Annotated in this window: 55 protein-coding genes and 3 pseudogenes (1 of these 58 cut by a window edge); 36 read left to right on the top strand and 22 right to left on the bottom strand. The window is 69.3% G+C overall.

Annotation, left to right across the window (positions count from 1 at the left end):
- On the bottom strand, positions 1-452 hold the 5' portion of the coding sequence (locus SKC42_RS02260; protein WP_330962697.1) for an alpha/beta fold hydrolase. Its footprint begins 304 nt before the window's first position; 452 of the gene's 756 nt are visible here — the first part of the coding sequence; it begins with the start codon at positions 450-452; its stop codon lies off the left edge, out of view.
- Positions 453-682: 230 nt separating this feature from the next.
- On the opposite strand from SKC42_RS02260, the gene SKC42_RS02255 reads away from it, so the two are divergent.
- Positions 683-1288: a TetR/AcrR family transcriptional regulator gene (locus tag SKC42_RS02255; protein WP_330962696.1), complete on the top strand. Its 606-nt coding sequence runs from the start codon at positions 683-685 to the stop codon at positions 1286-1288.
- Here the strand turns inward: SKC42_RS02255 and mmsB are convergent.
- The 3 genes from mmsB to SKC42_RS02240 are packed head-to-tail and all read right to left on the bottom strand — an operon-like array spanning position 1285 to position 4885.
- Complete coding sequence (mmsB, locus tag SKC42_RS02250; RefSeq protein WP_330962695.1) at positions 1285-2178, bottom strand: 3-hydroxyisobutyrate dehydrogenase; 894 nt, start codon at positions 2176-2178, stop codon at positions 1285-1287. The genes SKC42_RS02255 and mmsB overlap by 4 nt on opposite strands.
- A 10-nt stretch (positions 2179-2188) precedes the next feature.
- Positions 2189-3358: an acyl-CoA dehydrogenase family protein gene (locus SKC42_RS02245; protein WP_330962694.1), complete on the bottom strand. Its 1170-nt coding sequence runs from the start codon at positions 3356-3358 to the stop codon at positions 2189-2191.
- A gap of 6 nt (positions 3359-3364) precedes the next feature.
- Positions 3365-4885: a CoA-acylating methylmalonate-semialdehyde dehydrogenase gene (locus tag SKC42_RS02240; RefSeq protein ID WP_330962693.1), complete on the bottom strand. Its 1521-nt coding sequence runs from the start codon at positions 4883-4885 to the stop codon at positions 3365-3367.
- 120 nt (positions 4886-5005) lie between these two features.
- On the opposite strand from SKC42_RS02240, the pseudogene SKC42_RS02235 reads away from it, so the two are divergent.
- The 3 genes and pseudogenes from SKC42_RS02235 (at position 5006) to SKC42_RS02225 (ending at position 7179) form a co-directional block, all read left to right on the top strand.
- Positions 5006-5829: pseudogene (locus tag SKC42_RS02235) on the top strand (DUF4226 domain-containing protein).
- Between the two features lie 98 nt (positions 5830-5927).
- On the top strand, positions 5928-6443 hold the full coding sequence (locus tag SKC42_RS02230; protein ID WP_330962969.1) for a hypothetical protein: 516 nt from the start codon (positions 5928-5930) through the stop codon (positions 6441-6443).
- A 307-nt stretch (positions 6444-6750) separates the two neighbouring features.
- Positions 6751-7179, top strand: a complete 429-nt coding sequence (locus tag SKC42_RS02225) for a GNAT family N-acetyltransferase (protein WP_330962692.1) — start codon at positions 6751-6753, stop codon at positions 7177-7179.
- Positions 7180-7233: 54 nt separating this feature from the next.
- On the opposite strand, the gene istB is transcribed toward SKC42_RS02225, so the two are convergent.
- Positions 7234-8007 carry an IS21-like element helper ATPase IstB gene (istB, locus tag SKC42_RS02220; RefSeq protein WP_442931960.1) on the bottom strand — a complete coding sequence of 258 codons (774 nt, stop codon included), beginning with the start codon at positions 8005-8007 and terminating at the stop codon, positions 7234-7236.
- A 50-nt stretch (positions 8008-8057) separates the two neighbouring features.
- Positions 8058-8474 (bottom strand): annotated as a pseudogene (locus SKC42_RS02215) (Mu transposase domain-containing protein); the annotation flags it as partial.
- 183 nt (positions 8475-8657) lie between these two features.
- Between SKC42_RS02215 and SKC42_RS02210 the strand changes: the two are divergent.
- The 9 genes and pseudogenes from SKC42_RS02210 (at position 8658) to SKC42_RS02170 (ending at position 16072) form a co-directional block, all read left to right on the top strand.
- Positions 8658-9908 carry an HNH endonuclease signature motif containing protein gene (locus tag SKC42_RS02210; RefSeq protein ID WP_330962691.1) on the top strand — a complete coding sequence of 417 codons (1251 nt, stop codon included), beginning with the start codon at positions 8658-8660 and terminating at the stop codon, positions 9906-9908.
- Between the two features lie 43 nt (positions 9909-9951).
- A pseudogene (locus tag SKC42_RS02205) lies at positions 9952-10988 on the top strand (IS630 family transposase).
- 577 nt (positions 10989-11565) lie between these two features.
- Positions 11566-12138 (top strand): TetR/AcrR family transcriptional regulator, encoded by a 573-nt coding sequence (locus SKC42_RS02200; protein WP_330962690.1) that lies wholly within the window; start codon positions 11566-11568, stop codon positions 12136-12138.
- Positions 12139-12148: 10 nt separating this feature from the next.
- Entirely contained in the window at positions 12149-13075 is a 927-nt protein-coding gene (locus tag SKC42_RS02195) for a hypothetical protein (RefSeq protein WP_330962689.1), read from the top strand.
- 16 nt (positions 13076-13091) lie between these two features.
- The gene (locus SKC42_RS02190; protein WP_330962688.1) at positions 13092-13631 is read left to right on the top strand and encodes an RNA polymerase sigma factor; all 540 of its coding nucleotides are present in this window, start codon (positions 13092-13094) and stop codon (positions 13629-13631) included.
- A complete protein-coding gene (locus SKC42_RS02185; protein WP_330962687.1) occupies positions 13628-14344 on the top strand; it encodes a Rieske (2Fe-2S) protein in 717 nt (238 codons plus the stop codon). The genes SKC42_RS02190 and SKC42_RS02185 overlap by 4 nt, the downstream gene beginning before the upstream one ends.
- Positions 14345-14367: 23 nt before the next feature.
- Positions 14368-14763 (top strand): cupredoxin domain-containing protein, encoded by a 396-nt coding sequence (locus SKC42_RS02180; RefSeq protein WP_442931941.1) that lies wholly within the window; start codon positions 14368-14370, stop codon positions 14761-14763.
- Positions 14760-15686: a metallophosphoesterase family protein gene (locus tag SKC42_RS02175; protein ID WP_330962685.1), complete on the top strand. Its 927-nt coding sequence runs from the start codon at positions 14760-14762 to the stop codon at positions 15684-15686. The genes SKC42_RS02180 and SKC42_RS02175 overlap by 4 nt, the downstream gene beginning before the upstream one ends.
- Complete coding sequence (locus tag SKC42_RS02170; RefSeq protein WP_330962684.1) at positions 15683-16072, top strand: hypothetical protein; 390 nt, start codon at positions 15683-15685, stop codon at positions 16070-16072. The genes SKC42_RS02175 and SKC42_RS02170 overlap by 4 nt, the downstream gene beginning before the upstream one ends.
- Here SKC42_RS02170 and SKC42_RS02165 read toward each other — a convergent pair.
- The 7 genes from SKC42_RS02165 to SKC42_RS02135 form a co-directional block, all read right to left on the bottom strand.
- Positions 16065-17999, bottom strand: a complete 1935-nt coding sequence (locus tag SKC42_RS02165) for a PE domain-containing protein (RefSeq protein WP_330962683.1) — start codon at positions 17997-17999, stop codon at positions 16065-16067. The two genes, SKC42_RS02170 and SKC42_RS02165, sit on opposite strands and share 8 nt — an antisense overlap.
- 116 nt (positions 18000-18115) lie before the next feature.
- A complete protein-coding gene (locus SKC42_RS02160; protein WP_330962682.1) occupies positions 18116-19555 on the bottom strand; it encodes a PecA family PE domain-processing aspartic protease in 1440 nt (479 codons plus the stop codon).
- 125 nt (positions 19556-19680) lie between these two features.
- Complete coding sequence (rfbC, locus tag SKC42_RS02155; RefSeq protein ID WP_330962681.1) at positions 19681-20289, bottom strand: dTDP-4-dehydrorhamnose 3,5-epimerase; 609 nt, start codon at positions 20287-20289, stop codon at positions 19681-19683.
- Position 20290: 1 nt separating this feature from the next.
- Positions 20291-21286, bottom strand: coding sequence for a dTDP-glucose 4,6-dehydratase (gene rfbB / locus SKC42_RS02150; protein WP_330962680.1), 996 nt, complete (start codon positions 21284-21286; stop codon positions 20291-20293).
- Positions 21287-21374: 88 nt separating this feature from the next.
- Positions 21375-22229: an LLM class F420-dependent oxidoreductase gene (locus tag SKC42_RS02145; protein WP_330962679.1), complete on the bottom strand. Its 855-nt coding sequence runs from the start codon at positions 22227-22229 to the stop codon at positions 21375-21377.
- A 28-nt stretch (positions 22230-22257) separates the two neighbouring features.
- Positions 22258-23733 (bottom strand): ATP-binding protein, encoded by a 1476-nt coding sequence (locus SKC42_RS02140; protein ID WP_330962678.1) that lies wholly within the window; start codon positions 23731-23733, stop codon positions 22258-22260.
- Positions 23730-25415: an FAD-dependent oxidoreductase gene (locus tag SKC42_RS02135; protein WP_330962677.1), complete on the bottom strand. Its 1686-nt coding sequence runs from the start codon at positions 25413-25415 to the stop codon at positions 23730-23732. The genes SKC42_RS02140 and SKC42_RS02135 overlap by 4 nt, the downstream gene beginning before the upstream one ends.
- A gap of 270 nt (positions 25416-25685) precedes the next feature.
- Between SKC42_RS02135 and infA the strand changes: the two genes are divergently transcribed.
- The 8 genes from infA to truA all read left to right on the top strand — a co-directional run bounded on the left by infA (position 25686) and on the right by truA (position 30391).
- Positions 25686-25907 (top strand): translation initiation factor IF-1, encoded by a 222-nt coding sequence (infA, locus tag SKC42_RS02130; RefSeq protein WP_003418601.1) that lies wholly within the window; start codon positions 25686-25688, stop codon positions 25905-25907.
- A gap of 54 nt (positions 25908-25961) precedes the next feature.
- Complete coding sequence (gene rpmJ, locus SKC42_RS02125) at positions 25962-26075, top strand: 50S ribosomal protein L36 (protein WP_003879483.1); 114 nt, start codon at positions 25962-25964, stop codon at positions 26073-26075.
- Positions 26076-26247: 172 nt separating this feature from the next.
- The gene (gene rpsM, locus SKC42_RS02120) at positions 26248-26622 is read left to right on the top strand and encodes a 30S ribosomal protein S13 (RefSeq protein WP_008260257.1); all 375 of its coding nucleotides are present in this window, start codon (positions 26248-26250) and stop codon (positions 26620-26622) included.
- Positions 26623-26628: 6 nt separating this feature from the next.
- Positions 26629-27048 carry a 30S ribosomal protein S11 gene (gene rpsK / locus SKC42_RS02115; RefSeq protein ID WP_330962676.1) on the top strand — a complete coding sequence of 140 codons (420 nt, stop codon included), beginning with the start codon at positions 26629-26631 and terminating at the stop codon, positions 27046-27048.
- A gap of 13 nt (positions 27049-27061) precedes the next feature.
- Positions 27062-27667: a 30S ribosomal protein S4 gene (gene rpsD, locus SKC42_RS02110; RefSeq protein ID WP_330962675.1), complete on the top strand. Its 606-nt coding sequence runs from the start codon at positions 27062-27064 to the stop codon at positions 27665-27667.
- A gap of 129 nt (positions 27668-27796) precedes the next feature.
- Positions 27797-28840: a DNA-directed RNA polymerase subunit alpha gene (locus SKC42_RS02105; protein WP_330962674.1), complete on the top strand. Its 1044-nt coding sequence runs from the start codon at positions 27797-27799 to the stop codon at positions 28838-28840.
- 131 nt (positions 28841-28971) lie between these two features.
- Positions 28972-29550: a 50S ribosomal protein L17 gene (gene rplQ / locus SKC42_RS02100; RefSeq protein WP_330962673.1), complete on the top strand. Its 579-nt coding sequence runs from the start codon at positions 28972-28974 to the stop codon at positions 29548-29550.
- Positions 29546-30391: a tRNA pseudouridine(38-40) synthase TruA gene (truA, locus tag SKC42_RS02095; protein ID WP_330962967.1), complete on the top strand. Its 846-nt coding sequence runs from the start codon at positions 29546-29548 to the stop codon at positions 30389-30391. Before rplQ ends, truA begins: the two co-directional genes overlap by 5 nt.
- On the opposite strand, the gene SKC42_RS02090 is transcribed toward truA, so the two are convergent.
- The gene (locus SKC42_RS02090) at positions 30388-31008 is read right to left on the bottom strand and encodes a cutinase family protein (RefSeq protein ID WP_330962966.1); all 621 of its coding nucleotides are present in this window, start codon (positions 31006-31008) and stop codon (positions 30388-30390) included. The two genes, truA and SKC42_RS02090, sit on opposite strands and share 4 nt — an antisense overlap.
- A gap of 57 nt (positions 31009-31065) precedes the next feature.
- Positions 31066-31920 carry a cutinase family protein gene (locus SKC42_RS02085; protein WP_330962672.1) on the bottom strand — a complete coding sequence of 285 codons (855 nt, stop codon included), beginning with the start codon at positions 31918-31920 and terminating at the stop codon, positions 31066-31068.
- Between the two features lie 168 nt (positions 31921-32088).
- Between SKC42_RS02085 and eccB the strand changes: the two genes are divergently transcribed.
- The gene (gene eccB / locus SKC42_RS02080) at positions 32089-33453 is read left to right on the top strand and encodes a type VII secretion protein EccB (protein ID WP_330962671.1); all 1365 of its coding nucleotides are present in this window, start codon (positions 32089-32091) and stop codon (positions 33451-33453) included.
- Here eccB and mycP read toward each other — a convergent pair.
- On the bottom strand, positions 33418-34743 hold the full coding sequence (gene mycP, locus SKC42_RS02075) for a type VII secretion-associated serine protease mycosin (RefSeq protein WP_330962670.1): 1326 nt from the start codon (positions 34741-34743) through the stop codon (positions 33418-33420). The genes eccB and mycP overlap by 36 nt on opposite strands.
- A complete protein-coding gene (gene eccD / locus SKC42_RS02070; protein WP_330962669.1) occupies positions 34701-36062 on the bottom strand; it encodes a type VII secretion integral membrane protein EccD in 1362 nt (453 codons plus the stop codon). The genes mycP and eccD overlap by 43 nt, the downstream gene beginning before the upstream one ends.
- A 127-nt stretch (positions 36063-36189) precedes the next feature.
- On the opposite strand from eccD, the gene eccCb reads away from it, so the two are divergent.
- The 9 genes from eccCb to SKC42_RS02025 all read left to right on the top strand — a co-directional run bounded on the left by eccCb (position 36190) and on the right by SKC42_RS02025 (position 45963).
- A complete protein-coding gene (gene eccCb, locus SKC42_RS02065) occupies positions 36190-39714 on the top strand; it encodes a type VII secretion protein EccCb (RefSeq protein ID WP_330962668.1) in 3525 nt (1174 codons plus the stop codon).
- Positions 39711-40934 carry a type VII secretion-associated protein gene (locus SKC42_RS02060; protein ID WP_330962667.1) on the top strand — a complete coding sequence of 408 codons (1224 nt, stop codon included), beginning with the start codon at positions 39711-39713 and terminating at the stop codon, positions 40932-40934. Before eccCb ends, SKC42_RS02060 begins: the two co-directional genes overlap by 4 nt.
- A gap of 42 nt (positions 40935-40976) precedes the next feature.
- Positions 40977-41294 (top strand): WXG100 family type VII secretion target, encoded by a 318-nt coding sequence (locus tag SKC42_RS02055; RefSeq protein ID WP_330962666.1) that lies wholly within the window; start codon positions 40977-40979, stop codon positions 41292-41294.
- A 12-nt stretch (positions 41295-41306) separates the two neighbouring features.
- Entirely contained in the window at positions 41307-41603 is a 297-nt protein-coding gene (locus SKC42_RS02050; protein ID WP_330962665.1) for a WXG100 family type VII secretion target, read from the top strand.
- A 235-nt stretch (positions 41604-41838) separates the two neighbouring features.
- Positions 41839-42282, top strand: coding sequence for a 50S ribosomal protein L13 (gene rplM, locus SKC42_RS02045; protein WP_330962664.1), 444 nt, complete (start codon positions 41839-41841; stop codon positions 42280-42282).
- A complete protein-coding gene (rpsI, locus tag SKC42_RS02040; protein ID WP_442931939.1) occupies positions 42279-42752 on the top strand; it encodes a 30S ribosomal protein S9 in 474 nt (157 codons plus the stop codon). The genes rplM and rpsI overlap by 4 nt, the downstream gene beginning before the upstream one ends.
- A 139-nt stretch (positions 42753-42891) precedes the next feature.
- A complete protein-coding gene (glmM, locus tag SKC42_RS02035; protein ID WP_330962663.1) occupies positions 42892-44229 on the top strand; it encodes a phosphoglucosamine mutase in 1338 nt (445 codons plus the stop codon).
- A gap of 43 nt (positions 44230-44272) precedes the next feature.
- The gene (locus SKC42_RS02030) at positions 44273-44626 is read left to right on the top strand and encodes a type VII secretion target (RefSeq protein ID WP_330962662.1); all 354 of its coding nucleotides are present in this window, start codon (positions 44273-44275) and stop codon (positions 44624-44626) included.
- 2 nt (positions 44627-44628) lie between these two features.
- Positions 44629-45963, top strand: coding sequence for a hypothetical protein (locus SKC42_RS02025; protein ID WP_330962661.1), 1335 nt, complete (start codon positions 44629-44631; stop codon positions 45961-45963).
- A gap of 3 nt (positions 45964-45966) precedes the next feature.
- Here SKC42_RS02025 and SKC42_RS02020 read toward each other — a convergent pair whose 3' ends face one another.
- The 4 genes from SKC42_RS02020 to SKC42_RS02005 form a co-directional block, all read right to left on the bottom strand.
- Positions 45967-47010, bottom strand: a complete 1044-nt coding sequence (locus tag SKC42_RS02020; RefSeq protein ID WP_330962660.1) for an LLM class F420-dependent oxidoreductase — start codon at positions 47008-47010, stop codon at positions 45967-45969.
- Between the two features lie 53 nt (positions 47011-47063).
- A complete protein-coding gene (locus SKC42_RS02015) occupies positions 47064-47903 on the bottom strand; it encodes a dienelactone hydrolase family protein (protein ID WP_330962659.1) in 840 nt (279 codons plus the stop codon).
- A 9-nt stretch (positions 47904-47912) separates the two neighbouring features.
- Positions 47913-48125, bottom strand: coding sequence for an Rv1535 family protein (locus tag SKC42_RS02010; RefSeq protein WP_330962658.1), 213 nt, complete (start codon positions 48123-48125; stop codon positions 47913-47915).
- 525 nt (positions 48126-48650) lie between these two features.
- Positions 48651-49061, bottom strand: coding sequence for a DUF2510 domain-containing protein (locus SKC42_RS02005; RefSeq protein ID WP_330962657.1), 411 nt, complete (start codon positions 49059-49061; stop codon positions 48651-48653).
- Between the two features lie 94 nt (positions 49062-49155).
- Here SKC42_RS02005 and glmS point away from each other — a divergent pair, with 94 nt between their 5' ends.
- Genes glmS through SKC42_RS01980 form a run of 5 tightly spaced genes read left to right on the top strand, consistent with a single transcriptional unit; the run spans position 49156 to position 55506 of the window.
- Positions 49156-51024: a glutamine--fructose-6-phosphate transaminase (isomerizing) gene (glmS, locus tag SKC42_RS02000; protein WP_330962656.1), complete on the top strand. Its 1869-nt coding sequence runs from the start codon at positions 49156-49158 to the stop codon at positions 51022-51024.
- Complete coding sequence (locus tag SKC42_RS01995) at positions 50981-51868, top strand: DUF4436 domain-containing protein (protein ID WP_442931937.1); 888 nt, start codon at positions 50981-50983, stop codon at positions 51866-51868. Before glmS ends, SKC42_RS01995 begins: the two co-directional genes overlap by 44 nt.
- 36 nt (positions 51869-51904) lie before the next feature.
- Entirely contained in the window at positions 51905-52855 is a 951-nt protein-coding gene (locus tag SKC42_RS01990; protein WP_442931959.1) for a DUF4436 domain-containing protein, read from the top strand.
- A gap of 54 nt (positions 52856-52909) precedes the next feature.
- The gene (locus SKC42_RS01985) at positions 52910-53623 is read left to right on the top strand and encodes a rhomboid-like protein (protein WP_330962654.1); all 714 of its coding nucleotides are present in this window, start codon (positions 52910-52912) and stop codon (positions 53621-53623) included.
- Positions 53624-53625: 2 nt separating this feature from the next.
- Positions 53626-55506 (top strand): alpha/beta hydrolase family protein, encoded by a 1881-nt coding sequence (locus tag SKC42_RS01980; protein ID WP_330962653.1) that lies wholly within the window; start codon positions 53626-53628, stop codon positions 55504-55506.
- On the opposite strand, the gene SKC42_RS01975 is transcribed toward SKC42_RS01980, so the two are convergent.
- Positions 55503-56161: class I SAM-dependent methyltransferase (locus SKC42_RS01975; protein ID WP_330962652.1), on the bottom strand; the 659-nt coding region annotated here is incomplete at its 5' end. The two genes, SKC42_RS01980 and SKC42_RS01975, sit on opposite strands and share 4 nt — an antisense overlap.

Raw genomic sequence — 56161 nt, 5'->3', positions numbered from 1 at the left:
TCGGTAAGCCGTGATCCGCGCACCGCGTCGAGCCCGGACCGGACCCGCGCGGCGTCGACGCGGGCCGCCAGCAGCCTGCCGACGACCGGCATGATCAGTAGCCTCTGCAGGCGGGTCGGGCGGTAGGCGCTGTAGACGATGCCACAGTTCAAGACGACGAGGCGGTCGATGGTGAAGCTGAGGCGTCCTCGATTGGCGCGGTCGGCGAGCTCCTGCCCGACGATGCCGCCGTAGTCGTGGACCACCAGGGTCGCCGCGTGCATGCCGAGGTGGGCGGCGAGATCCTCGACGGTGTCCGCGGATTCGGCCACCGAGTAGTCGTACGGGTTCGGCTTGTCCGACGCGCCGTAGCCCAGGAAGTCCAGGGTGATGACGTCGTGGTCCCGAGCGAGATCGCCGGCCAGCGCGGCGTAGTCGTAAGACCAGGTCGGGAAACCGTGCAGCAGCAGCACTGTCGGTCCCCTCCCGCGCCGCCGATACGCGATGCGATGGCCCCGCCGGCTGGTGAGGGTTTCGTTTTCCCCGATCCATGCTGCGGCCCCGGGTAGTTCGCCTTGGTCGATCACGATGACACCTCGTCGTGGTCATGCCGCTTCGATGCAGTGGCAAATCCAGATACAGTTGTGTATCAGAATGCGGTTCTGACACGCTGGTGTCAAGCGCATGAATCAGGAGGCTGCCGATGGTTCGCTTGAGCCGCACCGAGCAACGGGAACAGACCCGCCAACGGCTCGTCGAAGCCGCGGGACGGGTGTTCTGCCGTGTCGGCTTCGAGGCCGCACCTATCGACGTCATCGCCGACGAGGCCGGCTTCTCGCGCGGCGCGTTCTACTCGAACTTCGATTCGAAGGACGAGCTGTTTCTCGAGCTCATCCGCCACCACCTCGACGAGGAGATCGAGACGCTCAGCCGTGCGCTCGACCGCATCAAGTCCGCCGACGGCCTCGCTCCCGCGATCGAACGCCGCTACCGGGTGCTCGGCGAGGACAGCAGCTGGTGCCTGCTGACCACCGAGTTCCAGCTCTACTCGATGCGCGGGGGCGCCAAAGCCGACGAGTTCGGGGAGATCTACGAGTCCTACCGGCGCCGGCTGGGCGAACTGATCGGCACCCATTTCGCGCGCCTCGGCATCGAATCCGCGCTCAGTCCTTACGAATTCGGCGTCTCGCAGATCGCGCTCTCGCACGGGTTGGCGCTGCAACGGGCGGCCAACGGGTCGCTGAAGGCGAATCTCCCGGCGCGCGCGCTGGCGACCTTCGTTCGCGGCGCCCTCGCCGAGAACCGTTAGCCGTTGCGGAGCATCTCGATGACGGCGCTGAAGTCCAGGGTGGCGTGGGACGCGTCGGAAGCGGCGAACTGAGCGTAGATGTCGGCGGCGTGCGTACCCAGCGGAGCGGACGAACCCGTGGAGGCGACCGCGTCCATCGCAAGCCCGAGGTCCTTGTTCATCAACGCCGTCGCGAAGCCCGGCTTGAAGTCGTTGTTGGCCGGAGACGTCGGCACCGGGCCCGGCACCGGGCAGTTGGTGTGCACCGCCCAGCAATTGCCGGTGGCGCCCGTGATGACGTCGAAGAGGGACTGGGCGGACAGTCCCAGCTTCTCGGCCAGCACGAATGCCTCGCCGATCGCGATCTGCTGCACCGCCAGCACCATGTTGTTGCAGACCTTGGCGGCCTGACCCGCCCCGGCGGCGCCGCAGTGAATCACCTTGCCCGCCATGGGTTCCAGCATCGGGCGCGCCCGCTGCAGCGCGGATTCGTCCCCGCCGACCATGAACGCCAGCGTGCCGGCCACGGCGCCCTTGACGCCGCCGGACACCGGCGCGTCCAGCTGCGCGACCCCGCGGGACGCCGCCAGCTCGTGGACCTCGCGTGCGTCGTTCACCGAGATCGTCGAGCTGTCGATGAACAACGCCCCCGGTTGCGCCGCCGGCAGGATCTCGGCATAGCAGCGTTTGACCACGTTCCCATTGGGCAGCATCGTGATGACCACGTCGGCGTCCTCGACCGCATCGGCGGCGCTGTCGAACACCGCGACGCCGTGGCCGGTCGCGGCCGCCGCTGCCGCGGGCACCGGGTCGAACCCGCGCACCCTGTAGCCGGCTCGCACCAGATTGGCCGACATGGGCCCACCCATGTTGCCCAGTCCGAGGAAAGCAATGCTGGCAAGCTGAGCCATGGTCGCCTTTCTAAGCCGTTTTGCGGAACCGCGAGGCCTCGGCCCGCCCGACGACCACCCGCATGATTTCGTTGGTGCCCTCCAGGATCCGATGCACGCGCAGGTCGCGGACGATCTTCTCCAGGCCGTATTCCCGCAGGTAACCGTATCCGCCGTGCAGCTGCAGTGCCTTGTCGGCAACCTCGAAGCAGGTGTCGGTGACGTAGCGCTTGGCCATCGCGCACAGCTCGACCTTGTCGGGATCGTCCGCGTCGAGCGCACTTGCGGCCCGCCACAGCATCATTCGTGACGTCTCAAGGCCGGTAGCCATGTCGGCCAGGGTGAACCGCACCGTCGGCTCATCGAGCAGCGCCTTGCCGAACGCCTGCCGTTCCCGCACGTAGGCCCCGGCCTTATCGAAGGCGGCCTGCGCGCCGCCCAGCGAGCAGGCCGCGATGTTGAGCCGGCCGCCGTTGAGGCCGTTCATAGCGATGCCGAACCCGGCGCCCTCGCCGTCCGCGCCGCCCAGCATCGCATCGGCGGGCACCCGCACCCCCTCCAGGATCACCTGCGCGGTGGGTTGCGCGTGCCAGCCCATCTTCTCTTCCGGCGCGCCGAAACTCACCCCGGCAGCGCCCTTTTCGACGATGAACGTCGAGATGCCACGCGGTCCGGGCTGTTCCGGTCCACCCGTTCGTGCCATCACGACGTAGACGTCCGAGGCGCCGGCGCCGGAGATGAACTGCTTGACGCCGTCCAGCACGTAGTCACCGCCGTGTCTGACCGCACGCGTGCTCAGCGCGCTGGCGTCCGATCCGGCCCCGGGCTCGGTGAGGCAGTAGCTGGCGATGACGTCCATCGCGGCCAGGCGCGGTACCCACGTCTTACGCTGCTCCGGGGTGCCGAACGTGTCGATCATCCACGCACACATGTTGTGGATGGACAGGAAGGCCGCGGTGGTCGGGTCGGCGACGGCCAGCTGCTCGAAGATGCGGACCCCGTCGAGGCGGCGCAACCCGCTGCCGCCGACGTCCTCGCGGCAGTAGATCGCTGCCATACCGAGCTCGGCGGACTCGCGCAGGACGTCCGTCGGGAAATGCTTGGCGGCGTCCCAGTCCAGGGCGTGCGGGGCGAGCCGTTTGGCGGCGAACGCCGCGGCCGTCTCGGTGATGACGCGCTCGTCATCGTTCAGGGTGAACATAGGGTCCTAATCCATTGTGGGGATGATGAATTCGGCGCCGTCCTTGATGCCGGACGGCCACCGCGACGTCACTGTCTTGGTCTTGGTGTAGAAGATGATGGACGAGGGGCCATGCTGGTTGAGGTCACCGAAGCCCGAGCGCTTCCAACCGCCAAAGGTGTGGTAGGCCACCGGAACCGGGATCGGCACGTTCACACCGACCATGCCCACCTGCACCCGGGAGACGAAGTCGCGGGCGGCGTCGCCGTCGCGGGTGAAGACCGCCACGCCGTTGCCGTACTCGTGCTCCGAGGGCAACCGCAGCGCCTCTTCGTAATCGTGGGCGCGCACGATGCACAGCACCGGCCCGAAAATCTCGTCGGTGTAGATCGACATGTCGGGGGTGACGTGGTCGAACAGCGTTGGGCCGATGAAGAATCCGCCCTCGAGGTTGGCGTCACCGAAGGTCAGGTCGTCGCTGGCCCGCTCACGGCCGTCGACCACGAGCTCGGCGCCCGCCTCGACGCCCTGGGCGATGTAGCCGCGCACCCGCGCCAGCGCGGCCTCGGTGATCAGGGGTCCGTAGTCGGCCTTGGGGTCCAGGCTGTGGCCCACCCGCAGGTTGTTGATTCGCTCGACAAGCCTGGCGCGCAACCGTTCCGCGGTCTGTTCGCCGACGGGCACCGCGACGCTGATCGCCATGCACCGCTCGCCGGCGCTGCCGTACCCGGCCCCGATCAGCGCGTCGACGGCCTGGTCAAGGTCGGCGTCGGGCATCACGATCATGTGGTTCTTGGCGCCGCCGAAGCACTGCGACCGCTTGCCGGTGGCCGCGGCAGTCGCGTAGATGTACTGGGCGATGTCGGAGCTGCCGACGAAACCCACCGCCTGGATGTTCCGGTGGTGCAGGATGGCGTCGACGGCCTCCTTGTCGCCGTGCACCACCTGGAACACGCCGGGCGGCAGGCCGGCCTCGAGGAACAGCTCGGCCAGCCGCACCGGGACCGACGGGTCGCGCTCGCTGGGCTTGAGGATGAACGCGTTGCCGCAGGCGAGGGCCGGCCCCGCCTTCCACAGCGGGATCATCGCCGGGAAGTTGAACGGCGTGATGCCGGCAACCACACCCAGCGGCTGGCGCAGCGAGTACACGTCGATGCCCGGGCCGGCGCCCTCGCTGTACTCGCCCTTGAGCAGGTGGGGGATGCCGATGGCGAACTCGATCACCTCGATGCCGCGTTGGATGTCGCCGCGCGCGTCGGCGACGGTCTTGCCGTGCTCCAGCGACAGCAGCTCGGCCAGCTCGTCCATGTGCTGGTTGACCAGATCGATGAAGCGCATCATCACCCGGGCGCGGCGCTGCGGGTTCCATGCCGCCCAACCCTTTTGGGCCTCGACGGCCGACGCGACCGCTACGTCGATGTCCGCCTGGCCGGCCATCGGCACCTGCGCCTGCACCTGCCCTGTGCTGGGGTTGAACACGTCAGCGGTGCGGGCGGACGTGCCGGCGGCACGCTTGCCGTCGATGAAGTGCGGGATCTGTGTGGTCATCGTGTCCTCGTATGTCTCTACTCGCCAAAGAGGGGATAGTTGCATATCCTAGTAACTGGCGCCGGACGTGGCAAGAAAGGTGACTTGTCGCTGGTTGTCGCTGGTGAATAGCGTTTCGACGTGGCGGAAGAGACTGGTCTCGGTGCAGACGCGGCGCGGGGATGTGAAGCGGTGCTCGCCAGGGCTCTCCGAGTGCCCAGCGAGGCCGATGAGCTCGTCGCTCCGACGCTGCAGGCCGCCTATGAGGGCGCCGTGCGTGGGCGACGGCAGATCGACGCGATCAGCGCCGAAATCGAGACTGCCGTCGCGAACCAGGAGTCTTTCGCTCCGGACACCCCGCCGGGTGCGACGGCCTTCTCCCAATTTCTGGCGGCCAAGACGCGAGAAATCACTCGAGTCGTTGAGGGGACCGCTGCGGATTCCCGAGTGTGGGTGGGGATTCTCAGGGGCCGTCCTATCAAGCCGTCGGATTCGGCCCCGAGCCGTTGGGGCCCCCTCCCGCGCCAGTGCCATTCCCTCCTTATCAGCCCAAGGTGTGGGGGCATGCCGGGCACGCGGGCAGGACCCGGGCAAAGTCGTCAGGACGTTCTACCACGCGCCGATCAGCGCGGGATTCCGCTCGTTGCCTGGGGGTGATTCAGCGTTGTACTGCGGCAATGACAAATTACGGGCTGCTGCACATCGAGAAAGAACATGAGGACCATTGGGATCTGGTAGCCAACTCACGATGGCCGACCGCGGGCAATTGGCGGTACCTCGCTGATTACTCGACAGCTCAGACCCTGGCTTGCCCAGAACGGGTGGAGAACAACCAAGACAATGACACGTTTGCCCTGTACCGGAGGATCTCGAGCTCGGACGGCACTTACGTCTTCACCACCCGCGTAGTCATTTCCGCGACCGACGGGAAGGTCATCACGGCATTCCCCCAGACGAAGGGATAGGCGGCTTGACGGATCAAGATGCTGAGCCGCCGCGTAGCTATGCGGGACGTCGCAATCTCATTGCCCGGAAGCTGGAGCCTTATTTCGGCATCAGCGCCATGGCGCCGACCAACATGCGGCCCACCTCGGAGGCTGCCCAGAAGTTCTGGGAGAACTCGCTGTTGTGCGGCTGGGCAGACCAGGAAACCGGGCGCAGCCGCAGCGTGACTGTGTCGATCTATCAAGCTGCAGACGGCGAACAGCGGGCGAACGAAATCCGAGAGATGATCCGCGAGGAATGCGTGCCGGGCCTGGACTTGCATCGGCCGAATCCGGAAGCCTATGAAATCGCCGGTGCTCGACCCGGCGAATACGTGTTTGTGCTGTATTACCTGGGCCATGTGAGGGCGGTGGTGGGGGACTGCGTGGTTCACATCATGCCAATGGGCACCGGGATCGATTTGAGCGAACTGGCCGATGTCGCAGTACATATCGGCCTTTCGGTGGGGTGCTCAGCGTACGAGAACGACTGCACGCTGCCGAAGCTTCCGGAAGCCTGGCTCAATCAGCCGGCGGGATGGACCACGGAAGGCATTCCCCCGTACTTACCGGGGTTATCGGACCCGAAGGGATAGCCGTCAGGCGCGTGCGCAGCATCGAGGCCGACAGGCTGGTCGTCAGCGCGGGCGCAATGGGCCAAGGGATAGGCGGTGTGACGGAACAAGATGCTGAGCCGCCGCGTAGCTATGCGGGGCGTCGCAATCTCATTGCGGCGAATACGTGTTCGCGCTGTTGTCAACGTCGGATTGGAATCGACCCCTCCGCGACGGATTGGGATTGACACCCACAGGTGGTGTCTGCGGGGCTCGACGGTCTTGGCTGAGCTGAAATGATGGTGTTGTGGAGTCGTCGGCAGCGGGGGGTTTGCACGTTCGTCGGATAGTGCGTGCCGACTGGGAGTGGATTGCGGGTTGGTTCGAGGATGTGGAACTCAGCCGCAAGCTGGGTCCGCTCGATCGGGACTGGCTCGAACACGTCTTATCGTCAGACGACGGTGTTGAGCTAGTGATTACTGCTGCCGATGGTGCAGCGGTGGGTCTCACCGGGTGCGCCTGGGATCCTGCGGGTGACGCGCACGCGATCACCGACCTGGCTGTCTGCCCGCAGAGGCGGCGTTCAGGTCTGGGGCGTCAGGTGTTGGCCTCGGTGTTGGCCTGGGACGGGCATCCGCCGACGCAGCAGTGGATCGCATTCGTCGATCCGGACAATCGCCCGGCGTTCGATTTCTTTGCCTCGATGGGTTGGCATCTCGACGGTTTCGACGACGGTATGCACCGGTTTTCGCACCAGTATCGAACTGGTGCGGTGTGACGTCCTTATGGTGCCGCGCGGCGTGATCGCGGTGCGGTAGTGAGGGGGCTTGGCTCAGTCGGTGGTGCGGTCCTTGGCGAGTAGTTGGCGCCGTGCCCGGGTGCGGTAGGAGTCCCCGGTCAGGGTGAGTACTTCGGCGTGGTGGACGAGTCGGTCGATCATCGCTGCGGCGACGACGTCGTCGGAGAACGTCTCGCCCCACCGGCCGAACGGGAGGTTGCTGGTGACCATGATCGACCCGATCTCGTAGCGGGAGGCGATCAACTGGAAGAACAGGTTCGCCGCGTCTTGGTCGAACGGAATGTAGCCGACTTCGTCGATGATGATGAGCTTGTAGCGGCGGATCTTCTTCAGCTCGGCTTCCAGTCGGTTGGCCTGGTGGGCGGCGCCGAGGCGGGCGATCCAGTTCGACGCGGTGTCGAACAGCACCGAGTAGCCGGCGTGGGCGGCCTTGATGCCCAACCCGATCGCGAGGTGGGTCTTCCCGATACCCGGTGGTCCGAGCAGGATCACGTTCTCCGCCTTCGGGACGAAGGTGCCGGTAGCCAAGTGCGCCAATATGTCTCGGCGCAGTGAGGGTAGATGGTCGAGGTTGAAGTCCTCCAAGGTCTTGACTTGGGGGAAGTGGGCGGTGCGGATCCGCATGATCGTGCCGGCGGACTCGCGGTCGGCGACTTGGCGCTGCAATAAGGCGGCGAGGTATTCCTCGTGGGACCAGTTCTCGTCGTGGGCCTGATCGGCCAGGTCCTCCCAGCACCGTCCGATGGTGGGGGTCTTGAGGACTCGGGTCAGGTAGGCCAGCTGCGAAGGTAATCCGTCAGCCGGTATCCGGGAGTCCTTGAGCGCGGTGGGTTCAGCGGTGGTCTTGGTTGTGGTGGTCACGATGGTGTGTTCTCCGTAGCGATGGGTGGGGTGTCGTCGAACGGTGTGGGGTCGGTGGTGAAGTCGACGCCGAACAGGGCGTCGTAGTCCGGGAGCGCCCGTAGCGCCACGGCGTGGCCGTCGAGGTGATGGCGGGTGGCGCGGCGGCGCTGGCGTTGGCGGTCGATGTGCTGATGACGCAGCACCGCAGCCGAAGCCACATGGCCGGGATCGGTGATGACCGCATGCTTGGCCCAGCAGCGATCGTGGCGGGCGACTACCTGGCCGTCGCAGGAGATCAGGACCTCGGTCAGGCTGGCGGTGACGTCGACGAACCCACCGATGACCCGCGGGTCGACCGAGTAGTCGCACCCATCGACGCGAACGTAATAGTCACGGGCCAAACGGATTCGGTAAGATACCGGGCCTCTCGGACCCGAACGAATAGCCCTTCGGGCGGATGCGCACCGTCGGGGCCGGCTACCTAGTCGTCGACGCGGGCGCCACGGCATGGCGTTGATCGGCGAATCGAGTTTCGCGGTGTCTGTCGTAGCGGGTAGAGCTGTTGCAGTCCGGTTGGGCCGGGTTTTGTCGGTGGTGGTTGCGATGATGGCGTCATGTCTTCGACCGGATCTGCTGACGCCGTGGCGGTGAGTCCTGGCGAGCGTCTTGAGGTGTTGTTCGAGGAGTTGGCGGAGTTGACCGGTCAGCGCAATGCGATTGACGGGCGCCTGGTGGAGATCGTCGCCGAGATTGATCGGGATCAATTGGGTGGCATCACCGGGGCGCGGTCGGTGCCGGCTTTGGTGGCCTGGAAGACCGGTTGCTCGCCGGCCACCGCCCACACCCTCACCACTGTCGCGCGCCGGCTTGCGGAGTTCCCGCGCTGCGCCCAGGGCCTGCGGGAGGGCCGGTTGTCGCTGGATCAGGTCGGGGTCATCGCAGCCCGGGCCGGCGAGGGCTCCGATGAGCACTACGCGCAGCTGGCCGGGGTCGCCACGGTCACCCAGCTGCGTACCGCGATCAAGCTCGAACCCCGCCCCGAACTTGACCCCCGACCCGAATCGCAGCGCTCGATCACCAAGACCAGCAACGGGCAGGGCAGCTGTTATCGGATCACCCTTCCGCACCCCGACGCGGCGAAATTCGACACCGCGCTGGCGTCGCATCGGGAGGCGCTGATCGCCGAATGGAAGCACGATCACGGCGACGGCAAGGGCGCCCCAGATCAGCGGCCGCCGCTGCCGGGCACCCTCGAGGCGTTTCTACGCCTGGTCGAGGCGGGCTGGGACGCCGATGCGGCCCGCCGCCCCCACGGGCAGCACACCACCGTGGTGGTCCACCTCGACGTCGAGCGACGCGCCGCTGCAGTGCATCTGGGTCCGCTGCTATCCGACGCCGACCGCCGCTACCTGACCTGCGACGCCACGTGTGAAGTGTGGTTGGAACGCCACGGCGAGCCCATCGGTGCCGGCCGGGCGACCCGGCTGATCAACCGGCGGCTTCGCCGCGCCCTGGAGTACCGCGACCGGTGCTGTGCGGTTCCCGGCTGTGGTGCCACCCGCGGCCTGCACGCCCACCACCTGCGGCACTGGGAAGACGGCGGCCCCACCGAATTGGCCAACCTGGTGCTGCTCTGCCCCTATCACCACCGGCTGCACCACCGCGGCGTCATTACCATCGCCGGACCCGCAGACGCTCTGCGCGTCACCGACAACGCCGGCCAAGTACTGAGCCCAGGATCGCTGGCGCGCCCACCCACTGGGCCCCCGCCCGCCGTCCCACCGTGCCCCGGGCCCACCGGCGAGCGCGCCCAATGGTGGTGGTACGACCCCTACCAACCCCCACCGCCGGTCAAACCGACCTAGTGTCCTGAGTCGTTAATTGGTTGGTAGCATTTAGGTTTGGGGTGTGCCGAACCCTGTCGCTCCGGTGGTGGTTTTGACCGAGGATGAACGTTCTGAGTTGGTGTCGTGGTCGCGGCGGTCCACTAGCGCGAATGCTTTGGCGATGAGGTCGCGGATTGTGTTGGCAGCTGCTGATGGGCTGAGCAATACCGCGATCGCAGACAAACTCGATATTCACGTCTGCAGCGCACGCGGTTTGTGACGGGCCGGCTCGAGGGATTGCTCGATGAGCCGCGTCCGGGCCGCCCGCGCATTGTGGGCGACGAGCGGATCGAGGAGTTGATCGTGGCCACGTTGGAGACCGCGCCCAAAGACGCCACGCACTGGTCGACGCGGTCGATGGCTGAGCATCTGGGGTCGTCGCAGTCGATGGTGTCGCGGGTATGGCGGGCGTTCGGACTTGCCCCGCACAAGCAGGATTCGTGCAAGTTGTCGAAGGATCCGTTGTTCGTGGCCAAGGTTCGCGATGTCGTCGGGCTTTACCTGGACCCGCCGGAACGGGCCCTGGTCCTGTGCGTGGATGAGAAGACCCAAATCCAAGCCCTCAACCGCACCGCACCGGTGTTTCCGATGCTGCCGGGCACTCCGGCGCGGGCCACCCACGACTACGTCCGCCATGGCACCTCCAGCCTGTATGCCGCGCTGGACCTGACCACCGGCAAGGTCATCGGAGCCCTGCACTCGCGACATCGGGCCAGCGAGTTCCTGGCGTTCCTGCGCAAGATCGACGCCGAAGTTCCCGACGACCTCGACGTGCACCTGGTGCTCGACAATGCCTCCACGCACCAGACACCGGCGGTAAAGCCTTGGCTGACCAACCATCCCCGGTTCGTCTTGCACTGCACTCCTACCAGTTCGTCGTGGTTCAACCTCGTCGAACGATGGTTCGCCGAGTTGACGACCAAAAAGCTTCGTCGCGGCGCCCACACCTCGGTGCGCCAACTCAACGCCGATATCCGCGCGTGGATCGATACCTGGAACGACAACCCCAAGCCCTACATCTGGATCAAGACCGCCGACCAGATCCTCGCCAGCATGTGAGCCATTAGTCGGGAACTGTCTGGTCTTGGCGCGGGCGCGATGGGCAGGGCGTTCATCGACAAGCTCGTGTCCGAAACGAAGGCACGCGTGGTGCTGGCGGATCGCGACCGTCGGCCGGGGCGGTGCTGGGCCCTGGCCTACCCGTTCGTGCGACTGCACCGGCTGTGGGCGTTCCACTGTGTCAACTCGCGGAACCTCGGCAACGGCAGCATCGACCAGGTCGGGACCACTCGTTGTGGTGCGGTTGGGGAGGCCGAGAAACCGGATTCACGCGCACCTTCACGGTGTCGATCTCCCTTGTGCATGGCGGCGAACAAGGGGCCGAGGGGCTTCGGGAGACGGTGAGATGAGAGTGCCCCTGGAGCGAAGTGCCTGAAAGCTGGCGGAATCAACTTACGGGCTGGTCCATTGAGGGCGGATCTCCGTATCGTCCGGGGCTGTCGATGCCGAAGCCCGACGGCTCGAACGACGAGCTATGGCAGCGCTACCCAAGCCGTAGTCCGCGGCCTCGAGGTTTACGGCCCGCCCATCCTCACGCAGGTGATGCGACCGATGTCTCGTCCGTACGATGGCACCCATGCCCCGCTGGGAACCCGATGCGCGTGTGCGGCTCGTCGCCGCCGCACTGCACCTGTTTTCCGAGCGGGGCTACGACCGCACCACCGTCGCCGAGATCGCCGAGCGCGCCGGCCTGACCAAGAGCACTTTCTTCCGATACTTTCCAGACAAGCGGGAGGTGCTGGCCGCGGGTCAGGAGACGTTGTCACGGCTCCTGGTCGAGGGGATCGCCGCGGCGCCCGCCGACGCCACCCCGCTGGCGGCGGTGGCGGCCGGACTGGACCGCGCCGCGGGCGAGATGACGCCGTTAAATCGCGAACTCGCTCCGCGGTTGAAGGCCGTCATCGCAACCAGCACTGAACTGCAGGAACGCGACGCGCTCAAACAGGTTGGGCTCGCCGCGGCCATGGCCGGAGCGTTGCGGGCGCGCGGTGTCGCGGACCGGTCGGCGACCCTCGCGGCCGAATTTGGGGTGCTCGCCTTCAAAGAGGCGTTCGCCAAATGGGTTGCGACCGATGACGAGCGGGGGCTGGGGGAGCTGGCCCGTGCGGCCCTGGACGACCTGCGCGCCGCCGCCGCCCAAATCGGTTGAGGTCAGGCGTATGCCCACCATCGAGACGGACTGCCCGGTGGTGGGCGCGGGCGCCATGGGCATGGCGTTCGTCGACACGCTGATCACCGAGACCGACGCTCGCGTGGTGCTGGTGGACCGCAACCAGCAGCCTGACGGGCATCACACCGTGAGCGTGACGCGGCGCGTCGTCGACGCCACCTACATGCGGGTCACGGTGCCCGCGATGCGCCCGCCGCCCTACGGGGTGGCCCCCGGCGTCGCGGTGTCGATCGAGGATCTGTTCGCGCGCCTCGAGGACGGCGGCGTGGTGCTGCGGCTCGACCGCGCCGTGCGGCCCACCATGTACCGCTGCGCGACCGTGACGCGCACCGAGCTCGAGCAGTTGCGACGCATCACGGACATCGTGCGGATGGGCCGCCTGCGGCACGTCGACCGCGACAAGCTGGTGCTAGACGACGGCGAGGTTGCGGCACACGGGTCGGCGCTGTACGTCGACTGCACGGCCGACGGCGCCGAAAAGGTCCCGGCGACGCCGGTTTTCGGCGACGGCCGGATCACGCTGCAGAGCCTCCGTGGCTGCCAGCAGGTGTTCAGCGCCGCGTTGATCGCCCACGTCGAAGCCAACTATCGCGACCACACCGCCGGGAACCTGCTCTGCGCGCCGGTGGCGCACCCCGGCGCCGACCTGGACTGGGCGCCCAACACCCTGTCCGACTACCGCAACCAGCTGCGCTGGTTCGAGGACCCGGAGCTGACGGCATGGTTCTCCGGTATGCGGCTGAACCTGTCCGGCCAGCTGGTCGGACATCGGCTGGCGCCCGCGTCGGCGAAGCCCCGGGTGGGCGAACGGTTGCTGAGTATGGCCAAGACGGCCCCTTCGGCAACCGTCGAGAAAACCGTGGAGAAACTGGACCGGCTGTTGGCCGACGGCGTGTGTAACCCGACCCGATATTGATCGGTAAAGGAGGCACGTGGCGTCTCACAACGATCCCGCCGGCCCGCGACCACTGCACGCGGTGCCCGATGGCGGCTACCCGGACTGGGAAGCCGTTTACTCCGATAACGCGTCCTGGGTGTACCGCACGCTGTTCGCCCGTGTCGGCAACCGGGCCGACGCCGAGGACCTCACCGCCGAGGTCTTCCTCGCGGCGCTGCGACCGCTGCGCCTGACCGCGAGCGTCGGCGAGGTGCGCGCCTACCTGCGCGCCACCGCGCGAACCGTGCTGGCCGCGCACTGGCGTGAGACCCTCGGGCGGGAGATAACCTCGATCGAGGACATCGAACAACCACCCGATAGCGAGGAAGCGATCAGCACCGCCCCCCAGCGCGTCGCCCAGGTGATGGACAACCTGCCGGACCGTTACCGCCAGATCCTGGATCTGCGCTTCCTGCAGGGAAACTCGATCAAGGAGTCTGCGGCCGAACTCGGGATCAGCGTCGCCAACGCCAAAGTGCTCCAGCATCGTGCGCTGCGGTTGGCGGCCCAGGTGAACGACGGGGGGCGGTCATGAACGCGCGCGGCCTGCGACGCTATGTCGACGACCTGCTGAGGGGCCGGCGTCCCAAGCCGTTCGAGCCCGACGACTTCGAGGCCGCGCAGATCCGCACGGCGATCGAGCTGCGCGCCGCCCGTCCCGGTCCCGATGCCGAGCCCCGCGAGGAGTTCCTCACCGACTTGCACCGCCGCCTGGCCGAGCAGATGACCGGCGCGGCCGGCACGCCAATGGAACCGCCCCACACGTCGAGCAGCACGCGGCGGCAGGTCATCGTCGGCACGTCGGCCGCCGCGGCCGCGGCCGTCGCCGCGGTGTCCATCGACCGCGCCATCGTCGGCCACCCGGGTGAGGTTCCGGCGGCCGACGCGGCCCCGGGCCGGCTCACCCCCAACGACGGGAGCTGGCAGCGGGTCGCGGCGAGCTCTGACGTGCCCGACGAGCGGATGCATCCCTTCGACCTCGGGTCGGTCAGCGGGTTCGTGCGCCGGGTCGGCGGCAAGGTCGAGGCGGTCTCCGGAGTATGCACGCATCAGGGCTGCCGGCTGTGGTTCGACGCGCCCGGCGATCGGCTGCGCTGCCCCTGCCATTCCACCTCGTTCTCGCCCACCGGGCAGGTGCTCACCCATCAGTTGCCGATCGCCCCGAAGCCGTTGCCCACGTTGATGGTTCGCGAGGTCGACGGCGCCGTGGAGGTGTTCGCCCCGCCGCGCGACGACGAGCCCGCATAGCGGTGTAACCCGCCGCCCTATCTGTGGGCATGACTACCGCCAAACTTCGAAATCATTGCGTCGCCCTGTCGGCCGCCGGTGTGGTGTTGGTCGCGTGTTCGTCGGCGCCCCCCGCCGCTCGGCCGTCGGTCACGTTCGGTTCGAGCCCACCGGCACCGGCGGCAGTCGCCGGGGACACGGTGAGCATCGACGATTTTGCTTTCGCACCGGTGACGCTGACTATCCACGCCGGTGGCACGGTCACATGGACCAACCGTGACGAGGAGCCGCACACGGTCGCCGCTAGCGACGGATCGTTCCACTCGCCCGGAATGGGAACCGGGGCAACGTATTCGCATACCTTTCCGGCCGCGGGAAAGTTCGACTACGTCTGCTCGATTCACCCGATGATGCACGGCACGGTGGTGGTGACGGGATGACGCGGGATCCCCAGTCGATGACCCGCCGGCAACTCCTGCGGCACTCGGCATGGTTCGGCGCGGCCGTTGGATTCGCCGTCATCGGCGGCGAGGTCATCTCCCATGTCGCCGGCGCCTCGGCGGCCCAGCACGCGGGCTCACCGACGCTGCGGTTCGCCCAGGTGAGCGACAGTCACATCGGCTTCGGTGGTCCACAGAACCCCGACGTCACCGGCACGTTCGGCCACGCGATCGACCAGATCAACAACCTCGGCTACACACCGGATTTCGTCATCCACACCGGCGACCTCACCCACCTGTCCACTCCCGAACAGTTCGACCGGGTGAAGCAGATGATGACTCGGCTGCGGACGCCACAGGTCTTCACGGTGCCGGGGGAGCACGATTCGGTCGACGACGCGGGGCAGAAGTACCGGGGCGCCTTTGGGGCGGGCAGCCGCGGGGACGGTTGGTACAGCTTCGACGTCGCAGGGGTCCATGTGATCGCGGTGGTGAACACCTTGAACCTGAAGAAGCTCGGGCACTTGGGTGTCGACCAGCTCGAGTTCGTCCGGAAGGATGTCGCGGGGCTGTCGAGCGATACCCCGATCATCGTGTTCAGCCACATCCCCTTGTTCGCGATGTACCCGGACTGGGGCTGGGGCACCGACGACGCCGCCCAGGCGCTCGGCTACCTGAGCCGGTTTGCCTCGGTCACCTGCCTGAACGGACATGTCCACCAGCTCTTTTCGAAGACAGAGGGCAATGTCACCTTCTACAGCGGCACGACGACCGCCTACCCGCTGCCCCGCCCAGGGGACGGGCCGGCGCCGAAGCCGGTCACGCTGCCGGCGGGCAAGCTGCGCGATGCCCTCGGGATTCGCGAGGTGAACTACACCCGCGGGCAGACGGCCCTGGCGTTGAAAGAGACGGCGCTGCAATGAACGCCGCGGTCCGGCTCGGGCTGGCGACGTCGCTGGCCGTCAGCGCCCTCACCCATGCCGTCCTCTATGCGCACGGCTATCAGCACATCCCGAAGATCGGTGCGGCTTTCCTGGTCCAGGCCAGCGTGTCGTTGTCGTTGGCCCTGCTCGTCGCGGCGCGCGGCCCGGCGTGGCTGCGGTGGTCGGGCGCGGCCGTGGCGGGCGGGTCGCTGGCCGCGTTCGTCTTGTCGAGGACGGTTGGGCTGCTGGGCTTTTCGGAACGGGGGTGGGAGCCATCCCCCTATGCCGCCATCAGCGTGGTCGCCGAGGCATCGGCCGTGCTGCTGTGGGGTGCGTCGGTCAGGTGGGGCCGGCGAATGGGCTCGGCCCAGGCGGCGACTAGCTGAGGTTGTCGAAGTAGATCGCTCCGCCACTGGGCAGGTACGAGAAGTAGATCGGCATCTGGGAGAAGATGTAATTTCCGGTGATGAGACGCCCGGAGGCAGCCTCTGGCGACTCGACTTGGGTCGGGGGATAGGCGGGCAGGTTGGTGGTCGTCTGTACGTACAGCGTCTGGTATCCGGTGCCGTCGAGGGTGGGAACCTGGACCTCGATCGTCGCGCCCGGCGGCAAGTCCGCCCCGGGCTGATACCCGGCCAGCGTCGACGGGAGCAGGTTCTGCGGGATGGCTCCGCCCACGCCCCCGGTGTCGACATTCACTGTCCCGGCCGGCAGGAAGCCGGTGCTGACTCCGTTGTAACTGACGGATACCTGGAGCTGGGAGGTCTCCGGTGCGCCGGAAACCGCGGCGAAATAGCTGAGCGGGTTGTCGCCGAACTGGACATAGTGAGCGGGTTGATTGATGAGCAAGCCCTGGTTGAGACCCGTGGGCAACTCCTGCACGAAACCGTGTGACCACCCCGCGGTTGTCGTGTTGGCCCCGACCCCGAGAACGGTTTCCCAGTCGCTCATCGGCGTCGGTGTCCCCAAGCCGTTCGTCTCGTTGGTGATCACGCCGATGGTCATCGGTTTGGTCATGATCCCGTTGCCCAGGTCGAGTGAGGCTGTGTAGGTGTTGTAGTAGTCGATCGTCTGCAACTTGGGGTCGGAACTCGGGCCGAACTCGTATGTGAGACCGGTGGCCGTCGGATCCCCCAGGGATTGCATGTTGACGGCGAAATTCGGGATCAATGTGGTGGTGGAGCCCGTGTCGACCAAGGCCCAAGTCGGCTGTCCGTCGTTGACGGAGATCTCTATCAGTGGGCGGTTGGGTCCGTCCCCGCCCATCTGCAGCGCGACGCTGGCCGGCCCGCCGTTGGCTCCGGCCAGCCCGGCCTCCCCGAAGAACGCGCCGCTCGCGCCGCCCGGGCCACCGATGCCGGAGACCACCCCGCCGGTCCCGCCGGCGCCGCCGTTGCCGATCAGGTGTCCGCCGTCGCCGCCGATGCCACCGTTGGCGAAGGCCCCGCCCATTCCGCCGGCGCCGCCCGCTCCGAACCACTGCGCGCTCCCCCCGGGACCGCCGGCGCCATAGGGACCGCCGATGCCGCCCTCGCCGCCGTTGCCGAAGAACAGGCCCCCGGTGCCGCCGATCCCGCCGCTCCCACCGGGAACGGGGAGACCATTGGCGTCGACCGTAAAGGTCCCGCCCTGGCCGCCCTGGCCGCCGGCGCCGAAGAACAGCGCGCTGCCGCCGGTGCCGCCGACGCCGGTCGGTCCGCCGAACCCGCCGACCCCGCCGTTGCCCCAGAGCAGCCCACCGGTGCCGCCGCGCCCGCCGGCCGCACCGAACCCGCCCATTCCGCCGTAGCCGCCGGTGCCGATCAACCCGGCTGGGCCGCCCGCCCCGCCCGCCACGCCGACGGCCGTGCTTGCGCCGCCGCGACCGCCATCGCCCAGAAGGATTCCGCCCGCCCCGCCGGCCGAGCCGACCCCGGCCGCGTTGGTGGTGCCGTCGACGCCATTGCCGATCAGCGCACGGCCCAGCAGGGTCTCGGTCGGCGCGTTGATCAGCGCCAGCGCGTCTTGCTCGAGTGTCTGAAGCAGCGTGGCGTTGGCCGCCTCGGCGGTCGCATAGGTTTGCGCACTGGCGTTGAGGGCCTGCACCAGCTGGGCGTGCAAGGCGGCGGCCTGCGCGCCCAGCGCCTGATATGCGGAGCCCTGCTGGGAGAACAGCGCCGCGATCGCCGCCGACACCTCGTCTTTGGCGGCCGCGGCGATGCCCGTCGTCTGCGCGGCCGCGGCCGCATGGGCCGAGTTGAGCGTCGCGCCGAGGCTCTCCAATTCCGTTGCCGCACCCGTCACCAGCTCCGGCACCGCGATGACAAACGACATCCGACCCTCCAGCAAGTCTTTGCATCGTTCGGCCGCGACCGACCGGCGACAAGCGGGATATTAGCCAGTGAGAGTCCGGAAATTGCGGATTTTCAATATGTTTCGAACGCGGCGGATCAGACGTCGAAGACCATCGTCCCCGTGCTCCCGTACGAGAGGTAAATCGGGTGCTGGAGGAACGGGGCGATCCCGGTGTTGAAGTTGCCGCCCAACAAGCTCGACACCACGGGTGTTTGATTACCGCCGGCCGTCATGGTGTACAGCAGCGTGTGACCGTCCGGCGCGTAGACCGAAACGGTGGTTCCGGCGGGCAGGTAACCCCCGGAATTGGGTGCGCCCACATTGTCGGGAACCGATCCGCCCAGACCGCCCGAATCGATGTACGCGCCGCCGGTCTGGTGCAGGGCGCCATTATTGAAACTGACGTCAAGGGTGGTGGCCGGAGCACCGCTCACGGAGGCGTATCCGGTGAGCGGATTCGGGCCGAACTGCAGCACCCCGCCCGGCTCGTTGATGAGGACGCCCTGACCGAAAGCGCCCGGCAATGCCGTCAGCGGACTGGTGCCCAACGGGCCGCCGCCCGGATTCACGCCGACCCCCAATATGGCCGGCACCTGCTGGACGGGATAGCTGAAGATGTAATTCCGGACCGCCGAAGTGGCTACGGCAATGGTGGTCGGTTGCGTGACCATTCCATTGCCGAAATTCACGGTGGTCGAATAGGTGTTGTAGTTGACCGTCAACGTATTCAACGGTTCGCCGTACGTGACGCTGCCGGTCCCGGTGACGGGGCCGAGGTTGGCGATATTGACGTCCTGCGGCGGAAGGATGAGGCCCCGGGACCCCGTGTCGACGATGACGGTCGAACTGGGGCCCCCGGCCACTGACAGGTTCACGAGCAAGTTGCTGCCGTCGTACGACAGGGGGACGGTGGCCAGGCCGGGAGCGCCGGTGGCCCCGGGCGCGCCCAGCAGGCCGCCGGGACCGCCCGCGCCGCCGAGCGCGGCCGGACCGCCCGTCCCGCCGTTCCCGCCATTGCCGAACAACAGCCCCGCGGCGCCACCCGCGCCGCCGGGCGCACCGGTCGCGGTGCTGTTCCCGCCGTTCCCGCCGTTGCCGATCAGCAGCCCACCGGAGCCGCCGGGCGTCCCCACCCCCTGCGCGTTGGTGTGGCCGTTGGCGCCGTCGGCGATCAGCGGGCGTCCCAGCAGGGTGTTGGTGGGCGCGTTGATGAGACCGAAGATGTCCTGCTGGATGGTCTGCAGGGGGTCGACGCTCGCCGCTTCCGTCGCCGCGTACATGCCTGCGCCGGAATTCAGTGCCTGCACGAATTGCGTGTGAAAGGCCGTGGCCTGAGCGGTCAGCGCCTGATACGCCGACCCGTATTCTCCGAACACTTTCGAGATTGCCGCCGACACCTCGTCGGCACCCGCGGCGAGCAATTGCGTCGTGGCCCCCGCGGCCGCGGCATGGGCCGCGTCAATTGCGGAGCCAATGCCCGCAAAATTCGTCGCCGCATCGGTCACCATTTCCGGCACTGTGATCACAAACGACATGCGAGACCTCCCCACACCCCGCGCAATAGAGCGCTCGCCCCGATTGGCGACAATCGGAATGCTAGGCGGAAATCAACGGGAAATTCGCCGTTTTCGTCAACGAACGTTTTTGTGCGGCAGCGCGCTTACGCGTCGCGCAATCCGGCGATGAAGGTCTGCGTCTCTTCCCAGGTGGGTAGCAGCCCGGAGGCGCGCACCTCGGCGAAGCTCGGCGCCGCGGCATCCCGGTCGGACAGGCTGGGCGCGGCGCCGTCGACCAGCGGCCAGTCCACCCCCAGCTCGGGATCCGTCGCGCAGATGGTGTGCTCGCGTTGCGGGTTGTACTCCGCCGAGCACAGGTACATCACGGTCGAATTATCTTGCAGGGCAAGGAATCCGTGTGCCAACCCCTCGGAGAGGTAGATCGTGCGGTGGTCGCGGTCGTCGAGCAGGACCGAGTCCCACCGACCGAAGGTCGGCGACCCCACCCGGATGTCGACGACGACGTCGAACACCGAACCCGACACGCAGGTCACGTACTTGGCCTGGCTCGGCGGCAGCTGGGCGAAATGCAGGCCGCGCAAAACACCCGCCGAGGAGACCGAGCAGTTGGCTTGCCGGACGTCGAGGCGATGACCGGCGAAGGAGGTGAATCCGCGGTCGGTCAGCCATTCGAAGAACAGGCCGCGGGAATCGCCATGGATGGCGGGGGTGATCTCCCACGCGCCGGGGATGCTCAGCTCGCGGGCCTTCATGTCACTGGCCCCGTTCCTCGTAGCGGGCCTCCGCGGCGTCCTTGAGGGGCCGCCACCACGACTCGTTGGCACGGTACCAGTCGATCGTGGCGCGCAGGCCCTCCTCGAAGTCGGTATGTGTTGGGGCCCAACCCAGTTCGTTGTACAGGGCCGACGGATCGATCGCGTAGCGCAGGTCGTGGCCGACGCGGTCGGTCACGCGGTCGAAGTCTTCGGGGTCGCGGCCCATCATCTGCAGCAAGGTGCGCAGCACGGTCAGGTTGTCCCGCTCACCCTCGGAACTGATCAGGTAGGTGCGGCCGATCTCGCCCTTCTCGAGGATGCGCCGCACCGCGCTGTTGTGGTCGTCGACGTGGATCCAGTCGCGAACGTTGTGTCCGCTGCCGTACAGCTTGGGCCGCCGGCCGGTGAGGACATTGGTGATCTGGCGGGGGATGAACTTCTCGACGTGCTGATACGGCCCGTAGTTGTTCGAGCAGTTGGAGATGGTGGCGCGCACCCCGTACGACCGCACCCAGGCGCGGACCAGCATGTCGCCGCCGGCCTTGGTGGCGGAGTAGGGGCTCGACGGGTTGTAGGGCGTCGCCTCGGTAAACCGCTGGGGGTCGTCGAGCTCCAGGTCGCCGTAGACCTCGTCGGTGGAGACGTGGTGCAGCCGTACGCCGTGGCGCCGCACCGCCTCCAGGATGCTGAAGGTGCCGATCATGTTCGTGTGCAGGAACGGCTCGGGGTCGTCCAGCGCGTTGTCCACGTGGCTTTCCGCCGCGAAGTGCACGACGGCGTCAGACTCGGCGACCAACCTGGAAACCAGCTGGGTGTCGCAGATGTCGCCCACGACCATCCTGATCGCGCCCTCGACGTCGGCCAGCGACTCGCGGTGGGCGGCGTAGGTCAGGGCGTCGAGCACCGTCACGGAATCCTCGGGGTGCTCGCGGACCGTGCTGTGCACGAAGTTCGCGCCGATGAAGCCGGCCCCTCCGGTCACCAACAATCGCATGGTCGAAAACCCTAGCGGAGGCCCGCGGTCAGCCGGTGCGGGTTAACCCCAATGGCCCGGCCAATTCACTCAGCGGGCCCACACGCGGTCATCTAGGCCCGAGCAGCCCGAGCGGGCCAGCCAGCTCCGCGAGCGCGGGCACCAGGTTCTCGTCCGCGGTGAGGACCTGCACCGGCACATGGTCGGCGCCGGCGGAGAGGTGTTCGGTCAGCCGCGCCGCGATCTGGTCCGGGGTGCCGTAGGCGACGACGGAGTCGACCAGGCGATCGCTGCCTGGCCGGGTGACCTCCTCCTCGGAGAAGCCGAGGCGCTTCCAGTTGTTGCGGTAGTTAGCCAGGTTGAAGTAGATGTCGAGCGCCTTGCGGCCGACCGCCCGGGCCTTAGCGGGGTCGGTGGTCAGCACGACCTTGTGCTCGGGCGCCAGGAAGGCCGACGGGCCCATCAGCTCGCGCGCCTGCGCGGTGTGCTCCGGAGTGGTCAGATACGGGTGCGCCCCGGCGCTGCGCCGAGCGGACAGCTTCAGCACCTGGGGCCCGAGCGCGGCCACCACGCGGCGATTGGCCGGCACCCCGTACTCGTCGAGCTTGTCCAGGTACTCGACCAGCGCGTCGTAGGGCTTGCGGTATTCGCTGTGCGCCTCCGGATGCCCGACGCCGATGCCGAGCAGAAAGCGGCCCGGGTAGGCCTTGTCGATGCGGTGGAAGGACTCGGCGACGGGTTGGGCGGCGGCGGTCCAGATGTTGACGATGCCGGTGGCCACCTGCAGCGTCGTCGTGGCCTCCAGGATGGGCTCCACCCAGGCCAGTTCCGCGGGCGGCGAACCGCCCACCCAGACCGCCCCATAGCCGAGGGATTCGATCTCCTTGGCCTGCTGGGGGGTGACGCCGCGTCCGAACGATCCGAACCGGCCGAGGTTGGGCTTGCTCGTAACTCCATCGGTCATGGTTTCTCCAACCAGGCCCGCGGCGCGGCTATTCCGGGTTCGGCACTTCCGCGTCCGGCGCCGGCACCTCCAGCGGCAGCAACACGATGAACCGCGTGTCGCCGGGGGCCGACTCCACCCGCAGATCGCCGCGGTGCTTCTTGACGACGATGTTCCAGGCCAGATCCAGCCCGAGGCCGGTGCCCTCGCCGACCGGCTTGGTGGTGAAGAACGGCTCGAAGATGCGGTCGCGCACCTCTTCGGGAATCCCCGGGCCGGTGTCGCAGATCTCGACCCGGATCATCTTCTCGCCTTCCCGGCAGGTCCGGATCGTCAGGGTCCCGCCCCGATCGCGCATCGCCGCGATCGCATTGTCGATGATGTTGGTCCATACCTGGTTGAGATCGCCTGGGTAGCAAGGTATTTCGGGGAGTGACCGGTCGAGTTCCTTGACGACGGTGATCCCGGCGTCCCGGCCCAACCGGTCGGCGAACATGACCAGCGTGCTGCGCAGCAGCTCGTGCAGGTCGGCGACCTGGAAGGGGGCCCGATCCATCTGCGAGTACTGCTTGGCGTCGGCCACCAGCGCCGAGATCCGCTTGCTCGCCTCCAGGATCTGGGTCATCAGCAGTTCGCCCTCGACCGTGTACGTCAGCCAGCCGACGGCCTTCTCCAACGACGTCGCCGCTCCCAGCTCGTCGGTCGCCGCCGCGATGCGCTCCAGCCAGTCGGTGTCGATGCCCCCCTCGACGAAGGTGGGCGCGATGTCCCAGCCGCCGTCAATGCCGTGGTCCTCGAGCCATTCGCCGACGGCGTCTTCGAGGTCGGTCGTCTCGATGGCGGTCAGGCTCATCGACGCCGACTTCGCGACCTGGTCCGCGACCTCCTCCTGGAGCCGCACCAGCGTCCGCAGCGCCTCCGGGGTGACCGTCCCGTCGGCCAGCATCGCGAGTTTGTGGCGCATGCCGGCGACCCGCTGCCGGAGCTCCGACGCGGCGCGGACGGTGGCGGCGGCGGGGTTGTTCAGCTGGTGGGTCAAACCGGCGGACAGCTGGCCCAGCGCGAGCAGTTTCTCCCGGTTGTCGATGATCCGTCGGGTCCGCTCGAGGCCGACCGCCATGCCGTCGAGCAGATGCACCGCCATCGGGAACTGGTCCTTCATGAAATGGGCGAACGCCGGTGCGTCGAGCACGAAGAACCGCGACGGTTTGGTGACGTGCACCGTCGCGTCGTAGCTCTGGTCCTGCGGTTGACCGGTGAACGCCCGCCACGCGCCGCAATACACGCCGCGCTGCGACGTCCGGTTGGTCTCGATGTCCTGGCCGCCCGAGCGCTTCGACATCACCAGTTCGCCGTCCATCAGGACGTACAGACAGGTGGCCGGTTCGCCCTCGACGCAGATCGGGCCCGGCTGATAGGTGTCGACGTGCCCGCTGGCGCACAACGCCGCCAGCTGCTCGTCGGTCAGCGCCTCGAAGAGGAACAGGCTGCGCAGCTCGTCGGGCTTGCACGGGGTGTCGGTCACGATTCGGCCAGGTAGCGGTGCACCAGCATGACGGCCATCGACCCCTCGCCCACGGCGGCGGCGACGCGCTTGGCCGACTCCGCCCGCACGTCACCGGTGGCGAACACGCCGGGCACGCTGGTCTCGAGGTGGTGCGGCGGCCGGTCCAGCGTCCACCCGCACACGTTGCGCAGGTCCGGTCCGGTGAGAACGAAGCCGTGTTGGTCGCGGGCCAGCACCCCGTCCAGCCATTCGGTACGCGGCGCGGCGCCGATGAAGATGAACATCCGGGCGCAGGTGACGTCCTGGGTTTCCCCGGTCTTGTTGTCGACCAGGGTCAGCCTCTCGAGATGGTCGGCGCCGACGGCGCGGCGCACCTCGGTGCATGTGCGCACCGTGATGTTGGGCCGCTCGCGGATCTGCTGGATGAGGTAGTAGGACATCGAGGCGTCCAGCGAGGGGGCGCGCACCACGATGGTCACCGACTTGGCCTCGCGCGACAGGTACATCGCGGCCTGGCCGGCGGAGTTCGCGCCGCCGACGACGTAGACCTCCTCGCCGGCGCATTCCGACGCGATGGAGACCGCCGCCCCGTAGTAGACGCCCCGCCCGGTCAGCTCCCCGCAGCCCTCCGCCGGTAGCTGGCGGTATGCCACGCCCGTGGCCAGGATCACCGCGTGCGCGTCGACGGAGCCGCCGTCGGCGAACCGCACCGTGCGTTTGGGGCCGTTGACCTCCAGGGCGGTGGCGGTGCGGGCGGTGATCAGTTCGGCGCCGAACTTCTCGGCCTGCCTGCGGGCGCGGTCGGCCAGTTGGCCGCCCGACACCCCGTCGGGGAACCCGAGATAGTTCTCGATCCGCGAGCTCTGGCCGGCCTGGCCGCCCGTCGCGGTGCGCTCGATTAAGACCGTGCGCAGCCCCTCCGAGGCGCCGTAGACGGCGGCGGCGAGCCCGGCGGGGCCACCGCCGATCACGATGAGGTCGTAGAACTCCTGCGACGGCGTGGTGGTCAGGCCCAGCGTGTCGGCCAGCTGCGCGTCGGTCGGTTCGACCAGGGTGTCACCGCGTTCGGTGACGACGACGGGCAGGCGAAGGCCGTCCTCCCCGGCGGCTTTGAGCAACCGCTCGCCGTCGGGGTCGTCGGCCATGAACCACGAGTAGTACAACCCATTGCGCGCCAGGAAGTCTCGCACTTGCCAGGATCGCTGCGACCAGCGGTGGCCGATCACCTTGGTGTGGGGGATCGGGTGCTCGGGCGCCGCCCGCCACGCGTCCAGCAGCGCGTCGATGACCGGGTAGAACTTCTCCTGCGGCGGGTCCCACGGCTTGAGCAGATAATGGTCGAGGTCGACGACGTTGATCGCGTCGATGGCGGCGTGGGTGTCGGCGTACGCGGTGAGCAGCACGCGGCGCGCGGCCGGGTAGAGGTCCATCGCCTGTTCGAGGAACTCGATGCCGCTCATCTCCGGCATCCGGTAGTCGGCGATCAGCACCGCGACGGTCTCGCCGCGCAATTTGAGCTCCCTGAGCGTCTCCAGGGCGTCGGGACCCGACTCGGTGCGCACGATCCGGTGCTTGTCGCCGTATTGGCGGCGCAGGTCCCGTGCGACCGCGCGGGAGACCGACGGATCGTCGTCGACGGTCAGCAGGACCGGCCTGCGAGGTTGAACGGATGGGCCGGCAGGACTGGCGGGGCTACTCATCGACGTCAAGTATGCCCTCGTCAGGGCGCTGGCGGCAGGTCGGCGGCGACGGCCATCCGCCCGCCGATTGCGCCGTCCGCGATTTGGGTCGGGGGGCCCGACCGGGTATCGTGGGGCAGCGGTGCGTCATCCGTGCCGACTTTTTGCGTGCCCCGTCTTAGGAATTCCAGGAATTTCCTGCCCTTGGCTCACGTTTTTAGTCGGGCGAATGCTGCGCCGATACGGGCGCATCGAGACGAATACGAGACTGACGAGGATTTCTGGGAACTTATGGCCAAGAAGGACGGCGCCATAGAGGTTGAGGGCCGCGTGGTGGAGCCCCTGCCCAATGCGATGTTTCGCATTGAGCTGGAGAACGGCCACAAGGTGCTCGCCCACATCAGCGGCAAGATGCGGCAGCACTACATCCGCATCCTGCCCGAGGACCGGGTGGTGGTGGAGTTGTCTCCCTACGACCTGTCCCGGGGCCGCATCGTGTACCGCTACAAGTAACGACAACGAGCCCGAACAACACCTACGAGTAGACAGAACAGGATCGAGACAGCCGTGAAGGTGAACCCGAGCGTCAAGCCCATCTGTGACAAGTGCAGGGTGATCCGTCGGCATGGGCGGGTCATGGTGATCTGCTCCGATCCGCGGCACAAGCAGCGCCAAGGCTGACCTTCGGCCAGCGCTTGTCGCACAACTGAATGATGACCTCCCAGCACCACTGAGCGGCTGGCATCTGTAGAGATGGGCCAGCTCAACCACGCCCGGACGGAGGCCGGGCCCCGACCATATCGGGAACGGGCTGGGAAAAGACCTCCGCTGAGAAAAAGAGGAAACGCCACCTATGGCTCGACTAGTAGGCGTCGATCTGCCGCGTGACAAGCGGATGGAGATCGCGCTCACTTACATTTTCGGCGTCGGCCGGACCCGTTCCAACGAGATCCTCGAAGCGACGGGCATCGACAAGAACCTGCGCACCAGGGACCTGACCGACGACCAGCTCACCCACCTGCGCGACTACATCGAGGCCAACCTGAAGGTCGAGGGTGACCTGCGCCGCGAGGTGCAGGCCGACATTCGTCGCAAGATCGAGATCGGCTGCTACCAGGGTTTGCGGCACCGCCGCGGCCTGCCGGTGCGCGGCCAGCGGACCAAGACCAACGCGCGGACTCGCAAGGGCCCCAAGCGCACCATCGCGGGCAAGAAGAAGGCCAGGTAGAACCCGATGCCACCAGCAAAAAAGGCGCAGGCAAGCTCCGCTAAGAAGGGGCAGAAGACCCGCAAGCGGGAAAAGAAGAACATCCCGCACGGCGCGGCGCACATCAAGAGCACCTTCAACAACACGATCGTCAGCATCACCGACCCGCAGGGCAACGTCATCGCATGGGCGTCGTCGGGTCACGTCGGCTTCAAGGGGTCACGCAAGTCCACCCCGTTCGCCGCCCAGCTGGCCGCCGAGAACGCGGCCCGCAAGGCGCAGGAGCACGGTGTGAAGAAGGTCGACGTTTTCGTCAAGGGCCCGGGGTCGGGCCGCGAGACCGCGATCCGCTCCCTGCAGGCGGCGGGCCTCGAGGTCGGCGCGATCTCCGACGTCACCCCGCAGCCGCACAACGGCTGCCGTCCGCCCAAGCGCAGAAGGGTCTAGGAGGAAACCAATCATGGCTCGCTATACCGGACCCATCACCCGCAAGTCGCGCCGGCTGCGCACCGACCTCGTCGGTGGCGACCAGGCGTTCGAGAAGCGCCCCTACCCGCCCGGCCAGCACGGCCGCGCGCGGATCAAGGAGAGCGAATACCTGCAGCAGCTGCAGGAGAAGCAGAAGGCGCGCTTCACCTACGGCGTCATGGAGAAGCAGTTCCGCCGCTACTACGAGGAGGCGGTGCGCCAGCCCGGCAAGACCGGTGAGGAGCTACTGCGGATCCTGGAAAGCCGGCTGGACAACGTCGTGTACCGCGCCGGGTTGGCCCGCACGCGCCGCATGGCCCGCCAGCTGGTCAGCCACGGGCACTTCAGCGTCAACGGCGTGAAGGTCGACGTCCCCAGCTACCGGGTGTCGCAGTACGACATCATCGACGTGCGCGACGGCTCCCTCAACACGGTGCCGTTCCAGATCGCGCGCGAGACGGCCGGCGACCGGCCGCTCCCGAGCTGGCTGCAGGTCGTGGGGGAGCGCCAGCGCATCCTCATCCACCAGCTGCCCGAGCGGGCACAGATCGATGTGCCGCTCACCGAGCAGCTCATCGTCGAGTTCTACTCGAAGTAAGACTCCCCGCGCTGAACCCGGCGCTGGGTTGCGACGATCGCAAGCGCGGCGAAGCCGGGCGCGGCGGGTCGGAGCGGACAACACAGTCGGCATCAAATAGCGGGTGCCGAGAAGGAGAAGAAGAAAACCATGCTGATCTCTCAGCGACCCACACTGTCCGAAGAGGTGCTCACCGAGAGCCGGTCGCAGTTCGTCATCGAACCGCTGGAGCCCGGATTCGGTTACACCCTGGGCAATTCGCTGCGCCGCACGCTGCTGTCGTCGATCCCCGGCGCGGCCGTCACCAGCATCCGCATCGACGGCGTGCTGCACGAGTTCACCACCGTGCCCGGCGTGAAGGAAGACGTCACCGACATCATCCTGAACCTCAAGGGCCTGGTCGTGTCCTCCGAGGAGGACGAGCCGGTCACCATGTACCTGCGTAAGCAGGGCCCGGGCGAGGTCACCGCGGGTGACATCGTGCCGCCGGCCGGCGTCACCGTGCAGAACCCGGGCATGCACATCGCGACGCTGAACGACAAGGGCAAGCTCGAGGTCGAGCTCGTCGTCGAGCGCGGCCGCGGCTACGTGCCCGCCGTGCAGAACCGGGCGTCGGGTGCCGAAATCGGCCGCATCCCCGTCGATTCCATCTACTCGCCGGTGCTCAAGGTGACCTACAAGGTCGAGGCCACCCGCGTCGAGCAGCGCACCGACTTCGACAAGCTGATCCTCGACGTCGAGACCAAGAGCTCGATCACCCCGCGCGACGCGCTGGCGTCGGCCGGCAAGACGCTGGTCGAATTGTTCGGCCTGGCACGCGAACTCAACGTCGAGGCCGAGGGCATCGAGATTGGGCCGTCGCCGGCCGAGGCCGACCACATCGCGTCGTTCGCGCTGCCGATCGACGACCTGGACCTCACCGTGCGGTCCTACAACTGCCTCAAGCGCGAGGGCGTGCACACCGTCGGCGAGCTGGTGTCGCGCACCGAGTCGGACCTGCTCGACATCCGCAACTTCGGTCAGAAGTCCATCGACGAGGTGAAGGTCAAGCTGCACCAGCTGGGCCTGTCGCTGAAGGACAGCCCCGCCACCTTCGACCCGTCCGAGGTCGCGGGCTACGACGTCGCCACCGGCACCTGGTCCACCGACGCCGCCTACGACGACCAGGACTACGCGGAAACCGAACAGCTGTAACCGGACACCTACAACAGAAGTCCGGTGACGATGCGGTCGTGCAGCGGCTGCTGAGGAACCGGACACCTACAACAGAAGTCCGTCCCGGCCCTACCTGATACGGGGGTCGGCCCCACTTAGGAGATAGTGCAATGCCCAAGCCCACCAAGGGTCCTCGCCTCGGCGGGTCGTCTTCACACCAGAAGGCTCTGCTGGCCAACCTGGCCACGTCGCTGTTCGAGCACAACCAGATCAAGACGACCGAGCCGAAGGCGCGGGCGCTGCGGCCGTATGCGGAGAAGCTGATCACGCATGCGAAGAAGGGCACGCTGCACAACCGTCGCGAGGTGCTCAAGAAGATCCGCGACAAGGACGTCGTGCACAAGCTGTTCGATGAGATCGGGCCGTTCTTCGCCGACCGCAACGGCGGGTACACCCGGATCGTCAAAGTGGAGCCGCGCAAGGGCGACAACGCCCCGATGGCCGTGATCCAGCTGGTGCTGGAGAAGACGGTGACTTCGGAGGCCGACCGGGCCCGCCGGGTCAAGTCGTCGAAGGCCGCCCCCGAGGCCGCCGCGGCGGCGCCGCAGGCCTCGGCAGAGTCCGTCGAGCCCGAAGCGGTCGACGACTCCACTCTCGACGAGACCCCGGAAGCGGTCGAGGGCGCGGCCGCGGCGGCGCCGCAGGCCTCGGTGGAGTCCGCCGAGCCCGAAGAGGCCACCGAGGATTAGTGAGATCGTCCGTCTGCGGCTCGACATCGCCTACGACGGAACCGATTTTGCCGGCTGGGCCGCGCAGGCGGGCCAGCGCACCGTGGCCGGTGTGCTCGACGAGGCGCTGACCACGGTGTTCCGCACCCCGGTCCGGCTGCGCGCGGCCGGCCGCACCGACGCCGGGGTGCACGCCACCGGGCAGGTGGCCCATCTGGACGTGCCCGTCGACTCCGTGGCGAACGCCTACTCGCGGTCGCCACGGGTCGGCGAGCCCGAATTCCTGCCGCTGCTGCGCCGCCTCGGGCGATTTCTGCCCACCGAGGTCCGCGTGCTGCGGATCGCCCGCGCCGCAGCCGGTTTCGACGCGCGGTTCTCGGCGCTGCGGCGTCACTACGTGTACCGGTTGTCCACGGCGCCCTACGGGGTGGAGCCGCAGCTGGCGCGGTACGTCACCGCCTGGCCGCGCGACCTCGATGTGGATGCGATCAACACCGCGGCGCGGGACCTGTTGGGGCTGCACGATTTCGCCGCGTTCTGCCGGCAGCGCGAGGGTGCCACCACGATCCGGGACCTGCAGCGGCTGGACTGGACGCGCGACGGCCACCTGGTGACCGCGCACGTCAGCGCCGACGCGTTCTGCTGGTCGATGGTGCGGTCGCTGGTTGGCGCGCTGCTGGCGGTCGGAGAACACCGGCGCCCGCCCTCGTGGTGCGTCGAATTGCTTTCGGCGACAGAACGTTCCAGTGGCTTTGCGGCCGCACCCGCGCACGGGCTCACCCTGGTCGGCGTCGACTATCCGCCCGACGACCAGTTGGCCGAGCGCAATCTCATCACGCGGGACCTGCGGACCCGGGATTAGACCCTGCCGGCGACGAACTTGGCGGCCTGGCTGGTCAGCCCCGGCACGTAGCCCAGGTGGGCCTTCCACTCATTGCCGTCGGAGCAGATCGGGTCGCCCTGATTGCACAGGTCGATGGTCTTGCCGTCGAAGCTCGGCGTGAGCACGCTCATCAAACCGCCCGCGCGGGCCGACGGGTTGCCGAACAGGGCCACCGCGGCGACGTGATCGGCGGCATCCGGCGGCAGCGGGTCACGAAATCCCAGCCCGGGCAATGGGGCCGCCGTGACGATGTCGATGACGGCCGCGCCCTGCGAGTAACCGCCGAGGACGAGTTTGGTGTTGGGGCAGTTGTTGGCCATTTGCTGCACATGGTTGCTCGCGTCGTTGGCGCCGTCCGCTGCGGCCAGGAAGTCCTTGTTCGCCGGATAGTTCACCCCATACGACCCAACGCTTTTGCCGGTCTGCTGGCGCAGCGAACTCACGAAGGCGCCACCGACCTTCCCGACACCGGGCGGCTCGTCGGTTCCCCTGGCGAACACCACCTCGACGCCCGGGCAGGAGGCCAGCGCACGTGGAAGCACTTGCGGAGCAACCAATAACGCGGCGCCGACCAGCAATCCGGCGCCCAGCGTCAGTGGAATAAGCCTCACACCACGATGTTAGGGGGGCGTCGATATCGCGCCGATAACGATTCAGACGAGAGGTGCTTGCGGCGACACCGCGCCCGGGGCGTCCGGCGCGGGCGCGGTGTCGGTGCCCCCGTGGATCGACGGCGCCGATCCGGGCGGCGCCTGCCCGTACATCGGCGACGGTTGCCCGCCGGGTTGCGTCGGGCCGGGTGGCTGCGGCGGACCAAAGCCGGGCGCCTGCTGGCCCGAGCCGGCCAGCAGCTTGGACGCCACGAACGCGGCGGCCTGGGTCGTGTAGACCGGCACGTAGCCCTCGGTGTGCCCCGTCCACTCGTTCCCGGAGCCCGCGTGGCAGATCGGATCGGTCGGGTTGCACAAATCGATCGCCTTGGAGCCGAGCAGCGCGCTGGCCGTCGGCAGCGCCCCCCCGGCGCGGTCGGCCACGTCGCCGAAGGTGGCGACGGCCGCGATGTTGCTCGCGTACTGCGGCGGCAGCGAGTTGCCCCAGTTGATGCCGCCGATCGGCACGCCGGCCACGATGTCCATCACCGACGCGCCCTGGGAGTAGCCGCCCAGTACGATCTTGGTGTTCGGGCAGGTTTCCACGCTCTTCTTGATGCGGTCGATGGTGTCGTTGGCGCCGTCGCCGCCGTGCAGCTGCAGCTTGCTGGCCGCGTAGTTGACCCCGTACGGCAGGATGTTCAGGCCGCCGGTCTGCTGGCGCAGCGAGTCAACGAAGGCGTCGCCGACGCGGCCGAGGCCGGGGGGCTCATTGGTGCCGCGGGCGAAGATGACCTCGACGTCGGGGCAGTCGAAGGCCGACGCGGCCGGGACGGCGGTGGGGTTGACGAGGGTGACGGCGGCGGCGACGAACGCGGCGCCGGCGAGGCCGGCCCAGCGACCCGCTGACCGGGCCACCCCCCCTTGCGGGCCCCCCCATGGGCCACGTGTCCGCTGAAGAAGCACCCCAAAAGTTTAACCGCAGCCGGCGACGACCGAAAATCCTCTGACCTGTGGATAAGCGGTGTAGCGCCGGCCGGGAGCGGTTTACCGTGGGCAAAAGCCACGCCGGCGTCAGGGGGTGCAGTGCCGCGCCAGCCGAGCACCCGCCTCGAGATCAGCGGGTACCGATTCCTGCTGCGCCGGCTCGAAAGCGCGTTGCTGACCGGCGACGTCGACCCGACCGGCACCCGAGTGCGCGGGCGGTCGGCGGCGCTCGTTACCGGGTGCGTGCTGACGGCCGTCGCCACCGTCGGGTGTGCGGCGCTCGCGCTGCTGCGGCCGCAGCCGGTGCTCGATCACGCCCGGATCGTGATCGCTTCCGAGTCCGGAGCCCTGTACGTGCGGGTGGGCGACGTGTGGCACCCGGCGCTCAACCTGGCTTCGGCTCGGTTGGTCGCGGCGGCGCCCGCCAATCCGCAGCCGGTCCGCGAATCCGACCTGGCACGAGCCAAACGCGGTCCGGCTGTGGGCATCCCGGGCGCGCCTCAAACGCTCGGGAGGGCGCTCACCGCCGACGAGTCGGCCTGGACGATGTGCGACGCCGACGCCGCGCGCGAGACGACGGTCGTCGCCGGACCGGTCGAGGGTGCGTCGGCCCGCCGCCTGCCTCCCGACGCGGCCGCCCTCGTCGCCCCCGCCTCAGGTTCGCCGGCCTATCTGCTCTACAACGGCCAACGCGCAGTGGTGGACCTGACCGACGCCGCGGTGCTGCGGGCGCTCCGGCTCGAGGGCCGCGCGCCCCGGTCGGTCTCGCGGTGGTTGCTGAACGCGGTGCCCGAGGCGCCCCCGATCGCGGCGCCGCCGGTCCACGGCGCCGGCGGGCCGGCCACCGGGCTGCCGGGATTCGCGGTGGGCAGCGTGCTGCGCATCGCCCGGGCCGACGGTGACGAGTATTACGCGGTCCTCGGCGACGGGGTGCAGCGCATCGGGCGGGTCGCGGCCGACCTGCTGCGCTTCGGCGACTCGCGGGGCACCGCGCGGGCCGTGACGGTGGCGCCCGACGCCATCAGGGCGGCGGCGGTCGTCGACGCGTTGCCGGTGGCGAGTTTCCCCGACCGCGCGCCCACGCTGGTGGACGGCGGCGTCCTGTGTGCGTCGTGGGGGCCGTCCGGGGCACAGATCCTGGCGGGAGGCGGGCTACCGGTCCCGCCCGGCCGGCCCGCGGTCGCGCTGGCGCAGGCTGACGGGGCCGGTCCCGCGCTGGACGCCGTCTCCCTGCCCCCGGGCCGCAGCGCGTATGTCCGGCCGGACGGGCCCGCGGGCACGCGCTACCTCGTCACCGAGGCGGGGGTGCGGTTCCCGGTGCACGACGACGACGCCGCGCGCGACCTCGGCCTTCCGGCCGCCGTCCCAGCGCCGTGGCCGGTGTTGGGCGCGCTGCCGTCCGGGCCGGAACTGAGCCGGGAGCAGGCGTCAGTGGCCCGGGACGTCGTCGCGGGATCGCCGTAAGACGCGGCCGACCGCGCCGATCGCCAGGGCCGCCGTCAACGCGGCGGCGCAGCCGGCGGCGCCGCGCAGCGCGGTGTTCCTCGCCCGCGGGTTCGGCGGCGAGCCACCGGCGGGCGGGGGCGGTGTGGCGATCGGGGCCGGTCTCGGCCTTTCGGGGGGCGCGCTCGGCCCGGTGCTGACCGCGGCCAGGGCGTCGACGGCGCCGTGACCCACCCGGGGATCGCGTCCGGCGGGCGGATGGTGCGCCGTCGACTCGATGCGCCGCATCACCTGCCGAGCGGTCAGCGCGGGGAATCGGGCGCGGACGAGGGCGGCCAGGCCGCTGACTACCGGCGCGGCGTAGCTGGTGCCGGATACCGGCGGTGACCCGAGCGGGCGGACCGCCTCACCCGGCGCGGCGACGTCGACCCACGGCCCGGCGAGCGAGAAGGGCGACGGCGTCCCGTCGGCGTTGAGGGACCCGACGGTGAGCACGTAGTCGTCGTACCAAGCCGGACTGACCGCGACGGCGACCGTGTCCCAGGTCGCGTCGGGCGGCTGGGGTGGGCACTGCGGGCCATTACCGGCCGCGGCCACGACGACGACGTTCTTCACATCGACGGCATAAGCCAGCGCGGCGCCGAGGGCGCGGTCGTTCAGGCCCTTCGTGGCCGGCGCGCACGCCACCGAGGAGATGTTGATGACCGATGCGCCGAGATCGGCGGCCGTCCGGACGGCCTTCGCCAGGGTGTCGACGTCCCCGACGCCGGTGAGCGACCGGTCGCCGGCCGGGGCGAACTTCGTGCTCGATTGGCGGATGCTCAGCACCGTCGCCTCGGGGGCCACCCCGCTGAAGCCATCGGCGTTGGCGGCCACGATGCCGGCTACCAGGGTGCCGTGTGCGTCGCAGTCCTGGCTGCCGTCGCCGGTCGAGACGTAGTCACCCCCCGGCACCACATCGCGCAGCAGGCGGTGCCGGGCGACGCCGGTATCGATCACCGCGACCCGTTGCCCCGCCCCGCGGGTGAGCCGCCAGACCCGCGGCAGGTCCATCAGATCGGCCAGCTCGTTGCGGCCGGGCTGTGCGGCCGCCACCGTGTCACAGACCTCGCGTTGCACGGTCGGCCCCGGCGGCGCCGGCAACGCTGGCCTGGGCAGCCACTTGTCTTCGATCTTCGGTGGTGAAATCGCCTGTGCCACCGGAGCTCCCAGCGGGGAGAGGGCCAGGAGAATCGAAGCCGCCAGCAGGCGTATGACGTTCGGCGCGCTCACTCGAGGGACAGCCCCCGCACGGCGCCGTAGAGACCACATACCCAGCCGGTCAGCGGCACCATCGCCACCGTTGCGCACCACTCCAGCAGCTCGCCGGCCCGGCGCGCGAGCGGGGAGACCGACGTCCCGGGCGCAACGAAACCGACGCCGATCGCGGCGGCTGCCAGGACTGCCGTCACCCCGGCGACCCCGGGCTGGTGCCCCTGCGCGTGCAGGGCTGCGGCGCCGAACGTCGTGGCCACGACGGCCAATCCCGCGATGACGAACACCAGCGTCCTCGTCGCGTCGTTGCCGCGCGAGCGCAGCAGGAGCAGCGCGCCGGTGAGGGCGCCGAACGCTATGCAGGAGGGCCGTGCGGCGCCGGCGAGCACGGTGGCGATGGCGCCGACTGCGGTCGACGATGAGAACGCCGCGAGCAGGCCGGCCAGCCAGCGGTCGGCGCGGATCGCCTTGGCGGCCAGGCCGGCCGCGCCCGGCTCGAGATCGTCGGGGCCCGGATCGGGCGGCAGCCGGGGCGCGAGCCCGGCCAGGATGATCGACGCCCGCGCCGCCATCCCGAGCAGGCCGAGCGACGCCAGCGCCGCCACCGAACCGATGATGCGCAGCGGTGCCGCGGTGATCAGGCCCGCCAAGGCCGCGACGGCCACGATGATCGACACGCCGGCGGTCGCGTTCAGCGTGACGGCGCCACAGCCAGATGTCCGCGCGGCCAGGACGGAGGTGGCCGCGGCCACCGTCGCGGCCAGCAGCGCGTGGGGGATGCCGGGCGCGCCCGGCACGAGCAGCACGCCGGCGACCGCGCCGAAGCCGGTCGCGACCAGGCACAGCGCCAGCCCGGTAGTCGGGTCTCGATAGGCGCGGGAGGCCACGACCGCCGCCAGCAGCGCGGCAAGGGCCGCTGCCGCCGCGATGGCGGCTGCGTGGATGCCGTTGTGGTTCGCCGCGTTTCGGCCGAGGGTCATTCCTCCGACGCCGGTCAACAGCAGGGCCGCGCCCGCGCCCGCGAGCCGGCGCAGGCGGCGGTCCCACGGCCGGTTCGCCGCGGCGAGCGTCACCGACACGGCCTCGGCCGCATCCTCGTGGGTCGGCCCGGGCGCGGGTTCGGTCGGCGCGGTGAGAATCAGGACGGCGCCGTCGTGGATGCCGTTGACGGCCAGGGTCGTCGACGCATCGAGAGCCGGCGCCCCGGGCCGGGACAGCTGGTAGCGGCGGGGCTCCCCGCACGCACGTATGTCGAGCGCGTCGACGATCGACGGCATCAGGACGGCGACGGGAACACCGGCCGGCAGGACCAGGTCGAGGACGGTGCTGTCGGCATGGACGGACACGCGGCGCAGCGCCGGATTGGGTGCGGCCACAGTGCCCCTTTCGCTCGGAATACGCGCACGCTAGCGAGTTTTCGGCGGTCCGATATCCGCCTGTCCACAGGTGAGTTGCGCCGCATCGAGGGACCCGCCTACCTTCGCCGCACGGTTTGGAGGAGAGATGACTCAGGGGCTGGTGGTCGCGGAACTCGTGGTCGAGCCGCCACCCGGCGTCGCGTCGGGGCGTCGGTCACCCGCGCGGCTGCTGCCGGTCTCGATGTCGGTGGCCGGCATGGCTGTGATGGCGGCGGCCTTGTTTTCGGGATCGACCGCCACGCGCAGCCCGGCGTTTCTCGCCTTGCCGGTCGTGTCGCTGGCGTCCCTGGCGATGGCCGTCGCGGCCGCGCGCGGCGCGGGCCGGGGACTCGACGCGGACCGCGCGGACTACCTCGACTACCTGGCGACGCTGCGTAAAAGGGTTGCCGCCCTGGCGGACTCGCAACGCTCGGCACTGCGCTCGAGGCACCCCGACCCCGAGGCGCTGTGGACGTTGATCGGTGGCCCGCGGACGTGGGAGCGCAAGGCCTTCGACGCCGAATTCTGTCAGGTCCGCTTCGGCCTCGGCGCCCGGCCACTCACTCCCCGGCTGGTCGCCCCGGACATCCAGCGGCCCGCCGATCCGGTGACCGCGGTGGCCCTACGGCGCTTCTTCGCTGCACATGCGACGGTCCTGGGGCCGGTCACGGTCGACCTGCGGTCGGCTGCGCCCATCACGGTCGAGGGTCCGGGCGCCCGGGCGCGCGCGCTGGCGCGGGCGGTGATCTGCCAACTCGCCGTATCGCATCCGCCGGATCTGGTCTTGGTCGTTGGCGTGATCGATGACCGCAATCGAGCGCACTGGGACTGGCTGAAGTGGTTGCCGCACAATGGCCATCCGGCGGTGGCCGACGAGGCGGGCCCGGCGCGCATGGTGTATCCGAACGTCACGGAGGCGCGCCCCGCGCTCGCCCGGCGTGGGGCGGCGCACGTGCTGGTCGTCGCCGACGTCGACGAGCCCGTCTGCGAAATGCCGGGCGCGTCCGTTCTCGCGGTGCGTCCCCACGAGGGCGCGCCTTTGACCATCCGCGCGGACGCGGGGGAGTGCGAGGTGTCGTGCCCCGACCGCCTCGATCTCCTCGACGCGCTGGTGTGCGCACGCCGGCTGGCCGGCCATCGCCCCGCCGGGACCGCTGCGGCGCTCGGTGACGTGGCCGTCCACGGGCGGCTGCGTGCCCCGATCGGAACGCTGGGCGACGGGACACCGCTGCTGCTGGACATCAGGGAGCCGGCCGAAGGCGGAATGGGACCGCACGGGCTGTGCATCGGAGCGACGGGTTCCGGGAAGTCGGAGCTACTGCGCACCATCGCGTTCGGTCTGATCGCGCGCAACACGCCGGAGGAGCTCAATCTCCTCCTCGTCGATTTCAAGGGCGGCGCAACGTTTCTCGACCTCGCCCGCGCCCCGCATGTCGCCGCCGTGGTCACCAACCTCGCCGACGAAGCGCCCCTGGTCGCCCGGATGCGCGACGCCCTGGCCGGTGAGATGGATCGGCGCCAGCGGGTGCTCCGGACGGCACGGTGTGCCAGCGTGGCCGCATACGAGCGGGCGCGTTCGGCGGGCGCTGGATGGGCTGCCCTGCCGACCCTGCTCATCATCGTCGACGAGTTCTCCGAAATGCTCAGTCAGCAGCCGGAATTCGCGGACACCTTCGTGGCGATCGGTCGGCTCGGCCGCTCGCTGGGGATGCATTTGTTGCTGTCCAGCCAACGGCTCGACGAGGGCAGGCTGCGGGGGCTGGAGGCGCATTTGTCGTATCGGATGTGCCTGAAGACATTATCCACCGGTGACTCGCGGGCCGCGCTGGGAACGCTCGACGCCTACGATCTCCCGAACACACCCGGCGCCGGCTTCCTCCGGCTGGGTGGCGGCGAGCTGGTGCGCTTCCAGGCCGCACCCGTGTCGGTGGCGGTTGCCGTCTCCGCGCGTCCCGAGGCGACGCCCGGAGTGATTCCAGAGGTCCGCCCGTTCGTCATCCCGTTGTGCGGCAGCGTCACCCGACGCCAGGACGGGCGGCCATCCTCGCCCCGTCCGCTGGACGCGGTTCTCGACCGGCTCTCCGCGCAGGGCCCGCCCGCACACCGGGTGTGGCTGCCACCGCTGGGACAGCCGCCGGCGCTGCGGGATCTGCTGGGCGATGCCGCGATCACGCGGTCCGGCCTGACCGTCCCCATCGGCATCGTCGACCGTCCGCGCGAGCAGCGGCGCACGCCTCTGGTCGTCGACTTGTCCGGCACGGCGGGCAATGTCGCGGTCGTCGGCGCCCCGCGGTCGGGGAAGTCGACCGCGCTGCGCACCCTGATCACCGGCCTGGCCGCCACCCACGACCCCACGCAGGTCCAGTTCTACTGCCTCGACTTCGGCGGCGGCGCGCTGAGATCGCTGCGGACGGTGCCGCACGTCGGGGCCGTCGCCGGCCGGGCCGAGCCGTCGCTCGTTTCCCGCATCATCGCCGAGTGCGAATCGATATGGCGCGGTCGGGAACTCCACGACGACCGGGGCGGAGATCCGTTCGGTGATGTGTTCCTGGTGGTCGACGGCTGGGCCGGCCTGCGGCGCGACTTCCCCGACCATGAGGCATCCGTCACCGACCTGGCGGCCCGGGGTCTGTCGTTCGGTGTGCACGTGGTGCTCTCGGCGTCGCGCTGGGGCGAGATCCGGCCGGCGCTCAAGGATCAGATCGGCACGCGGATCGAGTTACGGCTCGGCGAGCCGGCCGACTCCGAGATCGACCGCAGGCGTGCCCAGCAAGTGCCCGTGGACACACCCGGCCGCGGCCTGTCCAGCGATGGGCAGCAGATGATGGTCGCCCTGCCGATCGACGATATTCCCCGCGATGGCCGCGCGGCCCCGCCGATCCCGATGCTGCCGGCGCACGTCGACCACCACACCCTGGTCGAGGGGGCGAGCGGCGACCTCGGCACGCGCATGCTGATCGGACTCGACGAGCGGCGGATGCTGCCGCTTCCGATCGATTTCGACCGGGATCCGCATCTGCTCATCGTCGGCGACAACCGGTGCGGCAAGAGCGCAACGCTGCGGACGCTGTGCCGCGAGGTGGTCCGGACCAGGACCGGCGCCGAAGCCCGGCTGATGATCGTCGACTTCCGGCGGTCGCTCCTCGGCGTCGTCGACGGGGAGCACCTGGCCGCGTACGCCGCGTCCCCGCCCGCGCTGGAATCGCTGCTGCCGGAGTTGCTCGATGCGCTGCGCCAGCGGGTACCCGCGGCCGACGTCGGCCAGGAGCAGCTGCGCGCCCGCTCCTGGTGGTCCGGGCCGGAGTTCTTCCTCGTCGTCGATGACTACGACCTGGCCACCGCGGCCGGCAACCCCCTCGCTCGCCTCATCGAATTCCTGCCACACGCAAGGGATGTGGGACTGCATCTGGTGGTGGCACGAAGCAGCGGGGGAGCCGAACGCGCGCCGTTCGAGCCGCTGTTGGCGTCGTTGCGCGACCTCGGCTGCATGACCCTCGGGATGGACGGGCGCCCCGACGGAGTGGGGCCGTTCGGTTCGGGGCGCTCCGTGCGGCTGCCGCCGGGCCGCGGCTTGCTTTCGACGCGGCCCGGCGACGAGCAGCTCGTCCAAGTCGGGTGGAGCCCGCCGTGAGTCCGCACCGCGCCATCGTCGAGGCGGGGCCGGGCGCCATTCGTCGACTATGTTGCGGCACTGGAACGTTCCCTGACACGGAGCAGGCCCGGGCGGCGCTCGACGCGATCGACGATCCGGTCGCGCTGGTGGCCGGCCGGCCCGTCGCCGTCGACTCCGTGTGGCGCGACGCGCTGGCGTCGGCGGGGTGCGGGTCCGGTGACGGCGCGGTCGTCGTGCACCCGTCCTGGTGGCCGCCGTCCCGCGTCGCCAGGGTGACCGACGCGGCCGCGCCGGCGGGCTCCGTCGTGGCGCGGCCACGGTCGTGGCTGCTGCGGCAGGCGTCGAGCGCCCCGCCGGAGGCGACCGTCGTGGTGGAGATCGCCGAGCGGTTGGTGGCGGTCAGCGGCGCCGACGCGGTGGCCGTGCCGCGTGCCGCCGAGCCGGACGTGATCGCCCAGGGCGTCGCGGCCGCCATCGAGCGGATGCCGCGAGACGCGACGGTGACGGTGGTGATCGACGTCCCGGAGGGCGTCGACGGGGCACCGGTTCTAGCCGGCTCGCTGGCCGCCGCCGTGCGCGGTGACTGCGCCCGCAAGGTGGTCAGGGTGGACGGGGCCCGGCTGAGCCGCATCGCGCGGTCGGCATTCCGCGAGTGCGCGCAGCCCGCCGCCCCTCCCGCCCGCCCCCGTGCGTGGAGGCTGGGCACCCTCGCGGCCGCGGCGGTGACCCTGGCGGCCTCGCCACTGGCCGTCTCAGCCGTGACCCCGGCGGACCGGCACGGCGGGTCGGCGGTCGGCCCGCGGCCGGCCCCGACGACGTATCTCGTCGAAGGCCGGGTGGCGCTCAGCGTCCCCGCGAACTGGCCGACGCAGCGCGTGCTGACCGGGCCGGGCTCGGCGCGGGTGCAGGTCACGTCGCCGACGGACCCGGAGGTGGCGCTGCACGTCACGCAGTCCCCGGTCGCCGGCGAGGCCCTGAGCGGCACCGCGGAGCGCCTCAAGCGCGGGATCGACGCGGAACCCGCCGGGATCTTCGTCGACTTCGACCCATCGGGGGCCACCGCCGGGCGCCCCGCGGTGACCTACCGCGAGCTGCGCCCCACCCATCACGTGCGATGGACGGTTTTCGTCGACGGGCCGGTTCGGATCAGCATCGGATGCCAGAGCCGGCCCGGCGGCGGCGACGCCGTCCGGGAGGCGTGCGAGCGAGCGGTGCGCTCGGCCCGCGCCATCGGATGAACTCGATGGAACCAAACGGCGCCCTCCGCAGTCGGATCAGGTATGACTGCAACGAATGCCCTGAGCGCCGATCTCGACCTGATGCGGTCGGTGGCGAACACGACGGACGCCCGCAACGACGAGATCCGGGCTGTGCTGCAGGCGTTCATCGCGCGCGTGGGCGCCGTCCCGCCCACGGTATGGGGCGGTCCCGCGGCGGCCCGGTTCAAGCATGTGGTGGATCGTTGGAACGCCGAGTCGCTGCGGCTTCACGACGTGCTGCACACGATCGCCGAAACCATCCGGCACAACGAGGCCGCGCTGCGCGAGGTGGGCCAGGCCCATGCCGAACACATTGCCGCCGCCGGCGGAAACCTGTGAGGGAGGGGGCGCGTGGAGCCGCTGCTGTCTTACAACTTCGGTGAGATCGAGCACTCGGTCCGCCAGGAGATCCACACCACCTCGCTGCGCTTCAATGCCGCGCTCGAGGAGCTGAGGTCGCAGATCGCCCCGCTGCAGCACCTGTGGACGCGTGAAGCGGCCGCCGCGTACCAGGTCGAGCAGTCCAAGTGGCACCAGGCGGCCTCCGCGCTCAACGAGATCCTGGTCGACCTGGGAAACGCGGTTCGCGACGGCGCGGACGAGGTGGCCGACGCAGATCGCCGCGCGGCCGGTGTGTGGGGCAGATAGCGCCCCTGAAGCCAACTGACCCCTGTGCGGTCCCGGCGGAGGAGAGCCGCCGGGACCGCACAGTCATTTTGACCAGCGGGGACGCCGGTCGGTAAGCTGCTCCGTTGGCGTGCGGTACGCCGGGGCCTCGGGTCAACGTCGGTCGCCGAGACCAGCCCCACCGCAGACCTAACGGACGCCTGACCGGCACCCGGCTCGACCCGGGATCCACCCACGAGAAGAGAAGGTAAGCGCTGTGCCCACCTACGCGCCAAAGGCGGGTGACACCACGAGGTCGTGGTACGTCATCGACGCCACGGACGTGGTGCTTGGCCGTCTTGCCGTCGCGGCAGCCACCCTGTTGCGCGGCAAGCACAAGCCGACGTTCGCCCCCAATGTCGATGGCGGTGACTTCGTCATCGTCATCAACGCCGACAAGGTCGCCCTCAGCGGCGACAAACTGCGGGACAAGATGGCTTACCGCCACTCGGGGTATCCCGGCGGTCTGCGCAAGCGCTCGATCGGCGAGCTCATGGAAAAGCACCCCGACCGCGTCGTGGAGAAGGCGATCGTCGGCATGCTGCCGAAGAACAAGCTGAGCCGCGAGATCCAGAAGAAGCTCCGCGTCTACGCCGGCCCGCAGCACCCGCACGCGGCGCAGCAGCCGGTTCCGTTCGAGATCAAGCAGGTGGCGCAGTGACCCAAGCAACCGAGGCGACCGAAACCAGCGAAGCCGTGCAGGCTGCGGACGAGACCGCCATCCCCAGCGAGTCGTACGTGTTCGACCGGCCCATTCAGACGGTCGGCCGCCGCAAGGAGGCCGTCGTGCGGGTCCGCCTGGTGCCCGGCACCGGCCAGTTCAACCTCAACGGCCGCACCTTGGAGTCGTACTTCCCGAATAAGGTGCACCAGCAGCTCATCAAGGCCCCGCTGGTCACCGTGGACCGGGCGGAGAACTTCGACATCTACGCTCTCCTCCACGGTGGCGGCCCGTCGGGCCAGGCCGGGGCCCTGCGCCTGGGCATCGCCCGGGCGCTCATCATCGCGTCGCCGGAGGACCGGCCCGCCCTGAAGAAGGCCGGATTCCTCACCCGTGACCCGCGCGCGACCGAACGGAAGAAGTACGGCCTAAAGAAGGCCCGCAAGGCACCTCAGTACAGCAAGCGCTGATCGGCGATCGCGTCCTGGCCGAAGCCGTGCGTCGTTCTGCACGGTCTTCGGCGTGTCTGCGCGCAAATGCGCCCGGTTTCGGTCAGAAAAGAACGGGCACGTTAGGTGCACGACCGACGACTGTGAGAGGTTTGTCCGCATGGGTCGACTATTCGGCACCGATGGTGTGCGCGGGGTCGCCAACCGCGAGTTGACCGCCGAGCTGGCGCTGGCCCTGGGTGCCGCGGCGGCCCGGCGGCTGGCCAGTGCGGGTGGACCGGGCCGGCGGGTCGCGGTGATCGGCCGCGACCCCCGCGCCAGCGGCGAGATGCTGGAGGCCGCGGTGATCGCCGGCCTGGCCAGCCAGGGCGTCGACGCGTTGCGGGTCGGAATCCTCCCGACGCCGGCGGTGGCGTACCTGACCGGCGCCTACGACGCCGACTTCGGGGTGATGATCTCGGCGTCGCACAACCCGATGCCCGACAACGGCATCAAGATCTTCGGCCCGGGCGGCCGCAAGCTCGACGACGACACCGAGGATCAGATCGAGGAGCTGGTTGCGGCCGGCCCCGGGTTGCGCCCCATCGGCGCCGGGATAGGTCGCGTCGTCGACGCGGAGGACGCCGCCGAGCGGTACCTGCGCCACGTCGGCAAGGCCAGCACCCTGCGCCTCGACGGCCTGACCGTGGTGGTCGACTGCGCCCATGGCGCGGCGTCGTCGGTGGCGCCGCGCGCCTACCGCGCGGCAGGGGCGCGGGTGATCGCGATCAATGCCGACCCCAACGGCCTGAACATCAACGACGGCTGTGGCTCGACGCACCTCGATGGGTTGCGCGCGGCCGTGATCGCCCACCAGGCCGATCTGGGCCTGGCGCACGACGGGGACGCCGACCGCTGCCTGGCCATCGACGCCGACGGCGAAGTGGTTGACGGCGACGCGATCATGGTCGTGCTGGCGCTGGCGATGCGCGATTCCGGCGAGCTGGCTTCCAGCACCCTGGTGACCACCGTGATGAGCAACCTCGGGCTGCACCTGGCGATGCGCTCCGCCGGCATTGCGGTGCGGACCACCGGCGTCGGCGACCGCTACGTCCTCGAAGAGCTGCGGGCCGGTGACTTCAGCCTCGGCGGCGAGCAATCGGGCCACATCGTGATGCCCGCGCTGGGTTCCACCGGAGACGGCATCGTCACCGGGCTGCGGCTGATGACGCGCATGGTCCAGACGGGCTCGTCGTTGGCCAGTCTCGCCTCGGTGATGCAGACTCTGCCGCAGGTGCTCATCAACGTCGAGGTTGCGGACAAGGCCACCGCCGCAGCGGCGCCGTCGGTGCGGGCCGCCGTCGAGAGGGCCGCGGCCGAACTGGGCGACACCGGTCGAATCCTGTTGCGCCCCTCCGGAACCGAGCCGATGATCCGGGTCATGGTGGAAGCCCCCGAACAAGACCTCGCACTGCGGGTCGCCAGCCGGGTCGCCGACGCGGTGAGCGCCGCCCGCTAGTTCCGGTCGGAACCCCGACGCGGCGGCGGGCGTCTGATTAGGCATGAGATTCGACAGGGGAACACGCCCGTCCGCCAGCGAAACGTTCAATGCCCGTACCGAGGCCCGTACCGAGGTCGACGTCGCGTCGACGTATCGGGTCGCCGATCAGTTCCAGACCGCAGCCGAACTCATCGACGGCGCCGTGGCGGGCCACCTGACCAGGCTCGCATTCAGCGGCGCCACCGCCGGCCGGGCGCACACCGCCCGCGGTGACACCCTGCGCGGCCTGCTGGAGCGGCTGGCGGCCGAGTTGTCGCAGTGGTCGCGGGCGTGTTCCGACATCGCGGTCGCGCTGCGCGCCAGCGCCGACGGCTACGCGGACGCCGAGCTGTACTCCGCGGCCCGGATCGCCTGACCGTGGCCGACCGGTTCGATGTCGCCGAACGCCTCGCCGACGGCAGGCCCTCGGTCGAGCACACCGAGAGCTACGTGCTGGCGTGCCGCGCGCTCGGCTACGGCCACCCCGACCTGACCGCGCGGCCCTTTCAGGTCGCCGAGTGGTACGAGACCGAGGACGGTCTGGACCTGCACGTGCTCGACCGCGACTGCGCCGAGCTGCGGGCGGCCGGGTCCGCGGTCGCCGATGCGCTCCGCATCCAGCGGGCCCAGGTTTCGGAGTTGGCCGCGGCGTGGGCCGGCCCGGGTGGGGACGCCGCGGTCCGGTTCCTGGAGCGCCATTGTGCTGACGGGGCCGCGGTGGCGGACGAGTTGCGCGCGGCCGCCCAGCGATGCGAATCGTTGCGCGACAACCTGTGGTACCTGGTCGATTCCAAGGTGGCGACCGCAATCGCCGTCGACGAACGGACGGCCCAGCAGCGGCCCGAGTGGTTGGCCGCCGCCGCCACGGTCACGACCGGTGTGGGGGATCGGGCGGCCGCCGAACAGGTGGTGCGCGAGCGGATCGCCCCCTACGTCGACGAGGACGTTCGCCAGGACTGGCTGACGGTGATGCGCTCGACGGTCGCCGGGGTGGCCACGGCCTACAACATGGTCACCGACAAGATGGCCGCCGCGCCGACGCCCTCCTTCGAGCTGCCCGGCGATCTGCGGCTCGGCGGATCGCCGCCGCCAACGCCTCCGCCCCCGCGCGCCGCGATTGCGCCCGCCACGGTCGTGCCCGCCGCGGTCGCGCCGGCCCCCGCGCCCGCCACGGTCCCCGCGCCGGACCCGGCGCCGGCGGCGGCACCCCCACCGGACTGGGGAGCCGCGCTCGGTGACGCCCTGGGCGCGCCCACGGGCGATCTGGGCGGCGGGGTGGGGAGCCTCGGTGGCCTGGCCGGACTGGCGAGCCGGATCGTCGAGGCGATGGGCGGCCTGCTGGGTTCGGCGGCCGGCGAGCCCGGTAGCGCAGACCCGTTCGACGGCGGGGACCCGTTCGAGGAGGATCCCTTCGACGGCGACGACCCCTTCCACCCGGAGCGAGACGACGACCTCAAACAGGCCGATCCTCGGCCGCGGTCGGTGGATGCGGTGGCGCCGGTGGGGGCGCAGCCGCCCGAAATTGCGCCGGGGCTGGAGACGCGGCAGGCGCCGGAAACCCCGCCGGTGCCGGAAACCCCGCCGGTGCCGGAGACCGCGCCGGTGCCTGAGGCGGCGCCAACGCCGGGGGCCGCGCCAGCACCGAATGGCGCGAACGGGGAAGCCACGCCCTGCCAGATCGCCGCCGACCAGCTCCCGCAGGCGGGGCAGTGACGCTCAGGCGGGGCGCAGCCCCAGGGCTTCCTCGACGTAGCGCACCGACTCGGCGGGATCGGCGGCCAGTGGGCTCACCAACAGCGTCGTCACCCCCGATTCGGCGAACGCGGCGAGGCGCTCGGCGACGTGACCGCGGGGACCCACCAGCGAGATCCCCCGGACCAGCTCATCGGGGACGGCGTCGATGGCCTCCTGCTTGCGCCCAGACAGGTAGAGTTCCTGGATTCGGTCGGCCTCCTCGCCGTACCCGTAGCGTGTCGCCAGGTTGTGATAGAAGTTGCGGCCCTTGGCGCCCATGCCGCCGATGTAGAGGGCCAACTGCGGCTTGACCCACGCGAGTCGCTCGTCGACGTTGTCGCCGATCGCCAGCGACGCGTGCACGACGACGTCCAGCGGCCCGAGCGCGGGGTCCCGCTTGGCGGCGCCGGCGGCCAGGGCGTCACCCCAGACCGAGGCGGCCTTCTCGGGGTGGTAGAAGACGGGCTGCCAGCCCTCGGCGATCTCGGCGGTGAGTTCGACGTTCTTGGGACCCAGCGCGGCGATGGTGATCGGAATGCGTTCCCGCACGGGGTGATTGATGAGCTGCAGGGCCTTGCCCAGGCCGGTACCACGCTCGGGCGGCAGCGGGATCTGATAGTGCTTCCCGTCGTACTGCAGGCGTTCGCGGTGCCACACCTTCCGGCAGATCTCGACGACCTCGCGGGTGCGGCCCAGCGGGGCGTCGAACGGGACGCCGTGGAATCCCTCGATCACCTGCGGTCCCGACGTGCCGATCCCGAGGCGAAACCGCCCGTCGGACACGAAGTCCAGGCCCGCGGCCGTCATCGCGAGCAGAGACGGCGTCCGGATGTAGATGGGAAACACCCCGGAGCCCAACTCGACGGTGGTTGTCTTGGCGGCGAGATAGCCGAGCTGGCTGACGGCGTCGTAAGAATAGGCCTCGGCCACCACCGCGGCCTCGACGCCCGACTTTTCCAGTTCGACGACGCGTTCCACGGCCTGGTGAAACCCGCCCGAATAGTCCAGAGCGATCCCGATTCGCATGCATGACACTTATCAGACGGTCACGCTAGCGCCGCCGCGGGCGTGGCGGTGCGTCACTTCAGCAGCCCGACGATCTTCTCTTCCAGGGCGACGGGCGGCGCATCGGGATCCATCGGGTCGGTTCGGGGCAGCTGCACATCGGGGTCGGCGAAGTCGCGATAGGTCTTGTCGCCGGCCAGCGTGAACAGCAGATAGCCGGTCAGCAGGGCCCGCACCGCGCGCTGCGTCTTGCGATGCCCGCCGGGCAACCCGACCGCCTTCGTCAGCCGTCGCCCCTCGATCAGGCCCTTCGGTTCGGCCTTGCTCACGGCGCGCAACGTCGCCGTGCCCCACGCGCGCGACAGTGACAGCGCGTTGGAATTGAGCGACTTGGGATCGCCGGGCGCGGTCAGGATGAGGCCGGGGACCTTCAGCGCGGCTGCCGGCTGCTCGGGGGGCGGGCTGGTGACTGCCGGGAAGAGCGCCACGGCCGCGGCGGGCTTCGCGGGCATGCCTGCCGCGGCGAACACCGCGGCCGAGCCGCCGAAGCCGTGACCGGCCACGCCGAGCTTGGCCGGATGCACACTGATCTTGCCGGGCCCGAGCCGCACACCCGAGACGATGTCCAGGGCGGTGCCCAGGTCGAAGGCGAAATTCAGGACCGAGGGGGCAAGGCCGCGCTGGGTGTCCGGGGCGCCCGCCACGATGCCCCACGACGCCAAATGCTCCAGCAGGTGCGAATAGCGTGCGGCGCCGGTGAGCCAGTCGTGACCGAACGCGACGGCGGGCAGATTCAGCCCGGCCTCGGGGGTGTACACGACGCCGGGCAGACCGGCAAAGGCCAGGTCGCCCCGCAAAACCCGATGCGGACCACGGCGGCTAAGCGCTGCAACGATCTTGCGGATGCGGGCCACGCGTCGACGTTAGCGCACCTCGATGAGCCCGACGCGCCAGAGCACGGCGTACGCGTGGCGCAGCGGGATGCTCAGCAAACGAGCGGTGCCGTCGACCAGCGGGTCTCCGGAGGCGTCGATGGCGAGGCGCGCACGCTTCGGCGCCTGCCGGGGCGCCGGCGCCAAAGTCAGCGGGGGCGAGGTGGTGCCGACCATCACATCGTCGAGCAGGACTGCGGTCATGATTACTCCTTGAGAGATGTCGCAAAGTCGACGGGTTTGTTTCCCCGACGGCGCGTTTTGCTTTAACTTTTATTCACTACGAATTTCGCTGAGTTTCGCGGTCGACATTGTCGCGTCAACCCCGTTTGTACATTTGCGGAAAACAAAATATTTGGCGTCTGTTCAAGATTCGATAACCGGGGACCGACGCGGTTGGGCCGTGATCCCCATGCGGTGAAGACGTTGCTCCGCAACAATATCTGCTGATCAGAGAGCTCCGAAACCGATACGGTGGTCGTCAGGCGAACGTCAAAACCGGTAGTCCTTTCCGCTGTAAGAGACGGCTCTAGTGTTTGCCAACATTGGCTGATATCGCCGAGTTTAAGGGTGGTTCTTGCTGAGTTAATGACGCATGTGAAAACGTCACAAATACATCAGGTGACAAGCGCCTGGCGCGTAGGAGGTTGGTATGAGTTGGGGCCAATTAGGCCGCGGCGTCCGGCGGGCGGGCATAATCGGCCAGCCGGGAAGGCCCGGGGAGGATTCTCAGCGCCCCGGGGACGCCCGACCGGGGCCCGGCGGATGGATCCAGTGCGTCCACCGGGCACCATCCCAGTAACGCTGGCCCGGCCCGTACGGGTCGCGGTACCACCCCGCCGGCGCCCCGATGGACTCGGCCGCCGGCGGGGGGTGGGGTTGCGCGGCAGCGGGCTGCGTCGCCAGCCTGCGCACCTGCCCGACCGAACTCAGGTTGGAGATCAGCGCGACCCAGTTCATCAGCAGCGCCGACACCGGGCTCCACCAGCCGGCCAGCAGGTTGTGGGTCTGGGCGCGCCGGTACTCGGCCTCGCACTGCTCGAGGGTGCCGATGAAGGTGTAGCGCTGGTGGTGCCACAGGATCACCGCGCCCGTGTGCTTGCAGAGCCTGATCGAGAAGCGGCGGTGGGGATCGGTCACACGAGACCTTTCTCGCAGGTGAGCAGGGCCACGATACCGTCGGGCCCGTGCGGCGCGGACGCCTTGCGGGTTCTGCTGCACTACCCTGGTTCGAATGTGCGGAATCGTCGGCTACGTCGGGCGGCAGCCTGCCTGCAAGGTCGTCATGGACGCGCTGCACCGCATGGAGTACCGCGGCTACGACTCGTCGGGGATCGCGTTGGCCGACGGCCGCGGCGCGCTCACCGTGTGTCGCCGCGCCGGCCGGCTGGCCAATCTGGAAGACGCGGTCGCGCAAATGGCGCCCGAGTCGCTGGCCGGCACCACCGGCCTGGGCCATACCCGGTGGGCCACTCACGGCCGCCCCACCGACCGCAACGCGCACCCGCACCGCGACACCGCCGGCAAGATCGCGGTCGTCCACAACGGGATCATCGAGAACTACGCCACCCTGCGCCACGAACTGGAGACGGCCGGCGTGGAGTTCGCCAGCGACACCGACACCGAAGTCGCGGTGCACCTGGTGGCGCGCGAGTACCGGCACGGCGAGGCCGCCGGCGACTTCGCCGCGTCGGTGCGGGCCGTGCTGCGCAGGCTCGAGGGCCACTTCACGCTGGTGTTCGCCAATGCCGACGAGCCCGGCACCATCGTGGCCGCCCGCCGCTCGACGCCGCTGGTGCTCGGCATCGGTGACGGCGAGATGTTCGTCGGGTCCGATGTCGCCGCGTTCATCCCGCACACCCGCCACGCCGTCGAGCTCGGGCAGGACCAGGCCGTGGTGATCACCGCGGACGGCTACCGGATCACCGACTTCGACGGCAACGACGAAACCGCGAGTGCCCGCCGCTTTCATATCGACTGGGACCTGGCCGCCGCGGAAAAGGGCGGCTACGAGTACTTCATGCTCAAGGAGATCGCCGAGCAGCCGGCCGCGGTCGCCGACACCCTGCTCGGGCACTTCGTCGACGGCCGCATCACGCTGGACGAGCAGCGGCTCTCCGATCAGGAGTTGCGCGAGGTCGACAAGGTGTTCGTGGTCGCCTGCGGCACCGCCTACCACTCCGGGCTGCTGGCCAAGTACGCGATCGAGCACTGGACGCGGCTGCCGGTGGAGGTGGAACTCGCCAGCGAGTTCCGCTACCGCGACCCGGTGCTGGACCGCAGCACCCTGGTGGTGGCCATCTCGCAGTCGGGTGAGACCGCGGACACCCTGGAGGCCGTCCGGCACGCCAAGGAGCAGAAGGCCAAGGTGCTGGCCATCTGCAACACCAACGGATCGCAGATCCCCCGCGAGTGTGACGCGGTGCTGTACACGCGCGCCGGGCCGGAGATCGGCGTGGCATCGACGAAGACGTTCCTGGCGCAGATCACCGCCAATTATCTGGTCGGCCTGGCGCTGGCCCAGGCCCGCGGCACCAAGTACCCCGACGAGGTGCAGCGCGAATACCGCGAGTTGGAGGCGATGCCGGACCTGGTGGCCCGCGTCATCGCGGGCATCGAGCCGGTGGCCGACCTGGCCTACCGCTTCGCCCAATCGTCGACGGTGCTGTTCCTGGGCCGCCACGTCGGCTATCCGGTCGCCCTGGAGGGCGCGCTCAAGCTCAAGGAACTCGCGTACATGCACGCCGAGGGGTTCGCCGCCGGCGAGCTCAAGCACGGCCCCATCGCGTTGATCGAGGACAACCTCCCGGTCATCGTCGTCATGCCGTCGCCCAAGGGGTCGGCCATGCTGCATGGCAAGCTGCTGTCCAACATCCGCGAGATCCAGGCCCGGGGCGCGATCACCATCGTGATCGCCGAGGAGGGCGATGACACCGTCCGCCCCTACGCCGACCATTTGATCGAAATCCCTTCAGTATCAACACTTCTGCAGCCGCTGCTGTCCACCATTCCGCTCCAGGTGTTCGCCGCATCGGTTGCCCAGGCCCGAGGTTACGACGTTGACAAGCCGCGAAACCTCGCCAAGTCCGTCACCGTGGAGTAGCCGCCGGTTCAGGCTGGCCGCCCTCGGTGTGTTGCTCCTGGTCGGCACCTATGTCGGCGCGATCGTGGTGTACGTCGGCGGCGGAATGGGACATCCCCATGTCGTGGTGCAGGACGCATCGGCCGGCGACGGGACGGCGATGACCAACGACATCCAAGAGATCCAGTCGCACAACAGCGTCCTGGTCGCCAACATCAGCGTGGTGCCCGGTCCCGCGCTGCTGGACCCGCGTACCCACGCCCTCAAGGACGATCTGCACATCGTCACCGCCTCCACGGTGACGACCAGCAGGCAGACATGGCCGAAAGGCACGCTGCCCACCGTGTTTCGGGTGTCCCTCGCGCTGACGGGCGAGGTCGCGGAATGGCCGTTCGACGAATACCATTCGGGGCCCGTGGTCGCTCAGCTGTATTCCGGCCCCGACAACACACCGGTGCCGGCGACGGTGACGCTGGTCAACCGTCTGCTGGGCTGGAACGTCGACGTGGTTCGCGTCAACGACGGCGACCCCACCCTCCCGTTCCGGGTCGATCTGTTCCGGACGCCGAGCACCGTCCTGTTCGGGGTCGCCATCCTGTGCGTCCTCATCGGCCTCGCATGCCTGGGCGCGTTCGTCGCCGTCCAGACCGCACGCGACCGGCGTCCGTTTCAGCCGCCGATGACGACGTGGTACGCGGCGATGCTGTTCGCGGTGATGCCGCTGCGCAACGCGCTGCCCGACGCGCCGCCGTTCGGAAGCTGGATCGACATCACGATCGTGGTGTGGGTGATCGTCGTGTTGGGGATCTCGATGGGGCTGTACATCTCCTCTTGGTGGCGGCATCTGCGGCCGGGATTCGCCTAGTCACGCTTACAATTTTTGGGCGTGAATTCCACGCCCATGAGTGAGCGGGAGGGCACTTTGTCGGCGGATGGTTCCTCGGCGCAGAGCAAACGCTTCAGGCGACTGTTGATAATCGGGCTGGTGGTCCTGTTCGTCGTGACCTACGCCATCACGGTCGGGCTGTACACCAAATCGGGGTGCGGCTGCCCCCGTCAGGTCACCAACGGTCAGGCGACGCCCGACGGGACCACCGTCACCATTGATCTCCAGGAACTCCAGTCGGTCAAGGGTGGGCTGGTCGGTAACGTGACGGTCGCGCCCGGCGCCGACCTGCTGGATCCGGTGACCGGCGGCCTGAAGGACGACCTCACCCTCGCCGTGCACTCGGCGGTGACACCCACCAGGCGCACCTGGGCCAGGGGCATGGTGCCCGGCGTGGTCCCCGTCCCGCTCACCATCACCGGCGACCCGTCGGACTATCCCTTCGATCACTACCACTCGGGCCCGATCACCGTGGATCTCCTCCACGGCGCCAACCCGACACCACAACGGGCGGCGGTGACGTTCGTCGACCGCCTCCCAGGCTGGAAGGTGGACGTGGTCAACGTCGGCGCCACGGGTTCCCCTGCGCCCTATCAGATCCTGCTGCACCGGTCGCCCAGCACCGCCGCCTTCGCCGCCGTGCTGCTCGCCATGCTGGTCGCGCTCGCCGCGATCGGGCTGGTCGTCGCCATCCAGACCCTGCGCGACCGGCGAAAGTTCCAGCCGCCCATGACGACCTGGTACGCGGCCATGGTCTTCGCGGTGATGCCGCTGCGCAACGCCCTGCCCGACACGCCCCCCATCGGGTCGTGGATCGACGTGACCGTCACCCTCTGGGTGGTGGTCGCGCTGGTGAACGCGATGCTCATCTACATCGTCTGCTGGTGGCGGCATCTGCGGCCCGACCCACCGGCGCCCGCCGCCGCGGACCCGGTCCCGGCGCCGGTGCCGGCTTCGGTCGGCTGACGCCTTTGCCGGCTAACCCCGACGGCGCGTGACCCGGCGTGCGAAGGTTGACGCGTGGCTGATGCACCGGTGCGGGGACGACTTCGCGGCATGGGGCTGGCCGTATGGCATTTCATCAGCGGCGCCCCGCTGACTTACACCTGGCTCTTCGTCCTGTTGATCACGACGATCATCCAGAACATGCTCTCCGGCCGGCAACTGCACGCCATGTTGCTGCACCATTCCACCAACATCCATGGGCTGGCCCGGGATCCGCTCGATGTGCTGTTCTCCAGCCTGTTGTGGATCGACGGCCGGAACCTGGAGCCCTACCTGCTGCTGTTCACGTTGTTCCTCGCGCCCGCCGAACACTGGCTCGGCCACCTGCGCTGGCTCACCGTGGGCCTGACCGCGCACATCCTGTCGACCTATATCAGCGAAGGGATGCTGTACTTCGCGATCGAAGAACGCGACGCCGCCGAGCGGCTGATCAACGCGCGCGACATCGGGGTCAGCTACTTCCTGGTCGCGATCATCGCGGTGCTGTCCTACCGCATCGCCCGGCCCTGGCGCTGGGGCTATCTCTTTGTGCTGTTCGTCATCTACACCTTCCCGCTCCTCACGATGGACCGCGTCGAGCTGAATTTCACGGCGATCGGGCACTTTACGTCGATCCTGATCGGCCTGTGCTTCTACCCGATGGCGCGCGCGCGGGGTGGCAGGCAGCTGAACCCGGCGCGGCTCGGTCCGGCGTTCCGGGAGCGCCGCCCGTCCGGGAAGACCGGCTGACCGTGGCGCAACAGGTGCGCGCGCTCTACGGCGCGTCCCTGTCCCCGGACGCGACCGCGTTCGCCCACCTCGTCGACGACGGCGGTTATCCCCGCGCGGTGCAGCGCTTCCTGCGCGGCTGGCGGGCCAGCTCGTCCCGCGACGTCGAGCTCCCCGTCGAGGGCCCGGTCTCCCGGGTGATGCACTCGGCCGACGGTCGATGGCTGGCGTGCGAGGTGGCCCCGGGTGGCGGCACGCGCCACCAGATCTGGGTCGTCACCACCGATCCGGAGGACCGGATGGCCCGGCGCATCGACGGCGAGGTGTCCGGGACGGCGGAGCTGATCGGGTGGGACGGCACCTGGGTGGCGGCGATCCTCACTAGGGAGGACGGGATCGGCCGGTCCTGTCTGATCGACCCGGCCGACGGCCGCCTCACGGTGCTCGACCGCCGCTCCGGTGGGCGGCTCGTCGACGCCTGGGCGGGGGCGTCGCTGATCCGCGTCGGCCCGCGCGGCTACCACGCCATGATCATGCTGCACGGGCAGACCGAAATCGCTTTGCTGCCATCCGATCCCGGTTCGACCACCGATACCGGCGTCATCCTCGACGACCACCATCCGCGCCGCATCCGCTACGGGCCCACCGGCGAGCTGACCAAGCTGTACTACCCGGCGAAGAACTACCTGGTCGACGGGCGCACCCCGCCGGACGGCCCCGGCCGAGGATACGTCCGCGCGCTCGTCCGCAGCGACAACGGCTGCGAACACGCCCGGCTGCTCGAGGTGACGGTCACCCCCGACGGCGTCACCTACTTCGTGGTGGCCGAGCGCCCGGACTGCGACCTCGACGAGTTCGTCGTCAGCGACGACCAGTCGACTGTGGCGCTGTTGTGGAACTCCGACGGTCGCAGTGAATTACAGATCCTCGAGTACAGCGACTACACCCTGACCGAACCGCTCACGCTGCCCGGCATGGTGGCCACGGAGCTGTCGATCAGCGCGGGCGGCGCGATGGTCGCGATGACGGTCGAGGGGCCGTCGCAGCCGCGCACCGTCGAGCTGGTGGACCCGCGCTCCCGGCAGTGGGAACCCATCGATCGCGAACCCGCCACCGGTCCGCTGATGCCCTTGCCGTCCGTTCCCGCGGGACCCGAAACCATCACCGCGCGCGACGGGCTGCGCCTGAACGCATGGCTGTACCGCGCGGCGCGACCGACGGGCGCGCTGGTGTACCTGCACGGCGGCCCGGAGGGTCAGTCTCGGCCGGCCTATCACGAAATCTTGGCGCGGCTGGTCGACGACGGCGTCACCGTGCTGGCGCCGAACGTCCGCGGCTCCGGCGGTTTCGGCCGGACGTTCGTGCACGCCGACGACAAGGGGCAGCGGTTCGCCGCCATCGACGACGTCGCCGACTGCGTGCGGTTCCTGGTGGACAACGGGCTCGCCGACCCGGCCCGGGTCGCCTGCGCGGGCTGGTCGTACGGCGGCTATCTGACCATGGCCGCCTTGACCTTTCACCCCGACCTGTTTGTCGCCGGGGTCTCCATCTGCGGCATGAGCGACCTGACCACCTTCTACCGCAACACCGAACCGTGGATCGCCGATGCCGCGTTCGCGGAGTACGGCCACCCGGTCAGCGACCGCGAGCTACTCGAACGGCTCTCCCCGCTGCGCCGGGTCGACGCGCTGACCGCGCCGCTGCTGGTGGTGCACGGCGCGCACGACAGCAACGTGCCGGTGAGCGAATCGCGCCAGATCGTCGACGCGTTGCGCGGCTCCGGGCGTGAGGTGCGCTACCTGCTGTTCGACGACGACGGGCACGGCATCGTCAAACGCGAGAATCGCGCGGCGCTCGCCGACGCGATGAGCGAATGGCTCACCGGGGCGTTCCGCGCCGCCTAGCCACGCCTCGCGGTGACGTACTGGAACGCCGTCGCGCCGTCCGCCTCCGCGCCGGGTGGGATCGGCACCGGAAGGCCCTGCTCGGCAACCAGATCGGGTATCGACTGGCCCCTCGCCGTCCAACCCCGAGAGCTCAGGTAGTCGATCACGTCGTGGCGCTCGCCGGCGTACCACAGGTCGGTCATCTCGATGTCGAACCCGTGCTCGCGCCACTGCTCGGTGACGTCACGGATCCGTTCCGACATCGCCTGCACGCCGTCACCGGGTTCCCGCAGGTTCTCGGTGGCCAGCCGGCTGCCCGCGCAGCTCAATTCCGTGATGGCGTCCAGCAGCCGGTCCTGGGCGTCGGGCGGCAGGAACGGCAGCAACCCCTCGGCGCTCCACGCGATGGGCGCGCCGGTGTCCAGGCCCGCCGCGCGCAGGGCGGCGGCCCAGTCGTGGCGAAGGTCCACGGACACCACCCGCAACTCGGCGGTCGGGCTCGCCCCGAGGTCGGCCAGCGTCGTGGTTTTGAACTCGGTCACCTGCGGCTGGTCGATCTCGAACACCGTGGTCCCCGCGGGCCACGGCAGCCGGTAGGCGCGGGCGTCCAGCCCGGAAGCCAGAATCACCGCCTGGCGGATGCCGGCCTCCGCCGCGGCCAGGAAGAACCCGT

The organism is Mycobacterium sp. 050134 (genome assembly GCF_036409085.1).
Classification (GTDB): Bacteria; Actinomycetota; Actinomycetes; order Mycobacteriales; family Mycobacteriaceae; genus Mycobacterium.
The sequence above is the reverse complement of the archived record's forward strand: the minus strand, read 5'-3'. Positions and strand labels throughout refer to the sequence as shown.

Excerpts from the sequence above, each read along its gene's own strand:
- SKC42_RS02255 (WP_330962696.1), top strand. The coding sequence starts at position 683 with ATGGTTCGCTTGAGCCGCACCGAGCAACGGGAACAGACCCGCCAACGG.
- mmsB (WP_330962695.1), bottom strand. The coding sequence starts at position 2,178 with ATGGCTCAGCTTGCCAGCATTGCTTTCCTCGGACTGGGCAACATGGGT.
- SKC42_RS02245 (WP_330962694.1), bottom strand. The coding sequence starts at position 3,358 with ATGTTCACCCTGAACGATGACGAGCGCGTCATCACCGAGACGGCCGCG.
- SKC42_RS02240 (WP_330962693.1), bottom strand. The coding sequence starts at position 4,885 with ATGACCACACAGATCCCGCACTTCATCGACGGCAAGCGTGCCGCCGGC.
- SKC42_RS02230 (WP_330962969.1), top strand. The coding sequence starts at position 5,928 with ATGGCGCCGACCAACATGCGGCCCACCTCGGAGGCTGCCCAGAAGTTC.
- SKC42_RS02210 (WP_330962691.1), top strand. The coding sequence starts at position 8,658 with ATGTCTTCGACCGGATCTGCTGACGCCGTGGCGGTGAGTCCTGGCGAG.
- SKC42_RS02200 (WP_330962690.1), top strand. The coding sequence starts at position 11,566 with ATGCCCCGCTGGGAACCCGATGCGCGTGTGCGGCTCGTCGCCGCCGCA.
- SKC42_RS02195 (WP_330962689.1), top strand. The coding sequence starts at position 12,149 with ATGCCCACCATCGAGACGGACTGCCCGGTGGTGGGCGCGGGCGCCATG.
- SKC42_RS02185 (WP_330962687.1), top strand. The coding sequence starts at position 13,628 with ATGAACGCGCGCGGCCTGCGACGCTATGTCGACGACCTGCTGAGGGGC.
- SKC42_RS02175 (WP_330962685.1), top strand. The coding sequence starts at position 14,760 with ATGACGCGGGATCCCCAGTCGATGACCCGCCGGCAACTCCTGCGGCAC.
- SKC42_RS02170 (WP_330962684.1), top strand. The coding sequence starts at position 15,683 with ATGAACGCCGCGGTCCGGCTCGGGCTGGCGACGTCGCTGGCCGTCAGC.
- SKC42_RS02165 (WP_330962683.1), bottom strand. The coding sequence starts at position 17,999 with ATGTCGTTTGTCATCGCGGTGCCGGAGCTGGTGACGGGTGCGGCAACG.
- SKC42_RS02160 (WP_330962682.1), bottom strand. The coding sequence starts at position 19,555 with ATGTCGTTTGTGATCACAGTGCCGGAAATGGTGACCGATGCGGCGACG.
- rfbC (WP_330962681.1), bottom strand. The coding sequence starts at position 20,289 with ATGAAGGCCCGCGAGCTGAGCATCCCCGGCGCGTGGGAGATCACCCCC.
- rfbB (WP_330962680.1), bottom strand. The coding sequence starts at position 21,286 with ATGCGATTGTTGGTGACCGGAGGGGCCGGCTTCATCGGCGCGAACTTC.
- SKC42_RS02145 (WP_330962679.1), bottom strand. The coding sequence starts at position 22,229 with ATGACCGATGGAGTTACGAGCAAGCCCAACCTCGGCCGGTTCGGATCG.
- SKC42_RS02135 (WP_330962677.1), bottom strand. The coding sequence starts at position 25,415 with ATGAGTAGCCCCGCCAGTCCTGCCGGCCCATCCGTTCAACCTCGCAGG.
- infA (WP_003418601.1), top strand. The coding sequence starts at position 25,686 with ATGGCCAAGAAGGACGGCGCCATAGAGGTTGAGGGCCGCGTGGTGGAG.
- rpsM (WP_008260257.1), top strand. The coding sequence starts at position 26,248 with ATGGCTCGACTAGTAGGCGTCGATCTGCCGCGTGACAAGCGGATGGAG.
- rpsK (WP_330962676.1), top strand. The coding sequence starts at position 26,629 with ATGCCACCAGCAAAAAAGGCGCAGGCAAGCTCCGCTAAGAAGGGGCAG.
- rpsD (WP_330962675.1), top strand. The coding sequence starts at position 27,062 with ATGGCTCGCTATACCGGACCCATCACCCGCAAGTCGCGCCGGCTGCGC.
- SKC42_RS02105 (WP_330962674.1), top strand. The coding sequence starts at position 27,797 with ATGCTGATCTCTCAGCGACCCACACTGTCCGAAGAGGTGCTCACCGAG.
- rplQ (WP_330962673.1), top strand. The coding sequence starts at position 28,972 with ATGCCCAAGCCCACCAAGGGTCCTCGCCTCGGCGGGTCGTCTTCACAC.
- mycP (WP_330962670.1), bottom strand. The coding sequence starts at position 34,743 with ATGTGGTCTCTACGGCGCCGTGCGGGGGCTGTCCCTCGAGTGAGCGCG.
- eccCb (WP_330962668.1), top strand. The coding sequence starts at position 36,190 with ATGACTCAGGGGCTGGTGGTCGCGGAACTCGTGGTCGAGCCGCCACCC.
- SKC42_RS02055 (WP_330962666.1), top strand. The coding sequence starts at position 40,977 with ATGACTGCAACGAATGCCCTGAGCGCCGATCTCGACCTGATGCGGTCG.
- glmM (WP_330962663.1), top strand. The coding sequence starts at position 42,892 with ATGGGTCGACTATTCGGCACCGATGGTGTGCGCGGGGTCGCCAACCGC.
- SKC42_RS02030 (WP_330962662.1), top strand. The coding sequence starts at position 44,273 with ATGAGATTCGACAGGGGAACACGCCCGTCCGCCAGCGAAACGTTCAAT.
- SKC42_RS02020 (WP_330962660.1), bottom strand. The coding sequence starts at position 47,010 with ATGCGAATCGGGATCGCTCTGGACTATTCGGGCGGGTTTCACCAGGCC.
- SKC42_RS02010 (WP_330962658.1), bottom strand. The coding sequence starts at position 48,125 with ATGACCGCAGTCCTGCTCGACGATGTGATGGTCGGCACCACCTCGCCC.
- glmS (WP_330962656.1), top strand. The coding sequence starts at position 49,156 with ATGTGCGGAATCGTCGGCTACGTCGGGCGGCAGCCTGCCTGCAAGGTC.
- SKC42_RS01990 (WP_442931959.1), top strand. The coding sequence starts at position 51,905 with ATGAGTGAGCGGGAGGGCACTTTGTCGGCGGATGGTTCCTCGGCGCAG.